Genomic DNA, 55863 nt, shown 5'->3' on the forward strand with positions numbered 1-55863 from the left:
CACCCGCTACGACAAATTGGCCACGCTCTACCGCACCGCCATCCTCATCCACGACACCATCACCTGGACAAAGACATTGTCAGACACGGCCTAGGTCTAGACCCCACCCCTAGACCCCCATGCGTGTGCTGACCAGCGACCTAGAGTCCTAGACCCTCTTGGAGGACCATGCCCGGAATCCGCCGATGCGGCCGCGAACGTCGCGGGCCGACGCCCCTAGCGTCGCGGGGAGCGCTAGCGTCCGCCGACGCTAGATCTAGCATCCTCGCTAGCGGCTCGTAACCCCGACGACCAGGAAGCTAGCGCCTAGCGTCCGGTCCGTGCCTGAAGCCCTGAGGGTCGGAAACCCAGGGCCCCACTCCCTCCCCGACAGCGCCGAACCGGGTTACGGAGCGAGTTACGGTCGGCGAGCGAGTTACGGACGTAACTCGTGCCTGGACGGGGGGCGTAACCCGTGCTGATAAGCGCGAAGTTACGGAGTTACGGCGCAGCTCGGAACCGGGACGGCGGGCGTCGTACCCCCGGCAAGCGGGGGCTGGTGGCTCGTAGGGGCCGTAACTCGCGCAGGACGAGTGAGTGAACGCGCCACGGGCGACGAACACCCGGACTCAGGCCGCTTTCGCCGCGCCGCTCACCTCACTCACTCCATTCACGTCCCGCCCTTTCTCGCAGCCCAGGCAACGTGAACGGGCCCGACCAGCCCGGCGTGAATATTCACGCCACCGCGCCGGACTCACCGGCCGATTCACCCTGCCCGCATCACGGAAGGAGCACCACCATGCCATCTGCCGCCCCCATCACCAGCACCACTCACGGGAGCCGCATCAGATGGACACCGCCCACATCACCGACCCCGGCCGGGTTCTGCTGACCGTAGAAGAGGCCGCCCGCGCCCTCAGCGTCGGCCGCACCACCATGTACGCGCTAATCAAGGCCGGACACATCGCAACCGTCCGGATCGGACACCTCCGGCGCGTCCCGGCCGCTGCGCTCACGGCCTACGTCGAACAACTCACCGCCGAGCAGCCCGCCGCTGCCTGACCACCAAGGGGGACACGACATGGCACGCAAGAAACGACCCGAAGGCACCCGCCGGCCAAACGGTGCCAGCTCGATCTACCTCGGCAAGGACGGCAAGTGGCACGGCTGGGTCACCATGGGCGTCCATGACGACGGGAAGCCGGACCGTCGCCACGTCAAGAAGTCGAGCGAGGCGGAAGTCATCGAAGCCGTTCGCGAGCTGGAACGGATGCGCGACAGCGGGAAAGTCCGCAAGCCCGGCCGGGCCTGGACGGTGGAAAAGTGGCTGCGATACTGGGTCGAGAACATCGCGGCTCCGTCCGTGCGCCACACGACAATGGTCGGCTACCGATCGTCGGTCTACAACCACCTCATTCCGGGGATCGGCAAACATCGAATCGACAAGCTGCAACCCGAACACCTGGAGGCGCTTTACCGCAGGATGCAGGAAGAGAACTACACGCCCAAAGGAAAACCCGCTCTGCGGCCCGGCACTGTCCACCTGGCACACCGGACCGTACGGGCGGCGCTGAATGAGGCTGTGCGCCGTCGGCACATCGTCGAAAACCCGGCGCGCATCGCGAAACCGCCGCGAATCGAGGAAGAGGAGATCGTGCCGTTCTCGCAGGACGAGGCTCGGCGACTGATCGAGGCAGCATCGGCCATGCGGAATGGCGCGCGGTACGTCGTGGCGTTGTCACTCGGACTCCGCCGTGGCGAAGCGCTCGGATTGAAGTGGTCGGATATCTCGATCACTTGGAAACACGGGTGCGTCCGGAACAGTGCGTGCCGACAGAAGTTGAGCCCGAAGGAATGTGCTGCGCGCCGGGGGAGTGGGACCGTCACGATCCGGCGGGCCCTGCAACAGCGCACCTGGCGGCACGGTTGCCAACCGGAAGGCTCGTGCGGACACCGGCTCGGCGCGCACTGCCCGGACCGGCACGGCGGGGGAGTGGTGGCCTCGGAGACGAAGTCACGAGCGGGCCGCCGGACGGTCGGCGTGCCGCACCAGGTCGTGGAAGCCCTGGAGGCGCACCGGGCCCGGCAGGAGCAGGACCGCGAGCGGGCGGCGAACCTCTGGGAGGAAGGCGGGTGGGTCTTCACGAACCTGCTCGGCCGACCGGTCCACCCCACCGAGGATCACCGGGCCTGGAAGGCACTGCTGCGAGAGGCCGGTGTCCGTGACGCGCGGCTGCACGACGCCCGCCACACGGCCGCGACGGTGCTGCTCGTGCTCAAGGTGCCGTTGCCCGCGGTCATGGAGCTGATGGGCTGGTCGGACGCCGGGATCGCGAAGCGGTACATGCACGTCACCTACGACCTGGTGACCGCCGTCGCGGAGCAAGTCGGTGGGCACATCTGGGCCGACGCCAGCGCGGCTGCGGACGACGGCGGCCCGGAGCTGTCCGAGGACCAGCGGGAGGGCATCCGGCGGCTCGCTGGCTCGCTTCCCGACCACCTGGCGCGGCCCCTGTTTGCCTTGCTCGGCGACGGTGACGACGGCCCGGCGGGGGTGCCGATCCCCGCCTGACAGGGGCCAACTGCAACCCAAACTGCACCCTCAACGGCGAAACGCCGGGCACCCTGTGCGGGTCGCCCGGCGTTTTGCCTGTTCAGCGGCGGAGGATACGGGATTCGAACCCGTGAGGGCTGTTACACCCAACACGATTTCCAATCGTGCGCCTTAGGCCGCTCGGCCAATCCTCCGCTGAGAAGGGTACAGCAGGCCTCGGCGCGCTCCGCCTAGACCCGCTTCTGGCAGGTGTAGGCCCCGTAGACCCGGCCGGTGAACTGCACGTCCAGGACCTCGAACCCGGCGGCGTCCAGCATCGGCTCGAGCAGCCACCGGAAGGTGCTGTGCTCGGTCCGCACGTGTTCGGCCAGGTCGTCGCGGGTGTAGCCGGTCTCCGGATCGGTGGCCGCCTGGTCGAACCAGTCCCGCAGGGCCGATTCCGTCTCGCCCGGCTGGAAGTCGTAGATCAGGTCCCGCAGCCGGAGCAGCCCGCCCGGCCGGAGCATCCCGGCGATGCGGTGCAGCGCGATCGCCTTCCAGAAGTCCGGCAGCTGGTGCAGCGCGTGCCGCGTGAACACCGCGTCCGCCGGCTCGCCCAGGTGCTCGTAGGTGAGGAACCCGGCCTGGACGCACTCGACGTTCGGCAGCCCCGCGGACCGGATCACGGCGAGCATCGCCGGCGACACGTCGACCGCCACCACCCGGTCGAACCGCTCCGCGGCGGCGATGGCGAAGCGGCCGGTGCCCGCTCCCAGGTCGACGACGGTGCGGCCGTCCAGCAGGGCGAGGTCCTCCGACGGGTCCGGCCGGCCCTGCTTGCGATCGAAACCGGCGACGAAGCCGGGGTCGAGGTGTTCGGGCCCGGCATGGGCGAGCTCGTCGAGCATCCACGGTCCGGTCATGCCCCTGATTGTGTCGGCCGTGGCCAGCGGTTTTTTTCAGGCCGCTTCGGGTGGGGCGGCGAGGATCTCGCGGCCGGCCTCGGTCAGCCGCACGCCCACCCGCTGGCCGAGCAGGCCCGGCCGCGACGGGCAGACGAACCCGGCGTGCGCGAGCAGGTGGGCCGTGACCTGGTCGCAGCAGGGGAGCCCGTCGATGAACAGGTCCGGCTCCGAGCTGCACGTCATCTCCGCGCGGCCGGCGCTCACGGCACGCAGCATCGCCATCGCGCGGCGGGAGAGGTTTCGTCGTTGTTCCATCGTCGCCCCCGTCAGGCCGACCGGGTGAGTGTCTCCCCGTCGTCGTCCGGGGCGGCGACGGGCGCGGACAGCGCGCAAATCTCCTCCACGACCTGGCGGTGCGCGGCGAGCGCCAGGTGACCGACCCCGGGCAGCACCACGTTGCGCACGTCGAGGTCGGGGTGTTCGATGCGGCCGTGGCGGCTGGGCAGCACCAGCTCGTCGCCGTCGCTGGAGAACGTGACGAACTTCGTCGCGACCTCCGGCGCCGGCCGGTCCAGCTCGGCCAGCAGGTCGCTGCCCGGGCGCAGCTGGCGCGCCAGCGGGATCGGCGAGAAGAGCCAGGCCGCGACCGTGCCGCCGTGCGGCGTGCCCACGGTGACCACGGTGCCGACTCGCTCGTGCCCGCCGAGCCGCTGCACGTAGTAGCGGGCGATGAGGCCGCCGAGGCTGTGGCCGACCAGGTCGAGCTTCGCCGCGCCGGTGACCTCGCACAGCTGCTCGATCTGCCCGGCCAGCCGCGCGGCGGCGGACCGGACGTCCCGCAGCAGCAGGCTGTAGCTGAACGAGACGACCGGCCCGGCGCCGCAGCGGTCGAGCGCGAGCTTCAGGTCGGTGAAGATCGCGGTGTTGTCGGCCAGACCGGGCAGCACCACCAGCGGGCGGCCCGATACCGGCGCCGGCACGCTCCGGCGGACCGGGTGGATCGCCCAGCGCCGTCCGATGCCCGCCGGGTACCGGACCGCGTGCGTCACCACACTCGCGATCTCACCCGCGACCGTACGCAGAACCGTCATCGCACACCTCCCCGTCGAGGTGGTCGTCCACTTGCTGCGAGGTTAGCCGTGGGTACCGACATTTTCGTTTCGCCGCCCCGGTATCGGTTTCGTTTCGACCCCGATCAGTGGAACAGGGCGAGCTTGCCGGCGACCTCGCGGGCGGCCGCGAGCAGGGTGCGCACGGTGCCCAGGTAGGTCTTGGCCTCCGAGGGCAGGATGTGGCTGTCCCGGCTGGTGGGCATGTCCAGTTCCCGCGCCCGCTGGCGGAGCAGCTCGATCTGCGAGAACTGGTGCCCGAACTGGGCCGCCACGGCGGTGCCGACCACCTGCTCCGGCGCGGACAGCGCGGGCCGCAGCCCCTGCCGGGCGAGCAGGCCCGAGCCGATCAGCTGCGCGGCCTTGGCCAGCAGCAGGAACGCCGAGTCCGGCGACACCTCCGCGAGGCGTTCGGCCGAGGAGATGTGCTTGGCCGCGAGGTCCAGGAACGGCTGCCCGTTGGCCGCGGGCCCGCCGACGAGGTCGAGGTGACCGGCCCGCACCAGCTGGATGACGACGTCGTGCCCGTTGAGGCCGACGCCGGAGGCCAGCGGCACCTGCCGGGGCGGGATGGGCGCGATCTCGACGACCGGGTGGCCCGGCCGCTGCCGCGGGATCTGCAGGCCGTCCAGGCCACGCTCGGGCGCGGCGATCGAGAAGCTCACCGGGCGCTTGAGCCGCTGCTCGGCGCGCCGCGCGGCGGTGTGCAGGCCCTGCTCGTCGGCGGGTGCGCCGGGCTGCAGGGACACCAGCAGTTCGATGCTCTCCGGGGCCGGGCCCGGCAGGCCGGCGAACCGGTCCGCCCACACGCCGCCGACCAGGATGCGCAGCACGCCGCGCACGTTGCCGAACTCCTCGCCGAGGATCTGGGGGACGCCGTAGGTGAGGCGCAGCAGTTCGGCGAGCGGGCGCGCGAGCGGCCCGTCCCCGGACGCGCGCATCAGGCGGATCGTGCCCTCGCGGCGGCTGGTGAGGATGCCGGCCTTCTCGAGGAGCTTGTTCTCCTTGTCCACGGAGGCGAGGGAGCTGCCGGAGTGCTCGGCCAGTTCGGTGAGGCTGAACGAGCGGTCCGGGTTCAGCAGCGTGGCCGCGAGGATGCCGGCTTGCACGCGCGACCGGAAGACCGGGAGGAGGGCCGGGGTGCCCTGCGCGCGGCGCGCGGGCCCGGGCGTGGCGGGCGCGTTGTCGGTGACGACGGCGTGCCCGAGCCGATTTCGCCGCCGGGCGGCCGCGGCCGCCTGGTCGAGCCGTTCCTGGGGCACCTGCAGGACGACGGACAGCCATCGTCGGGTGCCCAGCCGCGGGATCTGGTGCCCGCGTTCCCAACGGGCCACCAGATCACGCGTGACGGTCGGCCGCCCCGAAACGGTCGCCAGTTCGCGCGCCAGGGTGTACTGACTGAGCTTCCGCTCCCGCCGAGCGGCCCGGATCAGGTGCGAGATGGGCTGGTTCAGGTCCACTTCCATGATCTTCAGGGCTCCTAGTTCCGCCGATTGGGCCACGACCGTAGCTCCGCCCCTGGCCCCCGCACCGTACGTTTCGCGCACGCTTTCATCTGTTTTGCGCCCCCGGCGCGCTGAGCCCGCTGCTGGGTGAACTCGTCCCCTGGCTGTCCGCCGTCACCGTTGGGAAACATCGACTTGTGCTGGGGACCGGATGAATGGGTGAAGTATGTGCCTCAAGGAACTACTGATAGGCCCGGACGCCACTGTCCGTGACGCGCTGCTGGTCATCGACATGCACGAAATCAGCGAGGTCCTGGTCACCGACACCCGACACAAGCTTCTGGGCGCGGTGTCCGAAAACGACCTGCGGCGTTCGTTGCTGCAAGGAGCGAATCTGGGCGACCCCGTGTCCGACCTGATCCGGCCGCCGATGATGACCGTCGGATCCAAGTCGGGCCGTGCCGAAGTGCTGGACCTGATGCGTGCCCTCGGGCTGCGCCAGGTGCCGATCCTCGACGACGAAGGGCACGTCGAAGGCCTGCACATCGAGAACCGTGTGCTCGGCGTGCGAAAGCGCCCCAACTGGGCGATAATCATGGCTGGTGGCAAGGGAACGCGACTCGGTCCACTGACGAAGACCATTCCGAAACCGATGCTCCCCGTCGCGGGTCGCCCGATTCTGGAGCGTCTGGTCCTCCATCTCGTCGGTGCGGGCATCGAACGGATTTTCCTGTCCGTCAACTACCTCGCGAGTATCGTGGAGAAACACTTCGGCGATGGCTCGCAATTCGGTTGCTCCATCGAATACCTGCGCGAGGACCCCGACGTGCCACTCGGCACCGGCGGAGCGCTGCGTCTGCTCGGTGAACTGGGATACGCGCCGGCGGAACCGTTGCTGTTGATGAACGGCGACCTGATCACCGGGTTTTCCGTTGATGGGTTGCTGAACGCCCACGCCGGCAGCGGCGCGGTGGCGACCATCGCGACCAGCACGTACGAACACCAGATCCCGTTCGGGGTCACCGAATGCGATGGGAACGAACTGGTGCGCATCGTGGAAAAGCCGACCCCCACCTGGGAGGTCAACGCCGGAATCTACGTGATCGACCCGGCGTTGTTGTCCCGGGTGCCGCACGGGCAGCTGTATCCGATCACCGAGCTCTTCGTGGACTGCATCAGCCGCGGTGAACGAGTCTGCTCCTGGTCTCTCCGGGACGACTGGCAGGACATCGGGAGACCCGACGAGCTGGCACGTGCACGGGGCCAGGCATGAGTGCGATCACCAGTCGTACACACATTGCAAACTCGCGAGCAGAGCGGAAACGAGCACTCCGATGATGAAGACCGTCGTGTTGGGCACCGGCTCATACCTGCCGCCCACAGTCCTGACGAGTACGGAACTGGGTGATCGCCTCGGCACAGGGGGCCAATGGATCGTCGACAAGACGCACATCAGGGAACGGCGTGTCGCGGACGGGAGTGAGGCGACCTCGGACCTGGCGACAGCCGCGGCCCGACGAGCGCTCCAGAGCTCGGGCACCAGTCCGGACGAGCTGGATCTGGTCATCGTCGCCACGTCCACTCCGGACCAGCCGATTCCGGCCACCGCCGCGTTGGTGCAGGCGAACATCTCCGCCGACCGGGCCGCAGCCTTCGACGTCGACGCGGTCTGCTCCGGTTTCGTCTACGCCCTGGTTGTCGCTCACGGCATGTTGCTCGCCGACGACAGTTGCCGGAAGGCGCTCGTGATCGGTGCCGACATCTATTCACGCATCCTCGACTACGACGACCGGCGGACGGCGGTCCTGTTCGGTGATGGAGCGGGCGCGGTCGTGCTGGGCAAGACGAACGCGGATCGTGGTATCCACACGACGCTTCTCGGTTGTGACGGGAAGCGGGCCGATCTCGTCCAGGTGCCCGCAGGCGGGAGCCGGCGACCGGCTTCCCCGCAGACACTCGCTGACGGCCTGCACTACTTCAAGATGATCGGCAGGCCGGTGCGCGAACTCGCCGGACAGGTCATGCCGGAGGTGGTCGAACAACTCCTCAAGCGGGCCGGCCTGACCCTCGACGACGTCCAGCACCTCGTGCCGCACCAGGCCAACGGTGTGATGCTCGCTGAACTCGACTCCGCGCTCGGGCTCGCGCCGGGGGTGATGTGCCGCACGGTCGAACACTTCGGGAACACCGGGGCGGCATCAGTGCCGATCACCCTCGATCACGCCGTGCGCGGCGGGCAGATCGGTGAGGACGACCGGGTCGTGCTCGTGACGTTCGGCGGTGGAATGAGCTGGGGCGGCGCTCTCCTGACTTGGGCCTACACACATGGCGAGGAGACGTCCCATGACTGACGACGCAATGGATTTCGCAGGTCGCGTGGTCGTCGTGACCGGAGCCAGTCGCGGCATCGGGAGCGAGCTCGCCCGCGCGTTCGCTCAGCGCGGAGCACGGCTGGGGCTCCTCGCGCGGGATATCGGTGCGCTGAAGCGCCTGGCCGACGACCTCCCCACCGAGGTCACCACATTCGGCTGCGATGTTTCCGATCCCGCTGAGACGGATACCGCGATCAAGGGCGTTGCCGAGCAGTTCGGCCGGATCGATTCCGTGGTCGCGAACGCGGGAGTGTCCCTGCCGTCCCACCGTGCGCACAAGCTTTCGGACGATGTGTGGCGTCGCGTGATCGATGTCAACCTCACAGGAACCTTCAACACGGCCCGTGCCGCACACGCCCACCTCGCGGCGACAGGCAGGGGTCGTCTCGTGCTGACTTCCTCGATCATGGCGCGAGTGCCCCGGCGAGGCCTCAGCGCCTACGTGGCTTCGAAGGCGGGGATCGAGGGCCTCACCCGCGCACTCGCCGTCGACTGGGCTGTGGACGGCATCCTCGTCAACGCGGTGGCACCCGGTTTCTTCGACATCGGCCTCGGGTCCGCCTTCGGCAGCGACGAGCGGTTGAGGACGCAAGTGCTCGCGAAGACACCTCAAGGCAGGCTGGGTTCGATCGAGGAACTGGCGAACGTGGTCATGTACCTCAGTGGCGCTCGATGTGGCTACCTGACCGGCGAAGTGCTCACGGTCTCCGGGGGGTACGGCCTTGGATGAGGTCCGAGCCGATGTGCGTGAAGGACGATCGGTGAATCCCCCGAAGGAGTTCGATGTCATCGTCGTGAAGGACGTGCGGATTCCGTCGAGCTCACCCGGGGTGAGCTTGGCCGCCGACATCTACATGCCACTGGTCACCAAGCCGTGTCCTGCCGTCGTGACCATGCACAGTGTCCGCAAGGATGCGATGGCCGGCATGGGTGTCCGACGATTTCTCCGCTACTTCGCGAAGCGCGGATACGCCTCGCTTCTCGTGGACACCAGGGGGACTGGTTCGTCCGATGGCGAGGCGGTTCCGTTGCTCAGTCCGAGCGAGGGTGAGGACGGGGCTGCGGTGGTCGAGTGGATCGCTGACCAGAGCTGGTGCGACGGAGCGGTCGGGATGTGGGGGTCGTCGCACGGCGGGATGCTCACACTCGCAACGGCAAGCCTGCGGCCACCGTCCCTGAAGGCCGTTGTGGCCATGCTCGCCGCGACGGACATCGAGCGAGATCTGATCCACCCTGCTCACCAGCGTGGGGGGATCGGATATTTCGGACGGTTCGCGCTCCTGGACATCATCTTCAGCATGATGCCGGCGTTGCGCGCGGGCGATGACGTCGATGGGCGACGCTGGAAAGCGCGGGCGAGTGGCTTCACACCCCTGGTGCTCGACGCGTGGCGCAACAAGGCGGGCGACCCGGTTTGGCGGGAACGTGCTGTGGACATCGGGCGCATCGAGGTCCCGACCTTCTGTGTGGCTGGGTGGCGGGACGTCTACTGCGACAACATGATCCAAGCCTACGAGGAGCTCTCCGTGCCGAAGAAGCTGCTCGCGGGTCCGTGGCTCCACACCTTCGTCGACGCGTCTCCGAGGGAGCCGGTCAGCACGGCGGAGTTGACGTGTGACTGGTGGGACCGGTGGCTCCGGGACGCTGAGACCGGTAACAGCGCCGACCACGACGAGATGATCTATCTCGAGGGAACGCGCCCTGGCTGGTACACCCCGCGAGCATGGCCACCTCCGGACAGTGTTGTGCGAAGTTATGCGGTAATGGGCGTGGACGAACTGGCGCCGGTGGATGAGCGTGGGGCGACTGGCGAGGACGAAGCCATCGCGGCCCATCAGAACGATTCCACCGTCGGTGCCCTGACGGGTTTGTGGACGACGCCGACCGCGGTGTTCGGTTACCCGCTCGACCAGACCGACGATGATCGACGGTCGATGGCTTTCACCAGCGATGCGCTGGCGGAGGACCTCATCATCACCGGCCGGCCGGTTCTACGACTGGTGTGCGGGGAGGACACGACAGCGGTACGTTGCGTTGCCAAGTTGACCGACGTCGACGAGGCGGGGCGTTCACGGGCTATTGCTGTCGGCGTCGCCGGTCTGACTCCCGGCACGCGGGACGAAGTCACCGTCACGATGAACTCGACTTGCTACCGGGTGGCGCGGCGGCACCGCCTGCGGCTGGTACTGGCGGACAACGACTTTCCCCGGCTCTGGCCGGTGAATGGGCCTTCCTGCCTCGCTGTCGCCTCCGCGAACCGGCTTTCCGGCGCGAAGGGACACTGGTCGCGGCTCGAACTGCCCATCTTGGAGGAGAGCACCCTGCGACCCGTTGCCGTGCCTCGACCCGCGAAATCGACGGGAGGAACGAGCCGGGTGAAACTGCCGGACCCCGTGTGGGAGACATCCCGCGACCACGTGAGCGGCGGCGCGGCTGTGCGGATCGACACGACTGAGGGGGCTCCATACGAGTCCGGCGGCGAGCACTTGCTGATCATTGATCGCACGATGCGCGCGACGGTCTCGGACCGGAATGCGACGAGCACCGAGATAAAGGGGTCCGGCCGCGCGTCGGTCCGTACCGAGTCGGGCGACGACGTGATCGTGGAGGCGCGGGTGACCGTCGAAGACGACCAGTTGCGGGCCGAAGGGCTGGTCGAGGTCAACGGCATCCGGGTGATCACACGGCATTGGACAGCTTGAGGAGCGACATTGCGTGTCCTCGAGGATGTGACGACGCGGCGGTGGTCGCTCGCGACCGTTGCGGCGACTGCCGGCTTGGTGCAGCTAGACGTGATCGCGGTCCAGGTCGCGCTCCCCGCACTGGGGCAGGAGTTCCGGGCCGGCTTCCACGAGCTGCAGTGGGTCATCGATGCCTACGCGGTGGCACTGGCGGTGTTCCTCCTGCTGGCCGGTTCGGTTTCGGATCGGTGGGGTAGGAAGCGGACCTTCACGGCCGGTCTGTGCGTGTTCGCTGCGGCGTCGTTGGCCTGTGGTCTAGCCGGGAACACGGAGTTGCTCATCGCCGCGCGAGCCGTCCAGGGGGTCGGTGGTGCCACCCTGCTCGCTGTCGGTCCAGCGCTTCTCAGTGAAGTGTTCACGGGAAGATCCCGCCCCCGAGCGTTGGCCGTCTTCGGTTCGGTCGCGGGTTTCGCGATGGCCTTCGGTCCGGTGGTCGGCGGCATGCTTGTCCTGCTCGGCGGTTGGCGCCTGATATTCCTGATCAACGTTCCGTTGTGCCTGCTGATCGGGTGGGCCCTTCAGCGGCACGTGCCCGTCGCGACGGGCCGGAAAGCCGTTGCCACCGACTGGACGGGCGGTGCGTTGATGATCGTCGCGATCACCCTCACGGTGGTCTCGGCGATGAGCATTGGGCAGCAGCCGGTGAGTGGCACGCTGGTCTGGGTCGTTCTGGCTGCCGCCGTGGTCGCCATGACTGCCTTCCTCCTCACTGAAGCTCGCCGTGGCGCTGATGCCCTCCTCGACCTCTCGTTGTTCCGCAGCATCACCACCAACGGCATGTCACTGCTGGCGCTGCTCACCGGGGCGACCTCGGTGCCGGCGATCTTCTTCTCGATGGCCTACCTGCAGAACCGTCTGGGGTTGTCACCGGCGACTGCTGGACTGACGCTGCTGCCGTGGACGATCCTCATCTGGGCGGGCAACATGGCGTCGGCCCGGCTGTTGCGCATCTGCTCACCGCGCGGCATTCTCATCACCTCGATGTCGTTCGTCGCGGCAGGCGGTGTGCTCGCCGGACTTGTCCGCCCCTTGGACTCACTGGCGATGCTCTTGCCGATGATGGTCCTGTTCGGCCTGGGGATGGGCCTGTGGAATCCGGTGCGGTTGATGGTCGTCCTGCACGAGGCCGGGCCGGGACGTGCCGGCCTGTCGTCCGGCCACAACCAGTGTCTGCAGCAGCTCGGTGTGGTACTCGGACTCAGCTTCACCGGTGTGTTCTTCCAGACCCGCGTCGGCACGTCGCTCACCGGGGCCGTGGGCCCGCTCCCCCCTGAGGTATTGGCGGGAGTGGCTGCGGGCAGGTTCGCGCAACCCGCTGGACAGTCCGCGGCGCAGTGGGAAGTCGCTGCGCGCGGCGCTTACCAGGCAGCTTTCCAGAGCACGATGTTGCTCATCGCGGCTGGTGCCTGCGTGGCTGCGGTCGTCGCGGCGAGCACGGTGCGCTCACGTCACGTGCTGAGCTCGGAGGACACTGTCTCGTGACCGTGCGGCTCCCGTGCGGAGCGGAACGACCATCCTCCTTCGAACACCGGCAGGCCGTTTCGTTCGACAACCGCGTGCGCGATCAAGTCGCCGGCGGACAGGTGGAGGTCGACGCCAACCCGGGCGAGTGTCGTGCCGTTGCGCTGGACGACCAGCTCCTCGTGCGCCCGGATCGCGGCGTCGGCCGGTGCGCGTTTGGACACCTCGGCGTGGACTTCCCGGTGGGCTCGGAGGACTTGGCCCGACGGCATCCGGCCGGACGAGTCGTGTCCGAGAACGACCTCGAGCCGCTGGTTCAAGCGGTCGGGTCTGATGGACCAGGCCGGATCGTACCGATCATCAGAGGTGACCGGTCGAGGTGCCGGCGGCGGCAGGTCGAGTGATCGTTCGAGCGCGTCACGCGGTGATGGGGTCTCCACGACAACATCGGTGATCTTCAGCTCGGCTGCCTCCGGCCTTGGCCGGATCCGAGGGAAGTCGCCAGTACTGAGGCTGACGCGGACACGGTGACCCGCCGCTACCTGGTAAGCAGTGGCGCGAAGAGGGATCTTGATGGCTCCCGGTTCCGTCACCGGAGAGGCGCCCGCCGTGATCAGATGTGAACGGCCAGCCGGGTCCACGTCGGTGAGTCGAACGAAGAGCTGAGCGGCTTCGCTGTCGCCACTTCGGTGCGACACCGTGACCTCGACGTGTGGTCGTCCGACCAGCAGGAGGCCTTTGTCCAGCGGCCTCGTCGTCAGCGACAGGCAACGCGCGTCGTCCTCCTGCTGGTCCTGGGGAAGTCCGTACCCCGCGGAAGGTACTCCCCACAAACCGCTGAGCGCGCCGACTGTCGGGTCGCTGTCGATGTGTTCGACATCGGCGGACCGGTGCGCTCGGTCCGTCATCTCACGCAGCTCGGGCACGTCCGAATCCCTTGACCAGTACGCCGTCGTCGACGACGGGGGCCAGCGGTCGAGCGCGTGCCAACCCGGCCTGCTTTTCTGCACGTACACGGTGACGGGAGGTTCGTCCAGGATGCCCGTCTCCTCCCCGATCAACCAGTGGTTCCACCACCGCAGCGCGATCGGGAGGAAATCGATCGGCTCCACGAAGGAATCCTGGGGCTGCGAGTGCATCCAAGGGCCCACGATCAGCTTTTTGGGTGCCGGTATGGCCTCATAGGCGCGGATCATGCTGTCCGTGCACATGTCACGCCACCCGCCGACGCAGAAGGTGGGCACACTGACCGATGCGGCATCGATGGCGCGTTCGCGCCACACCGGGTCCCCAGGCCCGTGCTCAGCGAGGTCAGCGAGGTAGGAGCCAGACAGGTTCAACCGCTCCTCCCAACGCTGTTCGTCTTGGCGGGACGGCGTTCGAACGGGCGGCAGGAGCTGCAGCGCGAGCGTGTTGGCCCCCCACATGGCGAATGGACCAAGGTCGCTCGAACCTTCGGCGGGGTGGACGAAGTCGAGTTCGGGATCGGTCATCGCCACCATGGCGATGATGCACTTCAGGCCACGGGGCTTGCGAACCGCCGCTTTCATCGCGGTCATGCCACCGTAAGAGCTTCCCCACATGCCCACACTGCCGTCGCACCAGTCCTGCAGCTCCAGCCAGGAGATCACCTGCAGGGCGTCGTCGGCTTCCTCTGGGGCGAACGGAGGCAGAGCCGGCCCGTCGGAGGAGCCGGTCCCGCGGCAATCGACCAGCAGGCAGTTGTACCCGCGCCGGGCGAACCAGCGGAAGGCGTGGTCGTAGCTGATGCCTCCTGCCACGTCCTTGCGGTAGGGAACCATGGTGACGATGGTCGGAGCCCGATCTGCCCGGCATGCGGGATAAAGATCAGCCGCGAGCGACCCCGATCCGTCAGCGAAGGGAATGCGAACCTCGCGAACGTCGACGGGATCGGCTGTGCCCGGCTCACCGGCGAGTCCTGCCTCGTGTCCCATGGCTCCCCTGAACAACCCTCGTACGGAGATTTCGCTGAGTGAAACAGACGTATCGTATGAAGGGAGACGTCGATCTGTCAACGTCGCGGCAGCGTAAATCGGGGCCTCGTCGCACCCGGCGCCGATCCCACACCATGGGCGGTGACACGTGCACGGGCGCGGACGATCGTGCCGCCGATGCGACGACGAGGGGCCGACTGTGGGTTCGTTCTCCGGAAGAAACGTCTTGGTTACCGGTGCCGACGGCTTCATCGGCAGCCACCTGGTCGATCGTCTGCTCAGGGAAGGTGCCGAGGTTCGCGCGTTCTGCGCGTACAACCCCAACGGATCCTTCGGCTGGCTCGACGAGCTCGCCGACGACCAGCTGGCGCGCGTGGACGTGCGGCTGGGCGACATCCGTGATCGACGGTTCGTGGCCAACGCCGTACGGGACACCGAGATCGTCTTCCACCTCGCGGCCCTGATCGCGATCCCGTACAGCTTCGACGCACCTGAGTCGTACGTGGAGACGAACATCCGGGGAACTCTCAACGTGCTGGAATCGGTGCGCGACGCGCGGGAGGTGCAGATGATCCACACCTCCACGAGTGAGGTCTACGGCACCCCGGAGACAATTCCGATCACGGAGGGACATCGGCTCCGGGGACAGTCGCCGTACGCGGCGACGAAGATCGCCGCGGACCAGATGTGCGAGGCTTACGCGCGGACGTACGGTACGAACGTCGTGACACTGCGACCGTTCAACACCTACGGCCCCAGGCAGTCCGCCCGAGCCGTCATCCCCACGATCCTCGGCCAGCTCCTCGCGGGTGCGCGTCAGGTCCGGCTCGGAAACCTCGCCCCCCGCCGTGACCTCACCTTCGTCGAGGACACGGTGGACGGGTTCCTGGCGATGGCGGCGGCGCGGCTGAGTCCCGGGTCGCTCGTGCAACTGGGTACTGGGCAGACGGTGTCGATCGGCGAGCTGTTCGCGCTGTGTTGCGAGGTGACGGGGTCCGAGGCCGAGGTCGTCACGGACAAGCGGCGGGCCCGCCCGCCGGCAGCCGAAGTCGACGTACTCCTGTCCGATCCCACCAAAGCGGGAACGTTGCTCAACTGGCGAGCTTCCTGGCCCCTGGCCAAAGGCCTGGAAGAGACCGCCCGTTGGATGCGGCCACGCGTGGACACCCGTCACGCGACGAGGTACCACGTATGATCCCTCTGGCGGAGCCGACTCTGGGAAACGTGGAGCGGCGTTACGTACAGGAGTGCTTGGACAGCGGGTTCGTCTCCTCGGTCGGTCCGTTCGTCGAACGGTTCGAGCACGCCTTCGCGCGGGTCATCGGTACGCGTCACGCCGTGGCGTGTTCTTCCGGCACCGCGGCTCTGCATGTGGCGCTGCGTCTGGCTGGAGCCGGGCCGGGCACACAGGTCGCGCTGTCCGACTTCACGTTCATCGCCTCGGCCAACGCGGTCTCGTACACGGGTGCCGACCTGTTGCTCGTGGACAGCGAGCGCGACACCTGGAACATGAACACCGAAATGCTCTACGACACGGTGCGATACCGCGCCAGGACAGGACGTCGGATCCCGGACATCGTCGAAGTCGTGCACGTGCTCGGACACCCGGCGCGGATGGAGCCGCTGCTGGAGCTCAGGGCAGAGTTCGGGATCCGGATAGTCGAGGATGCCGCGGAGTCCCTCGGTGCCGCGTGGGTGGCGGGAAAGCCGGCGCCCGCGCGAGCGGGCGCGATCGGCGACTTCGGATGTTTTTCCTTCAACGGCAACAAACTGATCACAACCGGTGGTGGCGGAATGATCACGACTGATGACGCCGAGCGGGCTGCCATGGCCAAACACCTCACGACACAGGCGAACACCGCTGGCAAGTACTACGTGCACGACACCGTCGGCTACAACTACCGCCTGACCAACGTCGCGGCCGCGCTCGGTCTTGGGCAACTCGAGCGCCTCGATGACCTGCTCGCCGCAAAACGAGAAATCAGCGCTCGGTACGGACGCGCGCTACACGGCTTGCCGGCGTCACCACCACCGCACGCCCCTTGGGCGGATCCGACGTTCTGGCTCTACTCGGTGCTACTGAACGACGCCTCCAGCACTGCGGCGGTAGTGGCCTGCCTCGAGGGAGCCGGAGTTCACGCGCGGCCGCTGTGGCCCCCGCTCCACCTGCAGGCGCCGTATCGGGACGTTGAACGGCTGGCCGGCGAGACGGCCGAGGAGCTCCACGGCCGAGGCGTGTCCTTGCCGAGTTCGGCGCACCTGTCCGAGCGCGATCAGGAGCGGGTCGTCGTCAGTCTTCGCGCTGCGCTGAACAGCACGCACTCACGCCACGACTCGGCAGTGTGAGGGCAGGCCATGCGAAGAATCTGCGTTTTCACCGCGTCTCGCGCCGACTACGGGCCGCTGCTCGCCCTGATCGAAGAGTTGCACCGTGACCAGGACATCGATCTCCGGTTGCTGGTCAGTGGCGGGCACCTCGTCGACGGCCAGGGACACACCGTGGAGGTCATCGAGCGTGACGGATTCCCGATCGGCGGTCGCGTCGACATGGTCCTGTGCGGGGACACGCCCACCGCGGTGGCGAAGTCGTTCGGAGTCGGCGTGCTCGGCTACGCAGATGCGCTTGACCGCATCGGCCCCGATGTCCTGGTCGTACTCGGAGACCGGTACGAGGCGCTGGCCGTGGCGACCGTGGCCATGCTGCAAGGCCGGCTGGTTGCCCACATCGCGGGCGGGCAGATCACCGAAGGCGCTCTGGACGATTCGCTCAGGCATGCGATCACGAAGCTGTCGGACCTCCACTTCACCGCGACACCTGAGTTCCGTCGCCGGGTGGTGCAGCTGGGGGAGGCCCCGGAGCGGGTGCACTGCGTCGGCGCGCTGGGCCTCGACTCGGTGCGGACGCTCCCGTTGATGTCGCGCGGTGAACTTCTCGACGACCTGGGCCTGCCCGACGAGACGCGACTCATCGCGGTCACATATCACCCCGCGACCGCCGACCCGGACGGGAGCGACGAGGGACTGAACGGCCTGCTCGACGCACTCGGCGAAATGAAGACCCACGTCGCCGTCTTCACCGGAGCCAACGTGGACGCCGGTGGTGGGCGGATCGCGAGGCGGATTTCCCGGTTCGTCGCCGACCACGCCGACCGGGCGGTCCTCGTACCGTCGCTGGGGCAGCGCCGCTACTTGTCCCTCCTGAACCATGCCGATGTCGTCGCGGGGAATTCCTCGAGCGCGTTGGTCGAGGCCCCCGCGTTGCGAACCCCGACCGTGAACATCGGCTCGCGCCAGGACGGGCGGCCGCGGGCGCCTTCGGTCATCGACAGCGGATGTGGCGCGGATCAGATCGCGGAGGCACTGCACCGGGCGATGTCCGAACCTCACCGCGAGCTGACGAACCGTTCGACCTCCCCGTTCGGGGACGGTCACGCCGCGCAGCGGATCGCGGGGATCCTGCGAGCCGTACCGGTCGGCAAGCCGCGGAAAGCTTTCCACGATGTTCAATTCGAGGTCCGAGGATGAACGACAGCATGAAGAACCTCGTCGTGTTCGGAACCGGTGGGCTGGCCCGCCGGATGGAAGCCCTCATCGAGGGCGCCAACCGCGGAGGCGCCGGCTACCGGTTGATTGGTTTTCTCGGAGAAGAGGACCCGGACAAGCGGATCCCGGTTCTCGGACCGGATCGGCTGTTCGAGGAGCTGGCGGCGGAATTCGTCATCGGCGTGGCAGATCCGGCTGCCCGGGAGCGGATCGATGCATACGCGTGTGAGCGCGGAGGGCGGGCGGCCACGCTCGTCCATGCCGGTGCACATCTCGAAACCGCGGTGGAGCTCGGTGCCGGCGACCTGCTCCTGGCAGGCGCCTGCATCGAGTCGTATGCGGTTGTGGGAAGGCACGTGCTCGTCAACGTCAACGCTGTGGTCGGTCATGATGTTCTGGTGGGCGACTACACGACCGTCAGCCCGCTGGCGGCGATCGGGGGCGGGGCGGTTGTCGGTTCCCGCGTGCACATCGGGGTCGGCGCGTTCATCCACCCGGGACGCCGCGTCGGTGACGGGGCGGTCATCGGCGCCGGGGCGGTAGTGGTCCGGGACGTGCCCGGAGGTGAACGGGTAGCGGGCGTGCCGGCGCGCCCGCTACCCGGCAGAGCAGGCTTGACGCCCTCGTGAGCGTCGTGGATCAGACCGGCACCCCAGTTCGCTCGCTGTTTTCGATCGACTCCGCGTAGTGACAGGCCACGAGTGTGCTCGTCGAGGCGATCGGGCGCAGAGCCGGACGCTCGGTCGCACAGCGGGGCTGTGCCCAGCGGCAGCGGGTCCGGAACCGGCAGCCGCTCGGCACGGACAACGGACTCGGCACCTCGCCCCGCAGGACGATCTTTTCGCGCGTGGGATCAGTTTCGACCTCAGGGATCGCGTCGATCAGCGCCTTGGTGTACGGATGCATCGGTCGATCGAACAGGTCGTCGGAGTGGGCCGTCTCGACGAGTGCGCCGAGGTACATCACGCCGATGCGGTGCGAGAGGTTGCGGACGACCGCGAGGTCGTGGGCGATGAACAAGTAGCTCAAACCCAGTTCGTTCTGGAGCTGTTTCAACAGGTTGACCACCTGAGCCTGGATGCTGACGTCCAGGGAGCTGACCGGCTCGTCGCAGAGCAGGAGCTCCGGTTCGACCGCCAGGGCTCGAGCTATCGCCACCCGCTGCAACTGCCCGCCGCTGAGGGCATGTGGAAACCGGTTCCGGTGTGCGGCGTCCAGGCCGACTTTGCGCAACAGCTCGACGACCACGTCGCGGCGGCGTCCGGGGTCGCCGATGCGGTGGATGTCGAGCGGTTCCCGCACAGCGGCTTCGATGGTGTGGCGCGGGTTCAGGCTCGCCCGGGGATCCTGGAAGATCATTTGAACGGATCTCCGCAGGCGCTGGTCAGGACGTCCTGTAGTGATGTCCCGGCCGCTCAACGTGATGGAGCCGGAAGTGATCGACTCGATGCGCGCCACGGCTCGTGCGACCGTCGACTTCCCGGACCCGGACTCGCCCACCAGACCGAGGGTTTCGCCGGGAGCGATCGTGAGCGAAACACCGTCCACAGCCCGGAGCTGCCGTACAGTTCTGAGCCCGCTTCGCACCGGGAAGTGCACGTGCAGGTCGGAGATGTCGAGGACGTCAGGACTTCCCGTGGTTCGCGCTTGTGTGGTCGGTTGCGCCTGCTGCGACGTCACGCCGCCCTCCCCGGTGTCGCCTTCCAACACGCAGCCGCGTGGGTCTGCGATCCCAGCGGCGGAAGCGCACTTCGGCAGTGGTCGTCGGCGAGTGGACATCGCGGCGCGAAGCCGCAGCCGGTTTGCGGGTGCGCCTCGAGGGTGGGCGGCTGTCCCGGGATCGGCGTCAACGCTGCCGTACGTGGAGCGTTGAGCCGTGGACGTGAGGAGAGCAGCCCGCGGGTGTACGGGTGCTGGGGTGCGGCGAGTACTTCCGCGGTGGCACCGGTTTCGACGATGCGCCCCGCGTACATCACCGCGACCCGGTCGGTCACCTGCGCCACGACCCCGAGGTCGTGACTGATCAGGAGCATGCCCATCGAGAGTCGTTTGCGCAGGTCGGCTAGTAGCTCCAGGATCTGTGCCTGGATCGTGGCATCCAGGGCCGTCGTTGGTTCGTCCAGGATCACCACGCTCGGATTCGTGATGAGCGCTCCGGCGATCATCACCCGCTGTCGCATGCCACCGCTGATTTCGTGCGGGTACTGGCGAAGCCGTCGCGCGGGATCGTTGATGCCGACGAGTTCGAGCATCTTGAGCGCACGCTGGCGCGCCTGGCGCCCGTGAGCGAGCCCGTGCAGCCGGAGCGGTTCGGTGAGTTGGTGCTCGATGCGCATGGACGGGTTCAGCGAGCCCAGTGGGTCCTGGAAGACGTAGGCGATGTCGGCTCCACGCACCTTGCGCAATGCTCTCGGTGACAGGGTGAAGACGTCACGCCCGGCGAAGCGAACTGCGCCCGAGACCGAGGATGTCATCGGGTCGAGCAGGCGGATCATCGCGAGGGCAGTGATCGACTTCCCGCTCCCTGACTCGCCGACAATACCCAGTGACTCGCCGGCGGACAGGCTGAAGGAGATCCCGTGCACCGCCTCCAGGGTCCGGCGGTTCCTGCGGAAGCGCACGGTGAGGTCGTCGACCTCGAGCAATGACGATGGCTCGAGTGTGCTTTCGCCGGACGGGATCGCATAACCGGGTTTCAGTTCAGTGTTCACGGTGCTGCCTTCGGGTCGACGGTCACGGCATCGGTGTCGAGGCGGTCACGCAGACCGTCTCCGAGGCCGTTGAGGATCAGCACGAGCGCAGCGATGGCCAGCGCCGGTACGACTGCCAGGAAAGGCTGGGTCATGAGGAAATCGCGGCCGTCGGTCAGCATCCGGCCCCAGCTGGAGCTCGGAGCTTGTGCGCCGACACCGAGGAACGACAGCGCCGCTTCGGTGAGGACCGCGAAACTCAGCACCAGCGTCGTGATGACGAGGAGTTGTGAGCGGATGTTGGGCAGGATGTGCACGAATATCACGCGAAAACCGGACGCGCCGACTGTTCTCGCGGCCACCACGTAGTCCTTGACACTCTCCGAAGCGACCACACCACGGACGAACCTTGTCGCCTGCGGGACGTAGATGACACACATCGCGATCGCCGCGGTCGTCAAGCCTGGCCCGAGAGCGGTCGCGAGCACCAGCGCGATCAGGATGCCCGGAAACGCGAACAGGAGGTCGAGGAACCTGCTGACCAGGAAATCGACCCGGCCTCGCCGGTACCCCAGGATCAAGCCGAGAGGGGCGCCCAGCGCCATGCTCACGATCGTGACGATCGCCGAGATCCCCAAACTGATCCGCGCACCGTCGAGGATCCGGCTGAGTTGGTCGCGTCCGAAGTTGTCGACACCGAAGATGTGTTCGGGTGATGGTGGCGAAAGCGGCTCACCGACCGCCAGGTCTTGCGGTCCGTAGGGGGCGAGCAACGGCGCGAAGACCGCGGCGATCGCGACGAGTGTGAGCAGCGTGGTGCAAATGGTCACCCGGTAGTTGCGCGTGGCAGCGCGTCGCAATGTCCGCATCACTGCCCGTGGCGCCCGGCTGGTTGTCTCGACGGCCGTCATTGCTGCACCTTCAGTCGAGGATTGAGGACCGCGTACAGGATGTCGGTGATCAGGTTCACGATGACGAAAGCGACTGCGAAGAACAGCAGACAGGCCTGGATGGTCGGGTAGTCCCGTTGGGTGATCGAGTTGAGAAGCAGCAGCCCGACTCCCGGGTACGTGAAGAGCAGTTCGACGACGAAGGCGCCGCCGAGTAGGTAGCCGACCTGGAGTCCGACGATCGTGACTGTGGGAATCGACGCGTTTCGAAGGCTGTGCCGGACGATCGTTCGCATTCTCGACGACCCACGGGCCTCCGCGGTACGTACGTAGTCCCGGCGCATTTCGTCCAGCAGACTCGATCTCAGCACACGTGCGATGACCGCGGAGGCCGGAAGACCGATGGTCAGCGCGGGAAGAACCATGCTCTGGAAAAAGGTGCCCAGATCGGCAGTCGGATCGACGTACCCTGCGACTGGGAAGATGCGCAGCTGAACCGCGAACACCACGATCAGCAGGATTCCGATGATGAAGTTCGGGATCGAGATCAGGACCGAGACGCCGGTCGCGATCGTGACGTCGGCGCGCCGGCCTGCGTACCGAGCGCTAGCGATGGCTGCAGGCACGGCGACCGCGAGTGCTACGAGGATTCCCGCGGCCGCAAGGTAGATGGTCCGGGATATCCGGCTGGCGACCTCGGTGACCACCGGTTCCTGCGTCAGGAAGGAACTGCCGAAGTCACCGTGCAGGATCGAGCCCATCCACGTGAGGTACTGGACAGGTATCGAGTGATCGAGGCCGTAGTGGCTGCGCAGAGCTTCCTGCGCCTCCGGACTTAAGCCGCCCTGCGCGAGTTGTGCGGACACCGGATCGCCCGGGATGAACCGCACGATCGCGAAGACGACGAGGGTGCTTACGAAGACGGTGACCAGGCCTGCGCCCAGGCGACCGAGAAGAAACCGCGACATGTTCCCCCTATTCACCTCTTGGCGGCGATTGCGTACCGCCACAAGCCGAGGGAGCTCGGCACGATCATGTCACCGTTGACGCCGGGCTTGTAGACCATGAGGCGGCCGGCCGTGGACAACGGAATCATCGTCGGTTCGTCGATGAAGATGAGTTTGAACAGCTCGTTGTAGATGGACGCGCGTTGCGCGGGATCGAAGGTGGTGCGCCCCTGCACGATGAGTTCGTCGGCGCGGGGATTGTTGTAGCCCCAGAAGTTGCTGGTTCCCTTTGACGAGAAGAGCGGATCGATGACGTAGGACGGCTCCGGGCTGAGGAACCACTGACTGACAACGGCTTCGAAATCGCCCTTGGTCCGTCGGCTGACGTAGGTCGGGGCGTCGACGCGCGAGATGTTCGCGGTGACTCCGATCTCGCCCCAGTTGCTCCGCAGCACCGTCGCGGCGGCCTCGGAGACCGCGTCGATGGTGAGGATGTTAACGGTCAGGTTGCTCGCGTTCGCCTGCTGCATGAGGGACTGCGCCTTCGCGACGTCCCGGTTGTAGTCGAGGTTCTTGGGGTAGTTGCTGTCGGACGGCGGGTAGGGGGCGGTGCACAAGGGTTCGTTGAGACCGCCGCCGGTGACACGTGCGATCGTGGCCCGATCCGCGGTGAGCGCGAGTGCCTGACGGACACGTGGGTCGGCGAGAGCGGGTGATCGGGTGTTGAGGCCGGCGAAAGTCCAACCGGCGGAATAGGTGACGCCGTTCAACTGTTTGGAATCGACCAGCTGTTTGAACGCGCCAACCTGCGCCGCTGGCACGACGTCCAGCACATCGGTCTGCGAAGCGCGCATCGATTGGGCTGCCGCTTGCTGGTCGGTGCGGAGGGTGAGCCGGAGCCGGTCGAGCCGTGGCAGCTCCTTGTTCCAGTAATCGGGGAAAGCCGTGTAGTCGATGAACGAGTCCTTCACCCACCGTTCGAAGCGGTACGGGCCGCAACCGATCGGACTGTCACCGAGCTGGTTGAGGGCCTCGGCGGGAGCGATGCACAAGCCGGGAAGGTTGTAGCGGAATCCCGCGTTGGGTGCGGGAAGAACGAACTCCACGGTCTTCACGTCAACGGCCTTCACCTGGACATCGCGGAAGGCGCCTGCGCGGTTGGAACCCAGGGCAGGGCTGCGGACCTGTTCGACGGTGGCGACGACATCGTCGGCCGTGACCTGGCGGCCGTTGTGGAAGCGAGCCTCGTGCAGGGTGTAACGGTATGTCGTGGGGTTGACGAACTCGAGCTTCTGCGCCAACGAGGGCACGAGATTTCCGCGGGTGTCGAAGCGCTCGAGGAAATCGTGGCACGGGTCGGCGTACCACTGGGTGTTGGAGGCGGTGGTGGAAAGGATGTTCAGTGTCGCGGACGGGAACGTGAGGGTGATGTCGAGGCTTCCGCCACGAGGAAGGGGGCCGATCACATCGCTGTAGATCGTGCCTTCGAGGCTCTGCCCTGGCTGGAGTGCGCTTCCGCTGGCAGCGGTGCCTGAGGCGGCGAGGCCGTTCGAGGTGCTGTTCCCGCCGGTTCCGCAGGAACTGAGTGTTGCGCTCAAGGCCCCGGTGGTGAGGGCGATACCAGTGAATCCGGCGGCCTGTAGGAGGGTCCGGCGGTTCATCTGGGGGTTGGGCGACATGTCTCGCTCCTAGTTGAGGGGTGTTTGTCGGGGGAGTCCTTCGGCGGAACCAGCTGGCCGGAAAGATGCGTGCTTGCTGTTTCTGCGGGTGGCGAGTTCGCAGGCGGCTGCGTCACGAAGTGATCGGTGCGCCAGGGGCATCACCATCGCCGATGGCCGCATGAAGTTTCATCACATGAGACATCCTGTTCAAGTTCGTGTCAACACGCCATGGCTGCTTGCGGGCGGATGTATGCTCATCTGAGACATGTGGTTCGCCAGATGAAACCAGGTTGGCCCACGGCGGAGGTGCGAGTGATCTCGTTCGAATCGGCATGACGGCATTCAGCCCAGGTCAGGGAGGGCAATCAGATCATCAGGTCCTTCCCGGCGGCTCGTGCCTGATCAGGGTGCGGGGACGCAGGGCTGGACCGACGCTGGCGCTTCTTGGCGGGGTTCACGGGGACGAGGACGAGGGAGTGCTCGCGGTCCTGCGGGTCGTGCGCGAACTCGCCGGGATCGATCTTTCCGGCACGGTGCTCGCGGTTGCCCGCGCGCATCCCGCGGCCTGGGCCGCGGCAAGCAGGACCAGTCCCCTCGATGGAGAGAACCTGGCGCGGAGCTTTCCGGGAGCCGCCCACGCCGGTCCCACGGCTGCCGTGGCCGCTGGGCTGACTAGCGAGGTCCTCCTGAAAGCGGATGTGCTGATCGACCTGCACTCCGCGGGTAGCCGTTACAGCATGCCGCTGTTCTGCGGCTTCTCGGAGGGACACGCTGCCTCCCGGGAGTCACGTACCTTCGCAGAAGCCTTCGGAGCGCCGATGATCTGGCAGCACCCGAGACCTTCGACCGGCCGGAGCCTGTCCGTTGCCGCTGAACGAGGCATACCCTCTATCTACGCGGAGTGTTCAGGTGGTGGTGAGATCCGGAAAGCCGAGCTCGACGCGTACGTGCGTGGCGTGCTTTCGGTCATGGCCGCCAACGGGATGGTGTCGGAGCGCTTCACGCGCTCCCCGGCCGCGCCCGCGCAATGGGTTCACGGTACCGGCGATCTCGACAGCGGGATGCAGTCGGGATGCGACGGTCTGTTCGTCACGGCGGTTGGCGCGGGGGCGTTCGTTCAGGCCGGCGCTGAGATCGGGCACCTGTACACCTTCGACGGCGACGAGGTCCAAGCCGTGTGCGCGACGAAGGCCGGCTTCGTGATGTTCCTGCGCAGGCAGGCACGCGTACGACGCGGCGACGTGCTGTTCGTGATGGCCGACGCGAGTGCGGAGAACAGGAGCGGACATGACAGATCGTCATAGTGGGTTGGAGCGCTTTGCCGCCGATCTGCCTCCGGTGACCAGCTTCGTGAGTCTCGGTGAGGGTGACACGCCACTCGTCGAGCTTCCCCGGCTCACGGCCGAACTCGGTCTGGCGCGACTTCGTGCCAAGCTCGAGTCGTTGAACCCCACAGGTTCCTACAAGGACCGCATAGCGGCGATGTCGGTGTCCCTGGCCCGGCGTGACGGGATGTCCGGGTGGATCGCGACGTCTTCGGGCAACGCCGGGATGGCGATGGCGGCGTACGGAACTCGCGCGGGTTTGCCTGGGTGCCTCTGCATGGTGGCGTCCGCACCCGCGGAAAAGCGGCTGTCGATCCTGCCCTACGCGACCGAGCTGCTCCTGGTCGAGGGTGTCGGGAGGGCGGCGACGAGGGCGGCCGAACGAGGGCTGTTCGACGAGGTGCGGGCGGCAGCGGAACGGCACAACCTCTACCTGGGGATCACCGCGCACGAGTTCAATCCCGAGGGGATGCGCGGCGCCGACACCATCGGCTACGAGCTGGCCGAGCAAGCGCCCAGCATGTCGCACCTCTACGTGCCGACTGGCGGTGGCGGGCTTCTGGTGGCGATCGCGCGGGGGTTGCGAAGCCGCGGATCGAGGACGAAGGTAGTCGCGTGCCAGCCTTCCGGTTGCGCACCGATCGCGCGCTACCTCGCCGGTGAGATCGACCATCCGCATGTCGGTGCCTGCAACAGTGACATCTCGGCTCTTCAACTGCCGAGTCCGCCGGACGGGCGGCGCGCCGCTGAGTCGGTGCGAAGCACCCGAGGATGGGCCGGGGCTGTTCCGGACACTGCCATCCTGGAAGCGCAGCGTGCTCTGGCGTCTACCGAGGGTGTCTTCGCCGAACCTGCGTCCGCGTGCGCCCTGGCCGTCCTCATTGACGACGTCCGGAGGGGTCGCATCGGTTCGCATGACGACGTCGTCCTGGTCGTCACAGGAGCCGGGTGGAAGGATCTCAACCGGTTCCACGGAGACGCCGAGCGCCTGCGCACAGTCGCTGTCCGGGATGTCGCCACAAATGTGGACGACTGGATGTCGTCGCGGAGGGCCAGCGTATCCGCGACGTTGTCGGAGGTGCGGTGACCGGCCATGCCTGAAACCAGTGGGACAGGACACCGTGCCCGCCCTGGTCACCTGCGGTGGCAGAGCCAGTGTGTGGATCTCCGAGACCGCGTCAAGCCAGGGCTTGTGACCTGACGGAGCTGCTCGAGCGCTCACGGCGCAGCTCCAGGAGGACCCACCAGCGGAGGAGCCACTGCGCTGGACGAGAACGCCGGCGCAGTCGCCTGGCGATCCGGCAGGCTTCCCGCGCCGCTGGCGCGATGGTGGTGGCTTGACTGTTTTTCCCGCCAATCCGAGTCTTCGACCAGGAGGTACCGTTGCGGATAGCGACTCTGGGCATCTACCACGAGGCGAACACGTACTCGCCCATCGCCGCGGATCTTGAGCTGTTCAACGAGGGCGGCGTTTACCGGGACGGCGAGATCATCGACAAGTTCGCGAGCTCGCACGCGACGATCGGGGGCTTTATCCAGGCGAGCTCGGAACTCGGCTTCGAACTCGTCCCGCTGCTGTTCGGAAGGGTCAACCCGGTTGGACCGATCACCCGGGACGCCTTCGAGCAGCTGTCGACCGAGATGGTAGATCGCCTTGCTGCCGATGGTCCGTGGGACGGGATCCTGTTGGCGCTTCATGGTGCGGCGGTCGCCGAGCACGTGCAGGACGCCGATGGGGAGCTGGCGCGTATGGTGCGCGCGACCGTGGGACCTGATGTGCCTGTGGGCGCGGTCTTGGACATGCACGCCAACGTTTCCCAGCAGCTGATCGACGCGCTGACGATCACCCTCGTGTACCAGACGAACCCACACGTCGACGCCGCCGAGAGGGCAGTGGACTGCGCCCGGTTGCTGGTGCGGGCGATCCGGGAGGAGGTTCGACCGGTCCAAGCGCTGCGGCAACTGCCTCTCGTCGTCAACATCGCGCGTCAGACCACAGACGAGGAGCCCATGGCCGGGTTGGTGGCCACTGCTGCCGCTATCAAGAATCGGCCCGGGATGCTTTCCGCGAGCGTGGTCGAGGGGTTCCCGTACGCGGACGTGTCGCACATGGGCATGTCGTGCATCTCGATCCACGACGGGGATCCGCGGGCAGCGGCGGCGGCCGCGGACGAGCTCGCGGACGAGATCTGGTCCTGTCGTGGCGAGTTGCAGGGCGAGGGGCATGACGTGCGGGCAGCGCTCGACCTGGCGCGGAACGCTGACGCCGGCCCAGTGGTTCTGCTGGACGTGGGTGACAACGTGGGGGGTGGAGCACCCGGGGACTCGACTGTCATCCTGGCCGTGGCCCAGCAGGTAGGAGTGCGTTCCTTGCTGCAGACCCTGTGGGACCCGGAAACAGTCGCGGAGTGCATGGATGCGGGTGAGGGGGCTGAGGTGGCCCTCGAGGTCGGCGCGCGCCATCCGCATTCGGCCGGTCAACCGGTCCGGGTCGAGGCGGTCGTGCGCCGGCTGGCCGATGGGCGTTTCGAGGAGCCTCGACCCACACATGGTGGGTTCCGGTTCTTCGACATGGGTCCGACCGCTGTGCTGGACACCTCAGACGGGCACACGCTGGTGGTCATGAGCAAGCAGACAGCCAACACGAGCCTGCAGCAGTACCGCTCGCTGGGCATCGACGTCCGGGATTACCGGGTGGTGGTCGCGAAGGGATGCAACGCCCCCCGGGCGGCCTACGCCCCCGTCGCGCAGAAACTCGTCACTGTGGACACGCCAGGCATCGCGGCCATGAACCTGGGCGCTTTCGAGTACCTGCACCGGCGCAGGCCGATGTACCCCTTCGAAGACCAAGTCGTCTACCGAAACCGTTGACCGGATCAACGCTCCTCGGTCAACGGGTTCGTGGCGATCCCCGCAGCCACCTCGATCAGCGTCTTGGCCACTCGCTTCACGTCCTGCATGGAGAAACGGGAGGCAGGCCCGCTCACGCTGATCGCTGCCGGCAGGTGTGTCGCGAGAAGCGGTACCGCGACACAGCGACCGTCCTCCTCGTTCTCCCCGTTGTCCACGGCATAGCCGGCGCGGCGCACCTTGGCGAGTTCATCCAAGTAGTCGTCCAGCGAAGTGATCGTGCTGGACGTCCGAGGAGGTAGCCCCGTGGTCTCCAGCAGGCTGCGAACCCGGTCCTCGGGAAGGTGCGCCGCGATCGCCTTGCCCAACGCGGTGGAGTGCAGGGGATCGTGATCGCCGCGCGCGGCGGCCAGGCGCACGCCACGCCTGCTCTCGACGATGTCGATGTATATGACGTGGTCCCCGTCGAGGAGCCCCAGATTCGCCGTCTCGCCGAATTCGTCGCGCAGCGCTGCGAGTGACGGGCGCGCGCGTTCGCGCAGGATCTCGAGGTGCCTCGACTGCATCCCGACGAAGCCGAGGCCGAGGCGGAACAGACCGCGTTCCTCGTCGCGCTCGACGTAGCGGTGGCTCTCCAGAGTCCAGAGGTAGCGGAACGCCGAGGACTTCGGCAAGCCGGTCGTCTGGGCGACCTCGTTGAGGGTGATGCCGTCGACGGACTCCTGCAGCAGGTTCAAGATCAGGCATACGCGTTCGACGGCGCGTACCGAGTAGTCGCGCTCCTCTTCTACGCGAGCGCTTCCGCCCGAAGCGGTGTCGTCCGGGTCCTGCTTGCGACGGCGAGCCACGTCTTCCTCCTCGTTTCGGTTGCCAATGTGATTGTTTCAGAGCTTAGTCAGCTGCGCGATCGACTGTCAGGGGGCCAAGGGCTTCACCGCTGGTTGAACGCGCCCCCTTGACGGCCTGATCGAATGAGCCGTACCTTGAGCACAATAGATTGTCAGTTTTATCTAGTGAAACGCAGCTCGGCGGGTTCCCGGCAGGAGGGGTGTCGGCCGTTCGGCGGCGCGGGAGGGATTTCCATGCTCAACGACTCGCCGGGGACGTGCCTGCGTTCCGCCGAGCTCAGGCAACGTGCGCAGTTGCGAACCCCCGGGGGAGTGCACTCCAACGTCCGATTGAGCGGCGCGCAGGATTTCATCCAGCGGGCCAAAGGGGCTTGGCTGTACAGCGTCGACGGGCGAGACTTCGTCGACTACCTGCTCGGCCAGGGCCCGAACTTCCTTGGACACGCACCGGAAGCTGTCGTCAACGCCGTGTTCGAGGCCTGCCGGAACGGCGTCATCTTCGGAGGGCAGCACGAGCTCGAGGTGCAAGCTTCGGAACTCGTCTGCCGCACTGTGGGTTGGGCGGAGATGGTGCGGTTCGGCGTCTCGGGTACCGAGGCGGTGCAGGCTGCCTTGCGCCTGGCTCGCGCGGCGACAGGGCGGACGAAGGTAATGCGTTTCGAGGGCCACTACCACGGTTGGCTGGACAACGTCCTGACGAGCCCGCGAGACGGTCACTGGGGAACCGCGAGCGCAGGACAGCTCGAGAGTCATCTGGACGATTTCGTGGTTGTGCCCTGGAACGATCCGGTCCAGGTGGCAGAGACGCTGGAACAGCACCGGATCGCGGCCGTGATCATGGAGCCACTCATGATCAACGCTGGAGTCATCGAGCCGAAACCGGGTTACCTGGAAGAGGTGCGCCGGCTGTGCACCGAGTTCGGCGCGGTGCTGATCTTCGACGAGGTCATTTCCGGTTTCAGGCTGGGGTTGGGTGGCGCCGCGGAACGTTATGGAGTCACGCCCGACCTGGCCACCTACGGCAAAGCGCTGGCAGGCGGCTTCCCGGTTTCTGCTCTGGTGGGGCGCAGCGAGCTGATGAGCCGTTTCGGAACCGGAGAAGTGAACCACTCCGGGACTTTCAACAGCTCGGTCATGGCGACAGCCGCCGTAACCGCGGCACTGACGAGCCTGCTGGAGGACCCGCCGTACGAGCGGATCGCCAAACACTCGCGAAGCCTCATCGTGGGGCTGCGGGACCTCGGTGTCGAATTCGGACTGCCGTTGCGGGTGCAGGGGGTGCCGGCGGCGTTCCACGTGTCGTTCGGCGACGCCGACGTTTCCGACTACCGGTCGCTGCAGCAACTCGACCTCGCTCGTTATGAAAGGCTGGCGAAATCGCTGGTCGAGCACGGAATCTGGGTTACCGGCAGAGGCGTCTGGTACGTGTCCGCGAGCCACGGCGGCGACGAACTGGACGCAGCGCTGACCCGTTTCGAGGCTGCCCTCCGTGATGGAGCCGGTCGATGACGGCCGCGAAGCGGGCAAGCCTCGACGGCAACAAGTCGCGGTTTTCCCCCAGTTTCAGCGCCGGTGGCTTCGTCTTCGTGTCGGGACAGGCGGCTGTGGGCTCCGATGGGCAAATCGTGCCCGGCACGTTCGAGGAGGAGATGCGACGTTCCTTCGACAACGTCATCGGCATCCTCGCAAATCTCGGGCTCGGGCTTGGCGACGTCGTCAAGGTCGGCGCCTACCTCCAACGCGCCGAGGACCTGCCGGAGTACAACCGGATCTACGCCGAGTACTTCCAGCCGCCGTTACCTGCCAGGACCACGTTGACGAACTGCTTGACCGAACGGATCAAGTTCGAACTGGACGTCATCGCCTACGCGGGCGACTCCCGTCCGTCCACTTCCTGAATGCCGGAGTTGTTGATGAAGCTGATGCAGCTGGGCGAGCCTGGTAGCGAGCGCCCGGTCGTGTGCCAGGGAGGCCGGTACTACGACCTCATGCCGATCACCCCGGAGATCGACGGTGCGTTCTGGTCTTCAGGCGGACCGGATCGAGTGCGGGCAGCACTGGAGACCAACGCGTTGTTCGAGATCGACGTAAGCGGGCTTCGGGTCGCTCCGCCCATCGCGAGGCCGTCGGCCATCTACTGCATCGGCCAGAACTACGCGGCGCACGCCGCGGAGTCCGGCGACGAGCCGCCTAGCGAGCCGATTCTCTTCCACAAGTCGCCGAACACCATCATCGGTCCTCGTGACGACGTGCTGATCCCACGCGGGTCGGCCAAGACCGACTGGGAGGCCGAACTCGGTGTTGTCATCGGCAAACGCGCGCGGTACCTCGAGACGCCGGAGGATGCCAGGAGTTGCGTCGCGGGTTATGTGGTTTCCAATGACGTGTCCGAGCGCTCCTTCCAACTGGGGCGTCCCGGAGGACAGTGGTCCAAGGGCAAGTCCTGCGAAACCTTCAACCCGCTGGGCCCCTGGCTGGTCACGGCAGACGACGTGCCGGATCCGCAGGTGCTCGAGCTGCGGTCCTGGGTGAACGGCGAGGCGCGCCAGGCTTCGAAGACCTCGGACATGATCTTCACTGTCGACGAGATCATCTGGCACCTTTCGCAGTTCCTCGTTCTCGAACCGGGTGATCTCGTCAACACGGGAACCCCCGAGGGGGTTGCGTTGTCGGGGCGGTTCGAGTACCTGCGTAGCGGCGATGTCGTCGAGATCGAGATCACCGGCCTCGGCCGGCAGCGATCTGTGTGCGGGCAGGCGTGACGCACGTGGACCACGACTTCGCGTCCGCGCTGGCCAACATCGTCGGGCCGGACCACGTCCGGACGGCGCCGGGGGAGTTGTCGGTCTACGCGCGTGATGCCACTCCGCTGTTCCACCAGCCGCCGGGTCTTGTGGTGTTCCCATGCACCACCAGCGAGGTGTCGCGGATCTTGAGCCTCGCGAGCGACCGCGGAGTTCCCGTGGTGCCCCGCGGTGCGGGCTCGAACCTGTGTGCTGCGACCGTTCCGGTTCGCGGCGGGGTCGTGCTGTCGATGACCCGTATGACGCACATCGTCGAGATCAGCACGGACGAGATGCTCGCCCGGGTCCAACCGGGCGTGACGACCGCTCGCCTCGCCGAGTGTGCCGAAGCCAGAGGCTTGTTGTACGCGCCTGATCCGAGCAGCCGCGTGACCGCGACCGTGGGCGGCAACATCGCCACGTGCGCGGGCGGTCTTCGCGGCCTGAAATACGGGGTGACTCGGAACTACGTACTGGGGTTGGAGGCGGTCCTCCCCACCGGCGAGGTGATCCGCACCGGTGGGCGGCTCTGGAAGGATGTCGCAGGCTACGACCTGACCCGCCTGCTCACCGGGTCTGAAGGCACGCTTGCCGTGATCACGGAGGCGACGGTCGCACTCCTGCCAAAACCAGCCGAAACACTGACCGGAGTAGCCTATTTCGAGTCACTCGAGGCCGCTTCCCACGCCGTGGGCCAGATCATCGCGAACGGGATCGTTCCGGCGACTCTGGAGTTCCTCGACAAGAAGTGCATCGGCGTCGTCGACGACTACACCGGACTGGGGTTGCGACGCGAGGCCGGTGCGATGTTGCTCTTCGGCGACGACGGCCCGGCCGAAGTCGTCACAGGAAACATGTCCCGGATGCGGCGGATCTGTACGGAGGCCGGCGCGATCGAGGTCACGGTCGCGCCGGACGTCGCCCAGTCGGAAGCACTGCTCGCGGCGCGCAGGTGCTCCTTGCCGGCGCTGTCGCGGCTCGGATCGCTCACGATCCTCGAGGACGTGAGCGTGCCCAGACCCAGGCTGGCGGAAATGGTGAGCCGCATCGACGAGATCGCCGACCGTTTCGATATCCGGATCGCCACTTTCGGGCATGCTGGAGACGGCAACCTCCATCCGACGTGTGTCCTCGACCCCGATGACGGCGACGCCGTGGAGCGTGCGCACAAGGCTTTCGCCGAAATCTTCCGCACTGCCATTCGCCTGGATGGCACCATCACCGGTGAGCACGGCGTTGGTGCGGCGAAACTGCCGTTCCTCGGCGAACGTCTGGGGCAGGAACAGGTCGAACTTCTGCGCCGGATCAAAAGGGCATTCGATCCAGCCGGAATCCTCAATCCGGGGAAGCTCGGATCATGATCTTCGACAATGAGCTGCTGGCCCGGTGCATCTCGTGCGGGTTCTGCCTTCCGGCATGCCCGACGTATCAGGCCACTGGGCAGGAAGCGGCTTCGCCGCGTGGACGGATCTCGCTGATGAGAGCGCTGGAATCCGGGGAGCTCGACGACCAGGACCCGACACTGGTGGAACAAGCCGCGTACTGTCTGGGATGCCGCGCGTGTGAACCGGTGTGCCCAGCCGGGGTCCAGTACGGGGATCTGCTCGAACAGTGGCGCGATCATCAGTGGCGGGGCAGCAAGGCTCCGCTCCGTGCGCGGCTCTTGATGTTCCTGGTCGCCCAGACCCGGGTGGTGCGGGCCCAGGGGTGGTTCCGCAGGCATGCACGGAGTTCGGCGACGAAGGATGGGCCTTCGCTCATGCTGGGATGTGCTGAGCGAGGCCTGTTCCCGCAGGTGTCCCGGGCGGCGAAGCGGCTTGTGCCTGCCCTTGCGGTACCGGCCGACCAGGGTTGTTGTGGTGCGCTCCACGCACACAACGGTGACTCCTGGGCAGGTGCGCTGATGGCGAAAGCGTTGGGAGACAGACTTGGTGGGGTGATCGTCACAACCTCCGGCGGGTGCGCTGCCCACCTCGCGCGCCAACTGGGCCGGAATCGGGTGAGGGAATTCAGTGAGTATCTGGTAGAAAGTGGTGTGCCGGAAGGTCAGGTGACTATCGGGAACCGGCCGGCGCGCGTGTCCTTGCAGGATTCGTGTCATCTGCGAAATGGTCTCGGGGTCTCCCGTCAACCTCGCGAGCTCCTCCGTGTCGTCGCCGAGTACGTTGAGCTGCCGTCCGCGGCGACTTGTTGTGGTGCGGCGGGTACGTACTCGATCCTTCGTCCGCGAGACAGTCAGAGGATTCTAGAAACGAAGATCGACGAGATTGAGCGGGCGAACCTCGATTATGTTGTTGCCGTGAACCCGGGCTGCCTCCGGCAACTGCGGACTGGATTGCGCAAGCGAAAGTCGCACGTACGTGCCGTGCACATCGCGGAACTCCTCGTGATCGCGGCGGAATAAACTCGTTTCTGCTCCCCGGGCGGCCTTGTTCGCCGCTCCGCCGTGAGTACTATGAAGGCCGTTGAACTTCGTTCTTCATGGCTGAGAAGGGTCAAGCGAGCAAACCGCGTGGCCTTGATCGATTATCCGCCTTCGCGATGAATAGTAGATCATGCAACAACGACCATTAGATCAGTTCGCACTCTTTCGGTCCCGTGATCTTGACGAGGTCAGGGACGAGATGTCGCGAGTGCTCTGTCCGCACCGCCTCGACGTGATCGATCCTCGTTGGCCCCTCGACGCGCGGATGAACTCGACAAGGCTGCACCACCTCGTGGTCAACTACGTGGAGTACAGTGCACCTGTTCTCGTGGAGCCGGGCGAGACCGGCTCCTTCTCCGTGGTCCAGGCACACCTGCGTGGACAGGGCACCGTCAGCTCGGGCCAGGACCAAGTCCTGGCCACTCGTGATCGCATCGTGGTGAGCTCGTCCCGGGAACCGCTTCGGATGTCCCTGACGGCGGACAGCTGTCTGGTCCTCCTCCGGATTGACTCGTCCGCAGTCGAAACCGTGCTCACGGGGTTCCTCGGTGAGGATCTCCGGCAGCCCGTACGGTTCGAGCTGGGCATGCACGTGGCTTACGGCGCGCCCCGATCCTGGTACAGGTCCTTGCTGGATTGCGTCGCACGTGTGGACAAGCGGGATGCGGTGCTGGTCTCCCCGGTCCGTATCGACAGGTTCGAGCAGGCGATGATCTTCCAGCTTCTCGCTGTCCAGCACAACAACTACAGCTCGGTGATCGACGAGCCCGTGAAGCCGGCTTCCGCACGACTGGTCCGGAGTGCGGTGGAGCTGATCGAGACGGGGTCCGGGGTGCCGCCGACGGAGATTGCGGTCGCGCGGGACCTCGGCGTAGGCCTGCGCCACCTGAGGGCCGCGTTCAAGCATCACCGCGGCGCGACCCTCGCTGATCACCTGTTGGGGGTTCGTCTGCAACGCGCTCGGCGTGATCTGCTCACTGCTGACCCCCGCGACGTCACACTGAACGAAGTCACGCAACGCTGGGGGTTCGATGTGCACTCCTTCGTCCCCTGGTACCAAGCCGCGTTCGGCGAGACGCCGGACCTGACGCTCCGTCAATGAGGAGGACGCACGATGGCTGACTCGTACTTCCGAACCCGGGATCTCGCCCTGGCCCGCTCCGCCGTCGAACCGATCTTCGGACAGCACGAGCTGAGGCGGACCGGCGAGCATGTCGAGATCGACATGCGCATGCGAACTCGGAGCGGCACCAGCGCGGTGTCGGCGATGCTGACGTACGGCGCACCGGTCATTGCCCGGCTCAACACGCCAAGGCACGCTTACGTCTCCCTGATCGTCCTGCAGGGACGATGCATGTGCCGGCACAGCGGCGCGTACCTCGATGTCGGGCCAGGCGGCATCGTAACCGTGTCCCCGGACCAGCAGTTCGCCATCGCGCCGGAGGCAGACTGCCTGCTGAAGGTGGCGAGGATCGAGCAGCACGTCATGCACGGAAGGCTCGTGCGTCTGGCGGGGTTCTGGCCCAACGACACGATCACCTTCAGCCCGGAGGTTGCCTTGGTCGCCGATCCGGGGCACACGCTCGCGACCACCGTCAACCGGTTCTTCGTCGGGGGACGCTCAAGGTTCGCTCGCTATGCGGATCACGTCTTCGTCGATTGGCTGTTGCGCAACCAGTCCCATGAGCACAGCGAAGCGACAACCGAAGGAGAACGGTCTGTCGTCGGATTCGAGACCGTGAACTTCGTGAAGTTGCTCATGCGCACGAATCCGGTGGCGGACACAACCATGAGCGAGTACGCCGCGGAGGCAGGTACTGGGTTGAAAGATCTCCTGGTGGCCTTCGAACGGTACGAAGGCTGTCTACCGCACGAGTTCCTGCGTGGGGTGCGTTTGGACCGCGTGCACGCGCTTCTCCTGGAATCGGGTGGCGGGCTCAGGGAATTCACAGCTGCCCTGGACCGGATGGGTTTCCGGGACAACGAGCAGTTCCAGCAGTGGTATCTGCGAAGGTTCGGCGAAACGCCGCAGCAGACGCAGCGCCGGGGGTCGTCCGTCTAGCGCGGCTGTCAGTCCTCGTCCTGGCGAGGCCACCACTGGTCCAGTAAGTCCATGCGAGCGTCCACCAGCGCTGCGTCGCGCAAGTCGACGAGGTGGACACCTCGCCAGCGCTGGAACCCGATGCGCTCCAGCATGTTGCCAGCTCGAAGGCTGGAGAGTTCCGCAGCGATCCGATCCGAACCGGGACGGGCGAAATCAAGGGGCGAGACCCGGCAAGCGGCGAGACGGGCGTTGGGCGACAGTATGCGCAGCGCGCTGGCAATGAGGGCGGCCCCCAAGCCGTGACCGCGCCACGGCTCGACGAGCTCGACGCGCCGTAGGATGACCATTCGCGGCGGCCCCTGACTGATCTGCGCGTCCAGTTCCGGGTGGAGCTTGCCCTGGTCCGGGTCGATCACAGTCTCGGCGATGAACTCCAGTGCCCACTCACCGAGTACCACCGAGTCGAGCAGGTTGCGCTCTTTCGTCAAATCCGCGATAACGAGTGAGATGGTCCCGACGTGGCGCAGGTCAACCGGGCAGATGTCGAGCTCAGAGACGTCGGCTGACGCGTCCCATTGTTCCGGCTGCTCATCCTCGTCGTCGATCTGCCACCAAAAACGGCTGTGTGTGAGCGTGAGTTCGATCGACAGCGGGTTCGCGGGCAGATCGGGAACCACGATCACTCCTCAAGCAACACCGGTGATGCTAATGCACGTGCATCCGCACTCTAGTTTGACACTGTTCGTGCGGAAGTAGGTGGGTGTATCAGTGTAGGACTATTGCCTTTCGACTGTTACTTTGAGAAGCTCTCACGTTTGATGGCGCCTTCTCCGATTCTCGTCGGCGATGAAGGTGCCCTTTGAGCGGATGGTGAACACCAGGCCGCGTTCGCGGAGGATCTGGGTCGCGTGGCGCGCCGTGCCGAGTGAGACGCCGTACTCGGTGGCCAGTCGTCGTTCCGCCGGCAGCGGCGTGTTCGGGCGCAGCTCACCGGCCTCGATGCGGGCCTCCAGGTGGTCCGCCATCATCTCGTAGATGTACCCCGGCTTCGCGGTGGGATCGAACTCTGGGACGGTCACGGGAGGAAGGTAGAACGGCGTTAAAAGGGGCGGATTTCACGGTTGCTCCAAGATGCGCCTGTGCGCGCTATGACGGGGTTGATCACGAAGAGGCCTGCACTGTCACCCTACCGGGTGGCGAAATGCGAAACGGTCGCCGAATTCGTCAGTTGTTCACTGTCGTCACCCGAGCGGGTTAGCCAGAACGGGCGCACAATTGTCAGCGGACTTGATTTGGGACGCGCATTGAGTCGTGGCCCTGTCCACGCAGTATCTCGAAACGGTCGGTGCCTGGCCAGCTGTTCACCCAGCTCGACCCCGGCACGTCCTTCGCGCGCTTCTTCAGCGGCGCCAGCAGCCGGGAAACCTCGCGGTAGGACTTCGCCGCCGTGCCGGCGCACACGACCGTCGCCAGCGAGACCGTGACCGTCAGGTGCTCGGCCGTCCACGGGGTGCCCAGCAGGGTGTCCGCGACGGCCGGGATCTCGTCGATGTCGCAGGCGATCAGGAAGTCGTCGCCCCCGACGTGGCTCACCGTGACGCTGCGCAGCTTCGCCGCCAGATCCGTCAGCGTCCGCCCCAGCGCCCGGATCAGGTCGTCGCCCGCCGCGAAGCCCACCGTGTCGTTGATGTGCTTGAACGAGTCGACGTCCAGCCACGCCACGACGAGCGGCCGACCCGCGGCGATGCGGCGGTCCACCTCGCGCGCGACGGTGTCGCTGCCCGGCAGCCGGGTCAGCGGGTTCAGCGCGGCCGCCTCCTCGATCTTCGCCTCGGCCATCGCGCGCACGATCTCGGTCACGAAAACCACGCCGAGGCACTCGCCGTCCGCGCCGACCACGATGATGTCGTCGGCGGTGCGGGTGAGGTCGGCGTCGGCGACCAGGTCGAGCAGCTCCAGCGCGCCCGCTCCGGTGCGGATGGTGCGCGGCGGGTCGGCCAGCCGCGCGGCCGCCTTGTTCGCGTGCAGCGCGTGCCCGTACGGGCCGGTCAGGTCCAGCAGGAACCGGGCGCGGTCGATCGACCACCGCGGCCGTCCGGCGGGGTCGATCCCGACGATCCCGCTCGGCGCGTCGTGGTCCAGCAGCACCCGCCGGACTTCATCGCACGTCGCGTCGTCGGGCAGCGTCGTCGCGGGGTGCCGGAAGTCGTCCACGCGCGGCGCGGCCGCCCTGGTCAGCGGCACCGGCGTCGCGGGCCCAGGCGGCGCGGTGACCAGACCGGAGGGCATCGCGTTGGCGCGGGCCGGGGCGAACAGGTTGCCCTGCACGATCCGCACCCCCAGCCGCCGCGCCGCCGACAGCTGCTCCTCGGCCTCGATCCCGGTCGCCACCAGCCGGATGCCGGTCCGCGAGGTGAAGTGCACGAGCGACTCGACCAGCGCGACCGCCGCCGCCTCGCCGGGCAGCCGCCGCAGCGTCGTGCGGTCGAGCTTGACCAGGGCTACGCCGGCTTCGGCGAGCAGGTTCAGCGGCAGGTCGCCGGACCCGAGCCCGTCGAAGGCCAGGCGGAAACCCAGCTCGGCGAACCGCTCCAGTCCGGCGAGCAGCGCCTTCGGCGAGACGCCGTGGAACGGCGCGCCGATCTCCAGCACGATCTCCCGTGGACGGCGACCGGTGCGCCCGAGCGATTCGAGCAGCGGGTCCAGCACCAGCTGCGGCGCCGCGGCCGACAGCGCGGTCAGGTTCAGGTGCAGGGGGAGCAGCGTCTCGTGGGTGGCCTCGGCGAGGACCGCCTGCGCGGCGAGGCCGGCGTCGACGTGGACCAGGCGTCCGCGGCGCTGGGCGGCGCGCAGGAGGTCGTGGATCCGCCCGGTGGCGGGCCGGGCGAGGGCTTCGACACCGACGACGCCGCCGGTGTTCAGGCTGTAGAGCGGTTGAAAGGCGAAGCCTACGTCGTCGGCCGCTGCTTCCACACGTGAATCCTCCGCCGTCGCCGGGCCGGGCGGCCCGTTCGCGCGCCGATTGTGTCCCAGCTCACCATGGAGCCCGAACTGGCCCCTACCGCCACGCCCGGCGGTCGCTCCAGGCTGGTCTGGTTGTCCGAATTGACCAGCGAGGAGCCGCCCGTGCCGCCCTTCATGGAGCCGTTCCGGATCAAGGCGGTCGAACCGATCCCGTTCCCCACCGCGGAGGAGCGCCGCGACGCGCTCGTGGCGGCGGGCTGGAACCTCTTCCGCGTGCCCGCCCGTGCCATCACCATCGACCTGCTGACCGATTCCGGCACGGCGGCGATGTCGGCCGCGCAGTGGTCCGCGCTCATGCGGGGCGACGAGTCCTACGCAGGCGCGCGGTCGTTCGAGCGGTTCGAGGCCGTCGTGCGCGACCTGACCGGCTACGGCGAGATCCTGCCGGTCCACCAGGGACGCGCGGCCGAGCGGATCCTGCTCGGCCTGCTGCTGCGGCCCGGCGACATCTCGGTCAGCAACACGCACTTCGACAGCACGCGCGCCAGCGTGGAAGCGGCCGGCGCGCAGGCGGTCGACCTGCCGGTGCCGGTCGCGCCGGGGGAGCTGAACCCGTTCGGCGGCGACCTGGACGCCGGCAGGCTGCGGGACCTGCTGCGCACCTCGGCCGACCGCGTGAAGTGCGTCGTCCTCACCATCACCAACAACGCGGGCGGCGGGCAGCCGGTCTCGGTGCGCAACGTCAAGGACGTGCGGCAGCTCTGCGACGCCCACGGCGTTCCGCTGTACCTGGACGCCTCGCGCTTCGCCGAGAACGCGTACCTGGTGACCGAGCGCGAGGACGGCTACGGGCACCTGTCGCCGCGCGAGGTGGCCCGCGTGGTCTTCGAGCTCGCGGACGGCTGCTGGGCCAGCCTCAAGAAGGACGGCATGGCGAACATCGGCGGGCTGATCGCGTTGCGCGACGCCGGTCTCGCCGCCCGTGCCCGCGAGCAGCTCATCGCGTTCGAGGGGTTCCCGACCTACGGCGGTCTCGCCGGGCGCGATCTGGAAGTGCTCGCGGAGGGGCTGCTGGAGGTCGTCGAACCGGACTACCTGCGGTACCGCGCGGAGTGCGCGCGCTGGTTCGGCGAGCAGCTGGGCCTGGCGGGACTGCCGGTGCTGCAGCCGACCGGCTGCCACGCGGTGTACGTCGACGCGGGCGCGATGCTGCCGCACATCCCGCCGCAGCAGCTGCCCGCGACCGCCTTCGCCAACGCGCTCTACCTGGCGGGCGGGGTGCGGGTGACCGAGCTGGGGACGCTCGTCTTCGGCAGGCGGGACCCCGACGGCGGGCCGGACGTGCCCGCGCCGCGCGAGCTGGTGCGGTTCACGTTGCCGCGCCGGGTCTACACCCTGAGCCACCTCGAACACGTCGTCGACGTGGCCGAGGGCGTCTGGTCGAAGGCGGACCAGCTGACCGGCTACCGCATCGTCGAGCAGGGAGGTGCCCTTCGACAGTTCACGGCGGTCCTGCGACCGGCCGCCGAATAGTAAAACCCCTGATCAACCGGGGTCCGACGCGTCGGATGCAAATTGCACATGGCAAATTCGCCCGTTCGTCGGTAGCAATTGAACGGCCAACAACGGACAGTGGTGCATTGGAGGTGTATGGGAGTCGGCGCCACCGTACGTTGATCTTTTTCGACTGCCCGGGACATGACAGTACTGCCGTTGGACAAGTACCGGCTCTTCCACTCGCGAGACGTCGACGAGACCCGCGAGCGGGTGGGGCGCCTGTTCTGCCCACATTCGATGAACACCGTCGGCCGCAACCCGCGGCTGAACACCAAGGTCAACTGCCGGCGGCTGGAGAACGTGGCGATCGCGGTGGTCGCCTACGGCACCGACGTGCGCGTCGAACCCGGCGAGCTCGGCTCCTTTTACGTGGTTCTGGCTCCGGTGATCGGCCGGGGCATGGTCCAGTGCGGACGCGAGCAGATCAACTCCGCGCCGGACACGGCCGGTGTGGTCGGCACGGACGACCCGCTGCGGATGCGGCTGTCCGACGACTGCGCCCAGTTCGTCATCCGGATCGAGCGGCCGGCGCTGGAGGCGCGCCTGGCCGAGCTCATCGGCGGCTCGGTGTCGGAGCCCGTGCGGTTCCGGCTGGGCATGGACATCACCCGCGGCTACGGCCGCAGCTGGTACCGGGAGCTGGCCTACGGCGTCTCGGAGCTGGACCAGCCCGACACGATGCTCTCCCACCCGGCCGCCGTCGAGCAGTTCGAGCGCAACCTGATCACCGGGTTGCTGCTCGCGCAGCCGCACAACTACACGGCGATGATCGAGGGCCGGGACCGCCCGGTGCCCTCGCGGTCGCTGCGGGCGGCGCTCGATCTGATCCACAGCCATCCGGAGGCCCCGCACACGCCGGGCAGCCTGGCCCACCAGGCCGGGGTGAGTGTGCGGGCGCTGCAGAAGGCTTTCCGGGAGCAGCTGGGCAGCTCGCCCAGCGAGTACCTGCGCGGTGTGCGGCTGCAGCGGGTGCACGACGAGTTGTCGGCCGCTCAGGTCGAGGTCACGACAGTCGGGGAAATCGCGAGCAAGTACGGGCTGATGCACCACGGCCGCTTCGCGGCGGCCTACCGGGAGCGGTTCGGTGAATCACCCAACGCGACGTTGCACAGACGGTCTGGACGTCTACTGGAGTTGTGAAGGGGCGAATCGTGCGTGATGAGGACAAAACCGTGCGCCGAACGGATCGTGTCGGCGGGGCGGCGCTCGTAGCTTCCGCGTCATGAGCGCCGACGCTGCCGTGGCCGCCCGCGACTCGATGCCGATCGGCCGGTTGATCCGGTCCGCGCGGCACGAGCGCGGGCTGACCCAGTACCAGCTCGCGGACGAACTCGTCACGGTCTCGGGCAACGAGAGCCTGGGCCGTGGCGAGGTCTCGCGCTGGGAGCGGGGCAAGCGCGTGCCCGGCCCGTACTGGCAGAGCCACCTGAGCCGGGTGCTGGAGGTGCCCCCGGACGAGTTGCGTGCCGCCGCGCGCACGGCGAAGCAGTGGCGACGGCGCCAGTGAAACACAACCCCTGATTTCCCCATCCCGCTTTTGCCATTTTTGCAGCGAAAGTTTTGCTCTTTTTCGCGCAGGAGTGGGAGTCCCATGGGAAAGTCTTTGGTCACACTGGTCAACCCGAATCTCGTCCATCCCCCGATCACGCCGTACGCGCTGGACATCCTGACGACCTCGCTGGAGGCCGACGGGTTCGATGTGGACGTCGTGGACCTCACGTTCCGGCGGGACGACTGGTGGACCGTGCTGCGCGAGTACTTCGCGAGCCACACGCCGATGCTGGTCGGGGTGACGGTGCGCAACACCGACACGATCTACGCGCAACAGCAACGTGGTTTCCTCGCCGACCACCGCGCCATCATCGACGAGATCAAAATGCACAGCGCGGCCCCGATCATCGCGGGCGGTGTCGGTTTTTCCTCGATGCCGTTCGCTTTGGTCGACTATTTCGGCATTCCATTCGGGGTGAAGGGGCCGGGTGAGGGAATCATCGTCGGCCTGGCGAATGCGCTGCTGTCCGGGGAACCGCCGGAGACCGTGCCCGGGCTGCTGGTCAACCGCGGCGGCGGGCGGGTGGAGAAGGTCGTGCCGCGGCTCGGCCGCCGCGGCCGCCCGCTGTCCTCGCCGATCAACACGACCACGAGCTACACCCGCCGGTCCGGGGAGCCGTGGAAGGTCGACAACCTGCGCTACTACCGCGGCGGCGGGCTCGGCAACATCCTCACCAAGAACGGCTGCGCCTACTCGTGCGCGCACTGCGTGGAGCCGGACGCGAAGGGCACCCACTTCACCCGCCGCGCCGTGGAGTGCGTGGTCGACGAGATGGAGGCGCTGACCGCGCAGGGCGTGTACGACCTGCACACGACCGACAGCGAGTTCAACCTCGTCATCGCGCACAGCAAGAACGTGCTCCGCGAGATCATCCGCCGCCGCGACACTGACCACTCCACGCCGCTGCACAACCTGAAGCTGTGGATCTACGCGCAGCCGACGCCGTTCGACGACGAGCTGCTCGACCTGCTCGTGCGGGCCGGGTGCGCGGGCATCAACCTCGCGCCCGACCACGTGCGCGACGACGTGCTGGACGGCTGGAAGGTCTCCGGCGGCGGCCGCCGGTTCTACACCTTCGACGACGTGCGCGCGTTGTGCGCCAAGATCGCCAAGGTCGAGCTGCCGGTGATGGTCGAGGTCCTGCTCGGCATGCCGGGGGAGACGGCGGTGACGATGACCGAGGCGGTCCGCCGCACGCTCGACCTGGACGTCGCGGTCGCCGGTTACAGCCTCGGCATCCGCGCGTTTCCCTACTCGCCGCTGGGGATCCGGATGGCGGAGCAGTGCGCCGGCCGTCGCACGCTGCCCGGTCTGCAGTCGGACTCGGCGGTCGAGCCGATCGTGCTCAAGCCGCGGGCGATGTGCGATTCGATCGTCGAGTACGAGCGGCAGTTCGCCTTCGACCGCGACGGCCGTTTCCGCCCGGTCTACTTCCTGTCGCCGGACCTGCCGGAGGACCCGGCGACCATCGCGTCGCCGAACGGGCGGTGGGTGAACAGCGTGCAAATGCTGTGGGACCTGGTGCCCGCGTCGGAGTACCACCGCGTGATGCTGCCGACCCTGCCCGGCATCACCGAGGACGACAACAACTACGCGGACAACCCGTTCCTGCTCAAGCTCATCGAGCTCGGTTACACCGGGGCGTTCTGGTCGCACTGGCCGCAACGGCACGAGATCATGCAGGGTGCCGCCTGACCAGGGACTATTTCGATCCGAACACGAGACCTTGAGCCGCCGCGAAGGTTACGTAGACTTTCCCGCGGCGACACGCCCCAGATCCCGCTGCGTCGGCCGGACCCTCAGCGTCGAGGAGCCGGCCGGCGCAGCCGCCCCACTTCTCAGCACGCGTGCTTGGCGCGCAGGACCGTGGTGAGCGCGTCGGTCACCCGCTCGGCGGACAGCGTCCCGTCGGCCGTCGCCTTCTCCATCGCGTCCAGCACGGTCGTCACCCGGCCGCCCGAGGACCACAGCGCCTGGTCCGCGCCGGACTGCACGGCCTTCACCACGGCCTGCGGCAGCGGGTAGCGCTGGGTCACCGCCTTCATCGCGCCGAGGTCGTCGGTCAGCACCGGGCCGTCGAAGCCGAACTCGCCGCGCAGCAGCTGGTAGGCCGCGGGCGACAGCGACGCGGGCTCGCCACCGGTCAGGCCGGGCACGTCGAGGTGGCCGACCATGACGGCGGCGGACCCGAAGTCGGCGAGGTTGCGGTAGGGCACGAGGTCGTTCTCACGCAGTTCGTCCAGCGGCGGGGTGGTCACCGAGCCCTTGTGCGAGTCGCCGGTCGCGTGCCCGTGACCGGGGAAGTGCTTGACCACCGGCTGGATCCCGGCGTCCTCCAGGCCCGCCGCGAAGGCCTGCGCGTAGCGGCGCGCGGTGTCCGGGTCGGCGCTGAAGGAGCGGTCGCCGATGACGTCGCCGGCGGCGCCGTCGGTGAGGTCGAGGACCGGCGCGTAGTCGACGGTCACCCCGCGCGCGGCCATCGCCCGGCCGCGTTCCCGCGCGAGCTCGCGGACCTCGCCGGTGGTCATCGTGGCGGCCATCTTGCGGGCGCTGGGAATCGACCCGTCCAGGTCGTCGAGCCGCTGGACGCGGCCGCCCTCGTCGTCGACCGCGACGGACACCGGCAGCCGCCCGGCCTGCTGGACCTGGTCGAGCGCCTTGTTTTCGAGCAGCGCGGTGGCGTTGCCGCCGAGGAAGATCCCGCCGACCTGCTCGGTGCGCACGAGGTCGGCCGCACCCTGCGGGTCGGACGCGTCGACCCCGACGACGACCAGCTGCGCGAGCCGCTGGCGGGGCGTGAGTTCGCCGATCACGGTGGCGCACGCGTCCGGCCCCTCGGCGGCGGCGATGCGCGGCTGCGGCGGCGGCGCGGTGGTCGGAGCGGCGGCCGGGGGCTGCTGCTCGGCCTCGTCGCCGCCGGCGTAGACGACCACCGCGGCGAGCAGGGCCCCGGCGGCCAGTACGAGCAGCAGTCGCCGGGTCAGGTGCTTGGCCGGCCTCATCGGCGTTGGGTGTTCCTTCCTGGCGGAATGGGGTTCGCGGCCACGGTAACCCAGTGCGCGGCCGGCCAAACGGCTCGTCGCCGGACCGGGTGAGGGCGGCCACGTGTCCGCGGCGGGCCCGGCGGGTAGCCGGGGAGCATGCGAATCCCGCGTGAGCGGCCTCGCAGCCGCGAGGAGTACCAGCGGGGCCTGCCGGACTACCACGATCCGACCGCCGGTTTCGGTGGCGCCGCGCCGGCGTACAGCGCGCTGACGCTGCGGATCTGGCTCGCCGCCATCGGCATCCTCCTCGCCGCCGGGGCCGCCGTCCTGTTCGCCACGATCGAGATGTGGTGGGTGACGGTGCTGATGTCCCTGGTGGCGGTGGGGATGGTGATCGACCTGGCCTGGGTCGTGCACCGCAAGCGCCGCGGTGAGCCTGGTTGACGATCTCCGGCAGGGGTAGACCTGTGGCATGAGGCGGCGACACGAGTACCGCGACCGCCACGAGGCGGGTCTGCGGCTGGGTGAGCTGCTCGCCGAACGCGAGTGGCGCGATCCGCTGGTGCTGGGGCTGGCGCGCGGCGGGGTGGTCGTCGGTCACGCGGTCGCCCAGGTGCTGGGCGCGCCGCTCGACGTGGCGGTCGCCCGCAAGATCGGCGCGCCCGGCCAGCCGGAGTTCGGCGTCGGCGCGGTCACCCCGGACGGCCCGCCCTACTACGACGAGCGGTCGCTGTCGATGCTCGGGCTGCGGCCGGCGCAGCTGGAGGCGGTGTGCCGGGCCGAACGCGCCGAAGCTCGCCGCCGCGCCGTGGTCTACCAGCGCGGACGTCCGCCGCAGCCGCGGACCGGACGGGACGTGCTGGTGGTCGACGACGGGCTGGCGACCGGCGTGACCGCGCGGGCCGCGTTGCGGGCGTTGCGCGCGGACCGGCCGCACAGCCTGGTCTTCGCCGCGCCGGTGTGCGCGCCGGACGCCGCGGCGGCGTTGAAGAGCGACGCCGACGAGGTGCTGTGCCTGCTGGCGCCGCACGGTTTCCGGTCGGTCGGACAGTGGTACGCCGACTTCCGCCAGACCGGCGACGACGAGGTCATCGAACTGCTGGAGACGTCATGACCGTTCCGCTCACCGTCGACCCCGGGCTCCAGGGCGATCTGACGGTCCCGTCCGACGCGATCGGGGTCGTCGTGTTCGCCCATGGTTCGGGCAGTTCCCGGCACAGCGCCCGCAACATCGCGGTGGCGCGCGAGCTGCAGGACAACAGGTTCGCCACGCTGCTGTTCGACCTGCTCAGCCCGGACGAGGACCACGGCGACCGGCGGTTCGACATCGACCTGCTGACCGAACGCCTGCGCGCGGCGATGGCCGAGCTGTCCCGGCGCGCGGAGACGGCCGGGCTGCCGCTGGGCCTGTTCGGGGCGAGCACCGGCGCGGCAGCCGCACTGCGGGCCGCGGCGGCCGAACCGGACCGCGTGCAAGCGGTCGTGTCCCGCGGCGGACGCCCCGACCTGGCCGGCGACGCGCTGACCCAGGTGCGGTGCCCGACGCTGCTGATCGTCGGCGCGCGGGACGAGGAGGTGCTGCGCCTGAACCAGTCGGCGGCCGCCGAGCTGGGCGGACGGCACGACATGGAGATCGTCCCGAAGGCGACGCACCTGTTCGAGGAACCCGGCGCGCTGGAGCGGGTCGCCCAGCTCGCGGCCGCCTGGTTCAGCGAGTACCTCCCCTAGGACGTGTCCTCAAAGTTGGAGATTCGACCTGGTTTGATCTTGGGTTGTGGTGCGTAGGCACGAGCTGACTGATGAGCAGTGGCAGGTGATCGAGCCATCGCTGCCGGCGTCGGGGACGAAGGGACGTCCGCGGGTCGATGACCGCCGGGTGATCAATGGGATGTTTGGTCAAGGCCAAGACCGGGGTGGCTTGGCGTGACTTGCCGGAGCGGTGTGGGCCGTGGAAGACGGTCTACAACCGGTTCTGGCGGTCGATTCCAGCATCGTGCGGGCGCATCAGCACGCTGCCGGCGCCCGCCGCATGACCGCGTCCCACACAGGGGGAAGCGCACTCGTGCGGCGGGCACAGCGAACCACATGATCATGCCATCGCCGGTCCCGCGGCGGACCAACCACCAAGATCCACCTCGCCTGCGACGGCCACGGACGGCCCTTGTCGATCCTGTTGACCGGCCCGATTCGACAAGACCGCCACCTCCTACCGGAGCATGATCGACCTGGCCACACTGCTCATCTGGCTTTGAGGACAGGCCCTACGGCTTGCGGGCCACCGCGGCGAGGATGCGTGACTTCGACGGCGCGTCGGCGAACAGGGCGTTCTCGTCGGGGTGCCACTCAGGCGCGTAGACGAGCCCCGGCTCGACCAGTTCGAAGTCGCCGTAGAACTTCAGGAACTCTTCCCGCGAGCGGTACTGCCCGGGGTTCGTGGTGGTCTCGTAGTAGGCCTTGAGGTCGTCCAGCGCCCGGCGCTCCTCGTCGTCGGCCGGGTTCTCGTCGGTGAGCTGGCACATGATCAGGAACGACCCCGGCGCGAGCTGCTCGCGGTAGAAGTCCAGCGCCTGGTGCGGCTGCTGTTCGTCCTTGATGAAGTGCAGCACCGCGTTGATCACCAGCGCGACCGGCTGCTCGAAGTCGATGACCCCGGTCTCGCCGACCCGCTCCCACAGGTCGACCGGCTCCAGCAGGTCGCCCGCGATCGCGTGGTGGCGGTCCGGGTCCGCCGTGTCGGCGAGCAGCAGCTGCGAGTGCGCGAGCGCGATCGGCTCGTTGTCGATGTAGACGACGGTGGTGTCGTGCTCCGGGCGGGCCTCGTCGGCGACCTCGTGCACGTTGCCCGCGGTCGGCAGGCCGGAGCCGATGTCGACGTACTGGTGGATCCCCGACTTCGACGCGTACCGCACGGCGCGGCCGAGGAACTGACGGCACGCCACCGCGGAGTCGGGGATCAGCGGGAGCCGCGCGCGGACCTTGTCGCCGAACGCGCGGTCGATCGCGTAGTTGTGGTTCCCACCGATGAAGTAGTCGTACACCCGGGCCGCCGACGGCCGGTCGAGGCTTCCCTCGACGGCCCGCAGCACCTCGTCATCCGCCGCCATGCGACGAGTCTGCCACAACGCGTAAACCCTTCACGGCAGGCCGACGAAAGCGGCCGATTGCCCTGCCGTGTAGTCGAAATAGGCGTCCGCGGGATCCGCCGTGTTGGCGTACTGGCCGAACAGCTCGAAGCTGATGGCGCCGAAGAGGTGGGTCCACGCGGTCATCAGCCGGACCAGGTCCGCCTCCGGGAGCGACGTCCCGAGCGCGGTCTGGACCTTGCGTGCCTGTTCGGCCAGCTCGACGGGCAGCGGCGGGCCGGGCATCGCGGGCGCGAGGTCGGCGGACTCCATGACGCGGACCAGCGCCAGCGCCACGCGTCCGGCGGGCGTGATCGTGTCCTGCGGCGCCTGGTAACCGGGTACCGGCGAGCCGTAGATCAGCGAGTATTCGTGCGGGTTCCGCTTCGCCCAGTCGCGGGTGGCGGCCCAGATGCGCAGCCAGCGGTCGCGCGGTGCGGCGGACGGGTCGTCGGCGCGCTCGGCCGCTTCGCCGATCTCGTTGTAGGCGTCGATGATCAGCTCGGTCAGCAGGTGGTCGCGGCTCGGGAAGTAGCGGTAGAGCGCGGAGGACACCATGCCCAGCTCGCGGGCGACGGCCCGCAGGGACAGCCCGTGCGGGCCGACCTCGCCGAGCTGGCGGCGCGCCTCGTCCTTGATCTCGCGGGTCAGTTCGGCGCGGGCCCGTTCGCGCGCGGTCTTGCTGGCTGGCATGCCGTCGAGTGTGCCATGCGAGAGAGCGGCGAACAAATTAGAGAGCACCGCTCTTGACAGTCGCTCCGCCGAGGTGTTCACTGATCTCAACAGAGAGCACCGCTCTCGCAGAAGGGAGAACCCAGGTGGACCGCTACCTCAAGCCCGGCAAGGGTGACAGCGTCTTCAACGTGGCCGTGCAGTTCCTGACCAAGCTGGGTGTGAGCCTGGCGGGCAGCCGGGTGCTGCTGGTCCGCGGCCGCAAGTCGGGGGAGATCCGGTCGACGCCGGTGAACCTGCTGAAGGTCGGCGGGCAGCGCTACCTCGTCGCGCCGCGCGGGCAGACGCAGTGGGTGCGCAACCTGCGCGCGGCGGGCGAGGGTCAGCTGCGCGTCGGGCGCCGCGTCGAGACGTTCCGGTTCGCCGAGCTGGCCGACGACGAAAAACCGGTGATCCTGCGCGCCTACCTGAAGCGGTGGGCGTGGGAGGTCAGCCGGTTCTTCGAGGGCGTCGACCACCGGTCGCCGGACGAGGTGCTGCGCGGCATCGCGCCCGGCTTCCCGGTCTTCCGGATCACAGAAAGCGCTTGAGGTGCGCGAGCAGCGCCTCCGGTTGTTCCTCGGCGAGGAAGTGGCCGCACTCGGGCAGCCCCTCGCCGGTGACGTCCTCGGCGTACTCCCGCCAGATGTCCAAGGTGGGCAGTGAGCCGAGCAGTCCGGCCTGTCCCCACAACGCGAGCACCGGCATCGCGAGCTTGCGCCCGGCGTCGGCGTCGTCGTGTTCGGCGTCGTCCGGGAAGGATGCGCGGTAGTCGTCGAAACCGGCGCGCAGGGCGCCCGGGGCGGAGAACGCGCGGACGTACTCGGCGATCGCCTCCGGGGCGAGGCCCTGTCGCTGGTAGGTCCAGCGCTCGAAGAAGTACCCCAGGTAGGCCGCGATGTCCTTGCCTGCCAGCAGTTCCGGCAGGTCGGGTTGCAGGTGGAACAGCCAGTGCCAGTAGCCGCGGCCGACACCGGCGTCGAGCCGCCGCCACATCTCGCGCGTCGGGATGATGTCGAGCACGGCCAGGCGCTCGACCTCGTCCGGACGGTCCAGCGCCCACCGGTGCGCGACCCGGCCGCCGCGGTCGTGCCCGACCACGCTCGCCGAGCCGAAGCCGAGCTCGTGCAGCAGGGCCGAGACGTCGGCGGCCATGGTGCGCTTGTCGAAGCCCGTCCGCGGTTTGTCGGTGAGCCCGTAGCCGCGCAGGTCCGGCGCGATGACGGTGTGCTCCCGCGCGAGCGAGTCGAAGATCCGGTGCCAGCAGTAGGAGGTCTGGGGCCAGCCGTGCAGCAGGACGACCGGCGGACCCTCGCCGGCTCGCCGGTAGTGCATGCGGATGCCGTTGACGGTCGCCATGTGCGAGTCCATGTCTCACCTTCCTAACCGGTTATATGGGTTAGAGTACACTGGACCCGGTGAAGGCGCAGTGGGTTTTCGACGGCGGCCGCCCGTGCCTGGACCTGGTGAACACGCTCCGGGACCGGCACCGCGGCGGTCGCGAGCTGCTGACCTCGCCGTCCACGCTGGTCGAGTGGCTGGTGCTCGCCGGTCTGCTGCCCCGGCCGGCGCCCGCGTCGCCGGACTCGCTCGCGGCGGCGATCGCGCTGCGGGAGGCGGTCGACCGCGTCGCGCGGGGTGAGGGGCGGCCTGCCGACGTCCGCCTGCTGAACCGGCACGCGCGCAACGCGCCGGTGCCGCAGTTGCGCATCGACGGCGACGGCGTCGCGCACCGGCGGCTCGACGCGCCGGACCCCGTCGAAGGGGCGTTCGGCGCGCTGGCGGTGGACGCGATCGACCTGGCGACCGGCGAGGCCGAGGTCCGGATCTGCGCGTACCACGACTGCGGGCTGCGGTTCGCGGACACCTCGCCGAAGCGCAACCGCCAGTGGTGCTCCATGTCGCGCTGCGGCAACCGGGCGAAGGCACGCGCCCACTACGCCCGCACCCGCGGCCGTTGACGCCCTTCCGCCTCGCCTTGTAGTTTGAAACGCACGTTTCAGGGAGGTGGTGGCGGATGGGTGCGCAACGCACGGCGCTGGTGACCGGTGGCGCCACCGGCATCGGCGCCGAGATCACCTCCCGGCTGGCGGCCGAGCGGATGACCGTCTTCGTGGTCCAGCGGACCGAAGAGGACGCGAGCGAAGGCCGGAAACTCTTCGCGGAACACCCGTTCGCCGAACTGATCCAGGTCGGCGCGCACGACCTCGCCACCGGCGGCGGCTGCCGGGACGCGGTGGCCGAGTGCGTGCGCCACTTCGGACGGCTCGACGTCCTCGTGAACAACGCGGGCATCAGCGGCTACGCGGCCTTCGGGCCGGTGGAAAGCGCGAGCGACGAGCTGATCGACCGGATCGTCGACACCAACCTCAAGGCGCCGCTGCGCCTGGCCCGCGAGGCGTTCGCCCAGCTCGTCCTGAACCAGGGCGTGATCGTCAACATCAGCTCGATCGCGGAGTTCCAGGCCCAGCGCGATGTGCCCGCGTACGTGGCGAGCAAGGCCGGGCTCGGCGGACTGACCAGGGCGCTGGCCTGCGACCTCGCCCAGCACGGGGTCCGCGTGGTCGGCGTCGCGCCGGGCGACATCGCCACCGGAACCAGCCGCAGCCCGGACTACACCGCCGCCGTCGGGCTGGTGAAGGAGACCCCGCTCGGCTTCGGCGGGGAACCGGCCGACGTCGCCGGTCTCGTCGCCTGGGTGGTCTCGTCCGAGGCCCGCTACGTCACCGGCACGACGATCGTCGTCGACGGCGGTCGCACCGCGTTCTGACGCGGCAACCGGCGGCGCCCCGCACCCAGGGACGCCGCCGGCCCGGTCACCTCAGTGACCGCCCCCATGAGACGACCCGGGGTGGACGTGGAACCGCGCCACCTCGGGCGGGTGCACGACGAACGGCCGCATCATGCCTTCGTCCTCGTGGTCGAGGATGTGGCAGTGGTACATGAACTCGCCGGTCGCCCCGGTGTGGTGACCGGCCACGCTCACCCACTCGCCCGCCTGTACCTGGAAGGTGTCCTTCCAGCCCTCTTCGTACTTCTCCAGCGGCCTGCCGTCACCGGGCACCGGCAGCGGCGCGGGCGTCCCGCCGACGGCCGGGTCGAACCCGATCACGTTCCCCGCCGCGTCCAGCGGGTAGGCGCGGCGGGTCAGGATCTGGAACTCGGCCAGGTGGATGTGCATCGGGTGGGTCGGGCCGCCCAGGTTGACTAAGTTCCAGATCGCCCACCGGTCGTGGTCGATGAAGAACGTGGTGGTGTCGTCGAACAGGCTCGCCACCATCCGGAAGGTGCGCACCGCGCCGTCCGCGGGATCGGTGAGCTGGATGAACCCCTCGGCCGGGAACTGGGCGGGCAACTCCGCCGGGTCGGTGACCTCCTGCAGCTCCCACATCTGCGGGTGAGCCTCGCCCCCGGTGCCCGGCGGGACCAGCGCGACGAAGACGTGGTCGTGGTCCTCCGGCACGGTCGTCCCGTGGTGCAGCCGCACGTACGATCGCGAGACGACCTCGGGCAGCGTGAACTGGTCGTGCCGTTCCCGGTTCTCGACCCGGAACTGCATGACGTCCGGCTCGGTCCGGTCGGCCAGCGTGTCCCGCAGCGTCAGGTTCTGCCCCTGGTACCGGCTGAAGTCGATCAGCACGTCCGCGCGCTCCGCCGGCGCCAGCACCAGGCCCGCCGCCGGGAACGCGGCCGGCGCGGGCAGCAGACCGCCGTCGGTGCCGATGATCCGGACGCCGTCGTTGTTCACCGCGCCGGTCTCGTCGACGAGGTTGAGCCGGTAGAACCGCGAGTTCGACGCGTTCAGCAGCCGGAACCGGTACCAGCGCGCGTCGACGTCCAGGTGCGGCCAGATAGCCCCGTTGACCAGCGTGAACGGCCCGGTGAACGGGATCGGCACCTTCGGCCCGTCGGGACCGGCCGGTGTGATGAACGGGATCTTGAACAGCAGCTGCCCGGTCAGGGCGCCGGTGGCCGGATCGGTGTCGAGGTTGCGGTCGGTGATGATCAGCGGGATTTCGCGGTCGCCAGCGGGCAGGCCGAGCGCGTCCTCCTCGTCGTCCCGGATCAGGTACATCCCGGAGAGCCCGGCGAAGACGTTGAAGCGGGTCACCGCCATCGCGTGGTCGTGGTACCAGAGCGTGGCGGACTGCTGGCCGTTCGGGTACTCCGCGAGCTGGGACGCGCCACGCAGCACCGCGTTGTGCGCCCAGCCGTCGTTGCCGCCGCCGGTGCGCGCGCCGTGCAGGTGCACCACGGTCCACGCGGGCAGCGCGGACACGCCGTCGATGATCTCGGCGCCCGGCTGCGGTGTGCCGTCCGGGTTGCGCCAGCCGGGTGTGCGCACCGGCGCGGTGATGTCGGCGAGTTCGGCGTGCTGCTGGACGGCGACCACCGGGATGGTGCCGTCGATGTCGTTGCTCCAGCTGACGCGCAACTGCTTGCCGCTGCGCACTTCCACGGTCGGGCCGGGGAACTGGCCCTCGTAGGCCCACACCTCGGTTTCCGGTAGCTGGCTGTGCAGCCGGACCCGTGAGCGGACCATGTTGACGGTGATTTCGTCCTGGTGCCACCAGGAGTGCGGCCGGATCAGCGGCGGCACCCGCAGCGGGTCGGCGAACTTCGTGAGGCCGAAGCCCGGCCCGGTGAGCGTCGCTGCTGGTTGCGTGATGACGTCGGTCATGAAGTCTTTCCCCCCAGAAAGCCCCCAGTTCGGCCGGACCATCCCGGCCCTTGCTGGAACAGAGGGCGCCGGGGGTCAGCTGGATACACGCTCCCGCGGTTTCGCCGGAACCGGCGCCGGAACCGCGACCACGCGGGCGATCGTGATCAGCAGGCCGACGTCCGCGGCGAGCGCGAGTCGTTGGCTGAGCCCGACGGGCAGCACGCCCGGAACCAGGTAGCTCACGCCGAACAGCAGCACACCGCCGAGCGTCAGCAGTGTCAGCCGCACGACCGCGGGGTGGGTCCGCAGGCCGGCGGGCAGGGTCCAGCCCAGCGCGGCGAGGCTCAGGAACGCGATGGCGCAGGCGTATTCGTGGATCTGGCCGCTCACCGGGTCGAACCGTTCCGGGTAGCTGGCGGGGAAGAACGCGGCCGCGACGAGCCCGGTGGACCAGGCCCAGAACAGCACCTGGGTGGTCCGGCTCAGCTGGTGGCCGGCGGCCTTGAGCGCCGCGAGCAGCGCGACGGACCCGACGGCGATCGCGATCATGCTCGCGCCGAGCAGGCCGACCCCGCCGTCGGCGAGCGCGTAACTGGACAGGGTGTCCGACACGGGGTTGCGGCCGCTGACCACGTGCAGGATGAAGGCGGTGAACAGTCCCCAGCCGATCGCCACGTTCGCCGCGAGCAGCCAGGGCCGGGCTCTTTCGGAAATCCCCATGGAAGCAGCTTTCCGCTGTGCGGCCCACGGAAGATCCGGAGAAGTCCCCGATCTTTCCCCTAGGGTCGCCCGAACTCGACGAGCACCAGCGCCTGGTCGTCGTGGCGCTTGGCCCGCGGCCAGCGCGTCCCGTCCGGATCGCCGTCCTCGGCCGCGCGGACGGTGTCGAGCACCGCGTCCACCCCGCGGGCGCGGGCCAGCCGCAGGGCTTCGGGCCAGGTGAACAAGCCGTAGTCGTCGACACCGCAGGACACGCCGTCGGTGGCGAGCAGGACGGCGTCCAGTGCGGCGCGCGGCCAGCTGCGGGTCAGCGCGTGGTCCGCGGCCGACGGATCGGCTTCGGCGACCCAGAACCCGCCGGGCCGGTTGCGCAACGCCCGCACGGCCTGCTGCGTCCGCAACCGCCCCGCGCGGCGGAGGGTGGCCAGCCGGTCGTCGGCGAGCACGTCGGCCGACTGTCCGAACGCGACGATCGGGCTGTCCGCCAGCACCAGGGCGTCCACCCGGTCGTCGTCCCAGCGCAGCATCGCCACGGTGCTGGACGGCGACGATCCCGGGCGCAGGCCGTGTTCCCGTGCGACAGCGGCGATCGCCCGCGCCAGTGCGGGACGGAGATCGCCGGGCAGTTCCCGTTCGAGCTGCGCCGCGAGGCGTTCGGCGTACCAGCCGCCGGAGGGCTGGTCCGGGTCGGCCGAGGTCGCGCCGTCGAGCACCGCGACGGCCCGGTCCAGCACCACGACCCGGTCCTCGGTGGGGCGCGGGCGGCCGTCGAGGCCGACGCCGGGCCGTTCGGCCACGTGGATCACCCGTCCGACCCTAGCCGTCAACCTTGGTTGACAAGGTGGTGGTGTCAACGTAGGTTGACGTCATGACGAAGGCAACCGATCTGGCCGCCCGCGCCGGCGACCGCGATCCCCAGGTCGGCCTGCGTGCCGTGGCCGCGCTGCGGCGGCTGCTCGAACAGCTCGAAGCCGTGCAGGTGCGCAGCGCGCGGGCGCAGGGCTGGTCGTGGCAGGACATCGCGGCCGAGCTGGGCGTGAGCAGGCAGGCCGTGCACAAGAAGTACGGGAGGCAGTGATGTTCG

Annotated in this window: 56 protein-coding genes, 1 tRNA gene and 1 pseudogene (1 of these 58 only partly in view); 36 read left to right on the forward strand and 22 right to left on the reverse strand. The window is 68.2% G+C overall.

What is annotated here, in order from left to right; all coding sequences use genetic code 11:
• Window positions 1-828 precede the first annotated feature (828 nt).
• Both ABZ193_RS24610 and ABZ193_RS24615 read left to right on the forward strand, forming a co-directional pair.
• Window positions 829-1041 carry a helix-turn-helix domain-containing protein gene (locus tag ABZ193_RS24610; RefSeq protein WP_354711633.1) on the forward strand — a complete coding sequence of 71 codons (213 nt, stop codon included), beginning with the start codon at window positions 829-831 and terminating at the stop codon, window positions 1039-1041.
• Between the two features lie 19 nt (window positions 1042-1060).
• Window positions 1061-2551, forward strand: coding sequence for a site-specific integrase (locus tag ABZ193_RS24615; RefSeq protein WP_354711635.1), 1491 nt, complete (start codon window positions 1061-1063; stop codon window positions 2549-2551).
• A gap of 89 nt (window positions 2552-2640) precedes the next feature.
• Here the strand turns inward: ABZ193_RS24615 and ABZ193_RS24620 are convergent.
• From ABZ193_RS24620 to ABZ193_RS24640, 5 genes are all read right to left on the reverse strand, one after another.
• Window positions 2641-2727: transfer RNA gene (locus tag ABZ193_RS24620), tRNA-Ser, on the reverse strand.
• Between the two features lie 36 nt (window positions 2728-2763).
• A complete protein-coding gene (locus ABZ193_RS24625) occupies window positions 2764-3435 on the reverse strand; it encodes a methyltransferase domain-containing protein (RefSeq protein WP_354711636.1) in 672 nt (223 codons plus the stop codon).
• 36 nt (window positions 3436-3471) lie between these two features.
• Window positions 3472-3699, reverse strand: a complete 228-nt coding sequence (locus ABZ193_RS24630) for a hypothetical protein (RefSeq protein ID WP_020419491.1) — start codon at window positions 3697-3699, stop codon at window positions 3472-3474.
• Window positions 3700-3743: 44 nt separating this feature from the next.
• Complete coding sequence (locus ABZ193_RS24635) at window positions 3744-4508, reverse strand: alpha/beta fold hydrolase (RefSeq protein WP_354711637.1); 765 nt, start codon at window positions 4506-4508, stop codon at window positions 3744-3746.
• Window positions 4509-4612: 104 nt separating this feature from the next.
• Complete coding sequence (locus ABZ193_RS24640) at window positions 4613-5992, reverse strand: hypothetical protein (protein WP_354711638.1); 1380 nt, start codon at window positions 5990-5992, stop codon at window positions 4613-4615.
• Window positions 5993-6197: 205 nt separating this feature from the next.
• On the opposite strand from ABZ193_RS24640, the gene ABZ193_RS24645 reads away from it, so the two are divergent.
• The 5 genes from ABZ193_RS24645 to ABZ193_RS24665 are packed head-to-tail and all read left to right on the forward strand — an operon-like array spanning window position 6198 to window position 12566.
• Window positions 6198-7244: a nucleotidyltransferase family protein gene (locus ABZ193_RS24645; protein ID WP_020419494.1), complete on the forward strand. Its 1047-nt coding sequence runs from the start codon at window positions 6198-6200 to the stop codon at window positions 7242-7244.
• On the forward strand, window positions 7225-8322 hold the full coding sequence (locus tag ABZ193_RS24650; protein ID WP_354711641.1) for a beta-ketoacyl-ACP synthase III: 1098 nt from the start codon (window positions 7225-7227) through the stop codon (window positions 8320-8322). The genes ABZ193_RS24645 and ABZ193_RS24650 overlap by 20 nt, the downstream gene beginning before the upstream one ends.
• Entirely contained in the window at window positions 8315-9073 is a 759-nt protein-coding gene (locus tag ABZ193_RS24655; RefSeq protein WP_020419496.1) for an SDR family NAD(P)-dependent oxidoreductase, read from the forward strand. The genes ABZ193_RS24650 and ABZ193_RS24655 overlap by 8 nt, the downstream gene beginning before the upstream one ends.
• 31 nt (window positions 9074-9104) lie before the next feature.
• Window positions 9105-11045 (forward strand): CocE/NonD family hydrolase, encoded by a 1941-nt coding sequence (locus ABZ193_RS24660; RefSeq protein ID WP_020419497.1) that lies wholly within the window; start codon window positions 9105-9107, stop codon window positions 11043-11045.
• 9 nt (window positions 11046-11054) lie between these two features.
• A complete protein-coding gene (locus ABZ193_RS24665; protein WP_020419498.1) occupies window positions 11055-12566 on the forward strand; it encodes an MFS transporter in 1512 nt (503 codons plus the stop codon).
• Here ABZ193_RS24665 and ABZ193_RS24670 read toward each other — a convergent pair.
• The gene (locus tag ABZ193_RS24670) at window positions 12533-14752 is read right to left on the reverse strand and encodes a CocE/NonD family hydrolase (protein WP_084506120.1); all 2220 of its coding nucleotides are present in this window, start codon (window positions 14750-14752) and stop codon (window positions 12533-12535) included. The genes ABZ193_RS24665 and ABZ193_RS24670 overlap by 34 nt on opposite strands.
• On the opposite strand from ABZ193_RS24670, the gene ABZ193_RS24675 reads away from it, so the two are divergent.
• From ABZ193_RS24675 to ABZ193_RS24690, 4 genes are read left to right on the forward strand one after another with little or no spacing between them, the layout of a single operon-like run.
• The gene (locus ABZ193_RS24675) at window positions 14700-15695 is read left to right on the forward strand and encodes an SDR family NAD(P)-dependent oxidoreductase (protein ID WP_027936091.1); all 996 of its coding nucleotides are present in this window, start codon (window positions 14700-14702) and stop codon (window positions 15693-15695) included. The two genes, ABZ193_RS24670 and ABZ193_RS24675, sit on opposite strands and share 53 nt — an antisense overlap.
• 29 nt (window positions 15696-15724) lie before the next feature.
• Window positions 15725-16846 (forward strand): DegT/DnrJ/EryC1/StrS family aminotransferase, encoded by a 1122-nt coding sequence (locus ABZ193_RS24680; protein ID WP_162146048.1) that lies wholly within the window; start codon window positions 15725-15727, stop codon window positions 16844-16846.
• A 9-nt stretch (window positions 16847-16855) separates the two neighbouring features.
• Window positions 16856-18025, forward strand: coding sequence for a UDP-N-acetylglucosamine 2-epimerase (gene neuC / locus ABZ193_RS24685; RefSeq protein ID WP_020419502.1), 1170 nt, complete (start codon window positions 16856-16858; stop codon window positions 18023-18025).
• The gene (locus ABZ193_RS24690; RefSeq protein ID WP_020419503.1) at window positions 18022-18672 is read left to right on the forward strand and encodes a NeuD/PglB/VioB family sugar acetyltransferase; all 651 of its coding nucleotides are present in this window, start codon (window positions 18022-18024) and stop codon (window positions 18670-18672) included. Before neuC ends, ABZ193_RS24690 begins: the two co-directional genes overlap by 4 nt.
• A gap of 10 nt (window positions 18673-18682) precedes the next feature.
• On the opposite strand, the gene ABZ193_RS24695 is transcribed toward ABZ193_RS24690, so the two are convergent.
• Genes ABZ193_RS24695 through ABZ193_RS24715 form a run of 5 tightly spaced genes read right to left on the reverse strand, consistent with a single transcriptional unit; the run spans window position 18683 to window position 24249 of the window.
• Window positions 18683-19723, reverse strand: a complete 1041-nt coding sequence (locus ABZ193_RS24695) for an oligopeptide/dipeptide ABC transporter ATP-binding protein (protein WP_051123574.1) — start codon at window positions 19721-19723, stop codon at window positions 18683-18685.
• Window positions 19720-20754 carry an ABC transporter ATP-binding protein gene (locus tag ABZ193_RS24700; RefSeq protein WP_202961446.1) on the reverse strand — a complete coding sequence of 345 codons (1035 nt, stop codon included), beginning with the start codon at window positions 20752-20754 and terminating at the stop codon, window positions 19720-19722. The genes ABZ193_RS24695 and ABZ193_RS24700 overlap by 4 nt, the downstream gene beginning before the upstream one ends.
• The gene (locus ABZ193_RS24705) at window positions 20751-21644 is read right to left on the reverse strand and encodes an ABC transporter permease (RefSeq protein ID WP_051123572.1); all 894 of its coding nucleotides are present in this window, start codon (window positions 21642-21644) and stop codon (window positions 20751-20753) included. The genes ABZ193_RS24700 and ABZ193_RS24705 overlap by 4 nt, the downstream gene beginning before the upstream one ends.
• Window positions 21641-22591, reverse strand: coding sequence for an ABC transporter permease (locus ABZ193_RS24710; RefSeq protein WP_020419507.1), 951 nt, complete (start codon window positions 22589-22591; stop codon window positions 21641-21643). The genes ABZ193_RS24705 and ABZ193_RS24710 overlap by 4 nt, the downstream gene beginning before the upstream one ends.
• An 11-nt stretch (window positions 22592-22602) precedes the next feature.
• Entirely contained in the window at window positions 22603-24249 is a 1647-nt protein-coding gene (locus ABZ193_RS24715; RefSeq protein WP_084506122.1) for an ABC transporter substrate-binding protein, read from the reverse strand.
• Between the two features lie 314 nt (window positions 24250-24563).
• Here ABZ193_RS24715 and ABZ193_RS24720 point away from each other — a divergent pair, with 314 nt between their 5' ends.
• The 3 genes from ABZ193_RS24720 to ABZ193_RS24730 all read left to right on the forward strand — a co-directional run bounded on the left by ABZ193_RS24720 (window position 24564) and on the right by ABZ193_RS24730 (window position 28427).
• On the forward strand, window positions 24564-25535 hold the full coding sequence (locus ABZ193_RS24720) for a succinylglutamate desuccinylase/aspartoacylase family protein (protein ID WP_084506123.1): 972 nt from the start codon (window positions 24564-24566) through the stop codon (window positions 25533-25535).
• Entirely contained in the window at window positions 25519-26643 is a 1125-nt protein-coding gene (locus tag ABZ193_RS24725) for a pyridoxal-phosphate dependent enzyme (protein ID WP_084506124.1), read from the forward strand. The genes ABZ193_RS24720 and ABZ193_RS24725 overlap by 17 nt, the downstream gene beginning before the upstream one ends.
• Before the next feature lie 296 nt (window positions 26644-26939).
• Entirely contained in the window at window positions 26940-28427 is a 1488-nt protein-coding gene (locus tag ABZ193_RS24730) for a M81 family metallopeptidase (protein ID WP_020419511.1), read from the forward strand.
• 5 nt (window positions 28428-28432) lie between these two features.
• Here the strand turns inward: ABZ193_RS24730 and ABZ193_RS24735 are convergent, their stop codons facing one another.
• The gene (locus tag ABZ193_RS24735; protein WP_020419512.1) at window positions 28433-29254 is read right to left on the reverse strand and encodes an IclR family transcriptional regulator; all 822 of its coding nucleotides are present in this window, start codon (window positions 29252-29254) and stop codon (window positions 28433-28435) included.
• 234 nt (window positions 29255-29488) lie between these two features.
• Between ABZ193_RS24735 and ABZ193_RS24740 the strand changes: the two genes are divergently transcribed.
• The 7 genes from ABZ193_RS24740 (at window position 29489) to ABZ193_RS24770 (ending at window position 36524) form a co-directional block, all read left to right on the forward strand.
• Window positions 29489-30763 (forward strand): aminotransferase class III-fold pyridoxal phosphate-dependent enzyme, encoded by a 1275-nt coding sequence (locus tag ABZ193_RS24740; RefSeq protein ID WP_020419513.1) that lies wholly within the window; start codon window positions 29489-29491, stop codon window positions 30761-30763.
• Entirely contained in the window at window positions 30760-31152 is a 393-nt protein-coding gene (locus ABZ193_RS24745; RefSeq protein ID WP_020419514.1) for a RidA family protein, read from the forward strand. Before ABZ193_RS24740 ends, ABZ193_RS24745 begins: the two co-directional genes overlap by 4 nt.
• Window positions 31153-31167: 15 nt before the next feature.
• Window positions 31168-32016 carry a fumarylacetoacetate hydrolase family protein gene (locus tag ABZ193_RS24750; protein ID WP_027936093.1) on the forward strand — a complete coding sequence of 283 codons (849 nt, stop codon included), beginning with the start codon at window positions 31168-31170 and terminating at the stop codon, window positions 32014-32016.
• 5 nt (window positions 32017-32021) lie between these two features.
• On the forward strand, window positions 32022-33398 hold the full coding sequence (locus tag ABZ193_RS24755) for an FAD-linked oxidase C-terminal domain-containing protein (RefSeq protein ID WP_027936094.1): 1377 nt from the start codon (window positions 32022-32024) through the stop codon (window positions 33396-33398).
• Window positions 33395-34441: a (Fe-S)-binding protein gene (locus ABZ193_RS24760; RefSeq protein ID WP_084506125.1), complete on the forward strand. Its 1047-nt coding sequence runs from the start codon at window positions 33395-33397 to the stop codon at window positions 34439-34441. Before ABZ193_RS24755 ends, ABZ193_RS24760 begins: the two co-directional genes overlap by 4 nt.
• Window positions 34442-34661: 220 nt before the next feature.
• A complete protein-coding gene (locus ABZ193_RS24765; RefSeq protein WP_162146049.1) occupies window positions 34662-35564 on the forward strand; it encodes an AraC family transcriptional regulator in 903 nt (300 codons plus the stop codon).
• 12 nt (window positions 35565-35576) lie between these two features.
• Window positions 35577-36524: a helix-turn-helix domain-containing protein gene (locus tag ABZ193_RS24770; protein WP_020419518.1), complete on the forward strand. Its 948-nt coding sequence runs from the start codon at window positions 35577-35579 to the stop codon at window positions 36522-36524.
• Between the two features lie 8 nt (window positions 36525-36532).
• On the opposite strand, the gene ABZ193_RS24775 is transcribed toward ABZ193_RS24770, so the two are convergent.
• From ABZ193_RS24775 to ABZ193_RS24785, 3 genes are all read right to left on the reverse strand, one after another.
• Window positions 36533-37183 carry a hypothetical protein gene (locus tag ABZ193_RS24775; RefSeq protein ID WP_020419519.1) on the reverse strand — a complete coding sequence of 217 codons (651 nt, stop codon included), beginning with the start codon at window positions 37181-37183 and terminating at the stop codon, window positions 36533-36535.
• Window positions 37184-37315: 132 nt separating this feature from the next.
• Window positions 37316-37534 carry a winged helix-turn-helix domain-containing protein gene (locus ABZ193_RS24780; RefSeq protein ID WP_202961448.1) on the reverse strand — a complete coding sequence of 73 codons (219 nt, stop codon included), beginning with the start codon at window positions 37532-37534 and terminating at the stop codon, window positions 37316-37318.
• A gap of 250 nt (window positions 37535-37784) precedes the next feature.
• Complete coding sequence (locus ABZ193_RS24785; RefSeq protein WP_020419521.1) at window positions 37785-39479, reverse strand: GGDEF domain-containing protein; 1695 nt, start codon at window positions 39477-39479, stop codon at window positions 37785-37787.
• A 123-nt stretch (window positions 39480-39602) separates the two neighbouring features.
• On the opposite strand from ABZ193_RS24785, the gene ABZ193_RS24790 reads away from it, so the two are divergent.
• The 4 genes from ABZ193_RS24790 to tsrT all read left to right on the forward strand — a co-directional run bounded on the left by ABZ193_RS24790 (window position 39603) and on the right by tsrT (window position 44274).
• The gene (locus ABZ193_RS24790) at window positions 39603-41003 is read left to right on the forward strand and encodes a tryptophanase (RefSeq protein WP_235716179.1); all 1401 of its coding nucleotides are present in this window, start codon (window positions 39603-39605) and stop codon (window positions 41001-41003) included.
• 165 nt (window positions 41004-41168) lie between these two features.
• Window positions 41169-42167: an AraC family transcriptional regulator gene (locus ABZ193_RS24795; RefSeq protein ID WP_027936095.1), complete on the forward strand. Its 999-nt coding sequence runs from the start codon at window positions 41169-41171 to the stop codon at window positions 42165-42167.
• An 82-nt stretch (window positions 42168-42249) separates the two neighbouring features.
• Window positions 42250-42534, forward strand: a complete 285-nt coding sequence (locus ABZ193_RS24800) for a helix-turn-helix transcriptional regulator (RefSeq protein WP_020419524.1) — start codon at window positions 42250-42252, stop codon at window positions 42532-42534.
• An 84-nt stretch (window positions 42535-42618) separates the two neighbouring features.
• On the forward strand, window positions 42619-44274 hold the full coding sequence (tsrT, locus tag ABZ193_RS24805) for a tryptophan 2-C-methyltransferase (RefSeq protein ID WP_027936096.1): 1656 nt from the start codon (window positions 42619-42621) through the stop codon (window positions 44272-44274).
• Window positions 44275-44417: 143 nt separating this feature from the next.
• On the opposite strand, the gene ABZ193_RS24810 is transcribed toward tsrT, so the two are convergent.
• The gene (locus ABZ193_RS24810; protein WP_020419526.1) at window positions 44418-45581 is read right to left on the reverse strand and encodes a glycoside hydrolase family 3 N-terminal domain-containing protein; all 1164 of its coding nucleotides are present in this window, start codon (window positions 45579-45581) and stop codon (window positions 44418-44420) included.
• 138 nt (window positions 45582-45719) lie between these two features.
• Between ABZ193_RS24810 and ABZ193_RS24815 the strand changes: the two genes are divergently transcribed.
• From ABZ193_RS24815 to ABZ193_RS24840, 6 genes and pseudogenes are all read left to right on the forward strand, one after another.
• Window positions 45720-46007 (forward strand): DUF6343 family protein, encoded by a 288-nt coding sequence (locus tag ABZ193_RS24815; protein ID WP_020419527.1) that lies wholly within the window; start codon window positions 45720-45722, stop codon window positions 46005-46007.
• A 28-nt stretch (window positions 46008-46035) separates the two neighbouring features.
• Window positions 46036-46677 (forward strand): phosphoribosyltransferase family protein, encoded by a 642-nt coding sequence (locus tag ABZ193_RS24820; RefSeq protein ID WP_020419528.1) that lies wholly within the window; start codon window positions 46036-46038, stop codon window positions 46675-46677.
• Window positions 46674-47291: an alpha/beta fold hydrolase gene (locus ABZ193_RS24825; protein ID WP_354711645.1), complete on the forward strand. Its 618-nt coding sequence runs from the start codon at window positions 46674-46676 to the stop codon at window positions 47289-47291. The genes ABZ193_RS24820 and ABZ193_RS24825 overlap by 4 nt, the downstream gene beginning before the upstream one ends.
• Before the next feature lie 49 nt (window positions 47292-47340).
• A complete protein-coding gene (locus ABZ193_RS24830; protein ID WP_354711646.1) occupies window positions 47341-47490 on the forward strand; it encodes a transposase in 150 nt (49 codons plus the stop codon).
• A complete protein-coding gene (locus tag ABZ193_RS24835; protein ID WP_354711647.1) occupies window positions 47447-47596 on the forward strand; it encodes a transposase in 150 nt (49 codons plus the stop codon). The genes ABZ193_RS24830 and ABZ193_RS24835 overlap by 44 nt, the downstream gene beginning before the upstream one ends.
• A 33-nt stretch (window positions 47597-47629) precedes the next feature.
• Window positions 47630-47742 (forward strand): annotated as a pseudogene (locus ABZ193_RS24840) (IS5/IS1182 family transposase); the annotation flags it as partial.
• Between the two features lie 82 nt (window positions 47743-47824).
• Here ABZ193_RS24840 and ABZ193_RS24845 read toward each other — a convergent pair.
• Together ABZ193_RS24845 and ABZ193_RS24850 are read right to left on the reverse strand one after the other, a co-directional pair.
• Window positions 47825-48667, reverse strand: coding sequence for an SAM-dependent methyltransferase (locus ABZ193_RS24845; protein ID WP_020419531.1), 843 nt, complete (start codon window positions 48665-48667; stop codon window positions 47825-47827).
• A gap of 30 nt (window positions 48668-48697) precedes the next feature.
• Window positions 48698-49378 carry a TetR/AcrR family transcriptional regulator gene (locus tag ABZ193_RS24850; protein WP_020419532.1) on the reverse strand — a complete coding sequence of 227 codons (681 nt, stop codon included), beginning with the start codon at window positions 49376-49378 and terminating at the stop codon, window positions 48698-48700.
• Window positions 49379-49503: 125 nt separating this feature from the next.
• On the opposite strand from ABZ193_RS24850, the gene ABZ193_RS24855 reads away from it, so the two are divergent.
• Window positions 49504-49947, forward strand: a complete 444-nt coding sequence (locus ABZ193_RS24855) for a nitroreductase family deazaflavin-dependent oxidoreductase (protein ID WP_020419533.1) — start codon at window positions 49504-49506, stop codon at window positions 49945-49947.
• Here the strand turns inward: ABZ193_RS24855 and ABZ193_RS24860 are convergent.
• On the reverse strand, window positions 49931-50767 hold the full coding sequence (locus tag ABZ193_RS24860; RefSeq protein ID WP_020419534.1) for an alpha/beta hydrolase: 837 nt from the start codon (window positions 50765-50767) through the stop codon (window positions 49931-49933). The genes ABZ193_RS24855 and ABZ193_RS24860 overlap by 17 nt on opposite strands.
• 47 nt (window positions 50768-50814) lie before the next feature.
• Here ABZ193_RS24860 and ABZ193_RS24865 point away from each other — a divergent pair, with 47 nt between their 5' ends.
• Together ABZ193_RS24865 and ABZ193_RS24870 are read left to right on the forward strand one after the other, a co-directional pair.
• Window positions 50815-51357, forward strand: coding sequence for an ABATE domain-containing protein (locus ABZ193_RS24865; protein ID WP_020419535.1), 543 nt, complete (start codon window positions 50815-50817; stop codon window positions 51355-51357).
• A 56-nt stretch (window positions 51358-51413) separates the two neighbouring features.
• The gene (locus ABZ193_RS24870; RefSeq protein WP_020419536.1) at window positions 51414-52166 is read left to right on the forward strand and encodes an SDR family oxidoreductase; all 753 of its coding nucleotides are present in this window, start codon (window positions 51414-51416) and stop codon (window positions 52164-52166) included.
• A 51-nt stretch (window positions 52167-52217) separates the two neighbouring features.
• Here the strand turns inward: ABZ193_RS24870 and ABZ193_RS24875 are convergent, their stop codons facing one another.
• The 3 genes from ABZ193_RS24875 to ABZ193_RS24885 all read right to left on the reverse strand — a co-directional run bounded on the left by ABZ193_RS24875 (window position 52218) and on the right by ABZ193_RS24885 (window position 55585).
• Window positions 52218-54077: a multicopper oxidase domain-containing protein gene (locus ABZ193_RS24875; protein ID WP_020419537.1), complete on the reverse strand. Its 1860-nt coding sequence runs from the start codon at window positions 54075-54077 to the stop codon at window positions 52218-52220.
• Between the two features lie 75 nt (window positions 54078-54152).
• The gene (locus ABZ193_RS24880) at window positions 54153-54779 is read right to left on the reverse strand and encodes a DUF998 domain-containing protein (RefSeq protein WP_020419538.1); all 627 of its coding nucleotides are present in this window, start codon (window positions 54777-54779) and stop codon (window positions 54153-54155) included.
• A gap of 59 nt (window positions 54780-54838) precedes the next feature.
• Complete coding sequence (locus ABZ193_RS24885; RefSeq protein WP_020419539.1) at window positions 54839-55585, reverse strand: protein phosphatase 2C domain-containing protein; 747 nt, start codon at window positions 55583-55585, stop codon at window positions 54839-54841.
• 62 nt (window positions 55586-55647) lie between these two features.
• On the opposite strand from ABZ193_RS24885, the gene ABZ193_RS24890 reads away from it, so the two are divergent.
• Both ABZ193_RS24890 and ABZ193_RS24895 read left to right on the forward strand, forming a co-directional pair.
• Window positions 55648-55857, forward strand: coding sequence for a helix-turn-helix domain-containing protein (locus ABZ193_RS24890; RefSeq protein ID WP_020419540.1), 210 nt, complete (start codon window positions 55648-55650; stop codon window positions 55855-55857).
• Window positions 55857-55863, forward strand: the 5' end (the start) of a protein-coding gene (locus ABZ193_RS24895) for a Clp protease N-terminal domain-containing protein (RefSeq protein WP_020419541.1). Its footprint extends 521 nt past the window's final position; 7 of the gene's 528 nt are visible here — the first part of the coding sequence; it begins with the start codon at window positions 55857-55859; the stop codon falls past the right edge of the window. Before ABZ193_RS24890 ends, ABZ193_RS24895 begins: the two co-directional genes overlap by 1 nt.

Origin of the sequence: Amycolatopsis sp. NPDC006125 (genome assembly GCF_040614195.1) — a bacterium.
GTDB classification, from domain to species: Bacteria; Actinomycetota; Actinomycetes; order Mycobacteriales; family Pseudonocardiaceae; genus Amycolatopsis_E; species Amycolatopsis_E tucumanensis.

Coding starts and splice junctions, on each gene's coding strand:
- ABZ193_RS24720 (WP_084506123.1), top strand. CDS start 24,564: ATGACGGCATTCAGCCCAGGTCAGGGAGGGCAATCAGATCATCAGGTC.
- ABZ193_RS24870 (WP_020419536.1), top strand. CDS start 51,414: ATGGGTGCGCAACGCACGGCGCTGGTGACCGGTGGCGCCACCGGCATC.
- ABZ193_RS24860 (WP_020419534.1), bottom strand. CDS start 50,767: ATGGACTCGCACATGGCGACCGTCAACGGCATCCGCATGCACTACCGG.
- ABZ193_RS24750 (WP_027936093.1), top strand. CDS start 31,168: ATGAAGCTGATGCAGCTGGGCGAGCCTGGTAGCGAGCGCCCGGTCGTG.
- ABZ193_RS24810 (WP_020419526.1), bottom strand. CDS start 45,581: ATGAGGCCGGCCAAGCACCTGACCCGGCGACTGCTGCTCGTACTGGCC.
- ABZ193_RS24820 (WP_020419528.1), top strand. CDS start 46,036: ATGAGGCGGCGACACGAGTACCGCGACCGCCACGAGGCGGGTCTGCGG.
- ABZ193_RS24815 (WP_020419527.1), top strand. CDS start 45,720: ATGCGAATCCCGCGTGAGCGGCCTCGCAGCCGCGAGGAGTACCAGCGG.
- neuC (WP_020419502.1), top strand. CDS start 16,856: ATGCGAAGAATCTGCGTTTTCACCGCGTCTCGCGCCGACTACGGGCCG.
- ABZ193_RS24610 (WP_354711633.1), top strand. CDS start 829: ATGGACACCGCCCACATCACCGACCCCGGCCGGGTTCTGCTGACCGTA.
- ABZ193_RS24640 (WP_354711638.1), bottom strand. CDS start 5,992: ATGGAAGTGGACCTGAACCAGCCCATCTCGCACCTGATCCGGGCCGCT.
- ABZ193_RS24715 (WP_084506122.1), bottom strand. CDS start 24,249: ATGTCGCCCAACCCCCAGATGAACCGCCGGACCCTCCTACAGGCCGCC.
- ABZ193_RS24850 (WP_020419532.1), bottom strand. CDS start 49,378: ATGCCAGCCAGCAAGACCGCGCGCGAACGGGCCCGCGCCGAACTGACC.
- ABZ193_RS24825 (WP_354711645.1), top strand. CDS start 46,674: ATGACCGTTCCGCTCACCGTCGACCCCGGGCTCCAGGGCGATCTGACG.
- ABZ193_RS24645 (WP_020419494.1), top strand. CDS start 6,198: ATGTGCCTCAAGGAACTACTGATAGGCCCGGACGCCACTGTCCGTGAC.
- ABZ193_RS24710 (WP_020419507.1), bottom strand. CDS start 22,591: ATGTCGCGGTTTCTTCTCGGTCGCCTGGGCGCAGGCCTGGTCACCGTC.
- ABZ193_RS24835 (WP_354711647.1), top strand. CDS start 47,447: ATGGGATGTTTGGTCAAGGCCAAGACCGGGGTGGCTTGGCGTGACTTG.
- ABZ193_RS24690 (WP_020419503.1), top strand. CDS start 18,022: ATGAACGACAGCATGAAGAACCTCGTCGTGTTCGGAACCGGTGGGCTG.
- ABZ193_RS24770 (WP_020419518.1), top strand. CDS start 35,577: ATGGCTGACTCGTACTTCCGAACCCGGGATCTCGCCCTGGCCCGCTCC.
- ABZ193_RS24705 (WP_051123572.1), bottom strand. CDS start 21,644: ATGACGGCCGTCGAGACAACCAGCCGGGCGCCACGGGCAGTGATGCGG.
- ABZ193_RS24760 (WP_084506125.1), top strand. CDS start 33,395: ATGATCTTCGACAATGAGCTGCTGGCCCGGTGCATCTCGTGCGGGTTC.
- ABZ193_RS24615 (WP_354711635.1), top strand. CDS start 1,061: ATGGCACGCAAGAAACGACCCGAAGGCACCCGCCGGCCAAACGGTGCC.
- ABZ193_RS24880 (WP_020419538.1), bottom strand. CDS start 54,779: ATGGGGATTTCCGAAAGAGCCCGGCCCTGGCTGCTCGCGGCGAACGTG.
- ABZ193_RS24780 (WP_202961448.1), bottom strand. CDS start 37,534: ATGATGGCGGACCACCTGGAGGCCCGCATCGAGGCCGGTGAGCTGCGC.
- ABZ193_RS24765 (WP_162146049.1), top strand. CDS start 34,662: ATGTCGCGAGTGCTCTGTCCGCACCGCCTCGACGTGATCGATCCTCGT.
- ABZ193_RS24725 (WP_084506124.1), top strand. CDS start 25,519: ATGACAGATCGTCATAGTGGGTTGGAGCGCTTTGCCGCCGATCTGCCT.
- ABZ193_RS24670 (WP_084506120.1), bottom strand. CDS start 14,752: ATGAAGCCGTCGGCACCGGTAACCAAGACGTTTCTTCCGGAGAACGAA.
- ABZ193_RS24890 (WP_020419540.1), top strand. CDS start 55,648: ATGACGAAGGCAACCGATCTGGCCGCCCGCGCCGGCGACCGCGATCCC.
- ABZ193_RS24625 (WP_354711636.1), bottom strand. CDS start 3,435: ATGACCGGACCGTGGATGCTCGACGAGCTCGCCCATGCCGGGCCCGAA.
- ABZ193_RS24655 (WP_020419496.1), top strand. CDS start 8,315: ATGACTGACGACGCAATGGATTTCGCAGGTCGCGTGGTCGTCGTGACC.
- ABZ193_RS24800 (WP_020419524.1), top strand. CDS start 42,250: ATGAGCGCCGACGCTGCCGTGGCCGCCCGCGACTCGATGCCGATCGGC.
- ABZ193_RS24795 (WP_027936095.1), top strand. CDS start 41,169: ATGACAGTACTGCCGTTGGACAAGTACCGGCTCTTCCACTCGCGAGAC.
- ABZ193_RS24845 (WP_020419531.1), bottom strand. CDS start 48,667: ATGGCGGCGGATGACGAGGTGCTGCGGGCCGTCGAGGGAAGCCTCGAC.
- ABZ193_RS24745 (WP_020419514.1), top strand. CDS start 30,760: ATGACGGCCGCGAAGCGGGCAAGCCTCGACGGCAACAAGTCGCGGTTT.
- tsrT (WP_027936096.1), top strand. CDS start 42,619: ATGGGAAAGTCTTTGGTCACACTGGTCAACCCGAATCTCGTCCATCCC.
- ABZ193_RS24875 (WP_020419537.1), bottom strand. CDS start 54,077: ATGACCGACGTCATCACGCAACCAGCAGCGACGCTCACCGGGCCGGGC.
- ABZ193_RS24740 (WP_020419513.1), top strand. CDS start 29,489: ATGCTCAACGACTCGCCGGGGACGTGCCTGCGTTCCGCCGAGCTCAGG.
- ABZ193_RS24630 (WP_020419491.1), bottom strand. CDS start 3,699: ATGGCGATGCTGCGTGCCGTGAGCGCCGGCCGCGCGGAGATGACGTGC.
- ABZ193_RS24635 (WP_354711637.1), bottom strand. CDS start 4,508: ATGACGGTTCTGCGTACGGTCGCGGGTGAGATCGCGAGTGTGGTGACG.